The following is a 57,671-nucleotide window of genomic DNA, read 5'->3' on the forward strand; positions in this document are numbered from 1 at the left end:
AACGGGCGTACCACCGAACTTCTCGTCGACGCCGAGCATCTGAAAGCCGTTTTCAAGCAGCGCGTCAGTAAATTCCGTCGGCCACTCATGCTTCTCGTCGCACTCTTTGAAATACTGCTCAGTGCCATAGCGCTCCATCAGCTCGTCGACGCTCTCGAGCAACAACTCTTGTTCTTCGGTAAGGGCGAAATCCATGGTTTTCCTTTCCTCTGTTTCCCGCATCCTTGCTTAACGTTCACAACATCGCATGACTGCGCTGCGATTCTGATAAGCAATTAGCAAGAAGCGTGCCAAAATGAAGAGACGCTGCCCAAAAGGACAGCGTCTCTTAAAAATATAATTCAACATTCGGAAAGGGCCGTTACTTCTCGACGTGAGCGTCAAAATAGGCAACGACGTTTTTCATTCGAATCTTTCCCGCATCATCGCGGCCCAAGTTGTCAACGAACAGTACATAGCGCGGCTTTTTGTAGCTTGCGATATAGGCCTTGCAGGCCTCCTGCACGTCTTGCGCCGTGAGGGTTTTACCCTTCACCGGTTGCACCACGGCAGCGACAGCCTCGCCCATCACCGGATCGCTCGTGCCAAAGACCACGCAATCGGCCACATCGGGATTTCTCAAAATGGCGGTTTGCACTTCATTGATGAACACGTTTTCGCCGCCCGATTTGATCATGTCCTTTTTGCGGGCGCACAGGTAGTAGTAGCCGTTTTCGTCAACGCGCATGACGTCGCCCGTATGCAGCCATCCATCGGGCGTAATGGTGTTTGCGGTAATTTCAGGCTGCCCATAATAGCCACTCATCACCGCGGGGGATTTGACAAGGGCCTCACCAGGCTCGCCAGGCGCCACATCGTCTCCTTCATCGTCGACGATGCGTATTTCCATCTCATCCATCGGCTTGCCAAGTGCATCGAGCAGCGGGGAATCCTCTTCCAGCATCTCGCGCGTCAAACGCATCGTAATGCCGGAGCCGCTTTCGCTCTGCCCCCAGCCGTAATTGATTTCAGCATTGGGGAATGCGCCGTATATCGCCCGCACGATTTCGGGCGTCATGGCGCCCGCCGCGCTTTGCACAATGCGAACGGTCGACAAATCGTGCGACGACACGCCACCATCGCGGACGAGGCGAACGTAGGTCGTCGGCGGCAGCAGAATCATATGCGTCACCCCATGCTCATCGATTTGGTCGAGCACGGCGTGCGCATCGAACTTCCCGCAAATGACGATCGTTGCGCCAGCCGAAAGGGCACACATGAACCAGCTATGGCCACCATGGTGCTCAAGCGGGCATTGAATAAGGACGACAGGGTGGTCCATTTCAAGCATGGCGTTCGAGCGCAGAATAACCCGAATTTCCGCCAAATCCTGCCCATGAGTACGGCATGCGCCTTTCGGAAGGCCGGTTGAGCCGCCCGTAAACTGCACGCGCGAAAGAGCGCCCTCGTCACGGAAAAGCTCAAGGTCAGGCTCAGCGGGCGCGGAAAGGTCGAACAAGCGCGGTGCGAACGGCGTCGATGCGCCAACGGCAAGAAGGTCGAGCTCGGGATTGAAATCGCGACGGCTCTCGACGACTTTCTCTTCGAATTTCTTCGCGAATACAAGGAGCTTCGCATCGACCGCATTCGTGAGATATGCGATTTCGCGAGGAATAAGTCGATAGTTCAAAGGAACGGCAACCGCTCCGATGCGCTGAATCGCCAAATAGACGGCGATAAGCTCGACGCTGTTCTCCATGAGATAGGCTACCTTGTCGCCTGTTTCCACGCCTCGATTGCGAAACGCACGGGCGATTTTGCAAGCCAAGGTATCCAGCTGCTCATACGTTTGGGTAATCTCGCCGCATACGCAGGCAACACGCTGCGGGCGCTTTTCAACATTCTCAAGAAATGGCTCGATAATGTTGCCATATGTTGTTGCCCCAGACACCTTGGCCCCCTCATTTCGGCCCATGCAAATTCATCAAGCACCCTTCAATACCAAGGGCGCAATGGGCGGCCGCCGATGCCGGCAAAGCCGCCCGTCCCAAAAGCCCTAGCGGGCGAACTTCTCCATAGTTTTGGCGTAGGCTTTCGTCGTGGTGCAGAACGGGGAACTCGTCTGCTCCAGCGCGAGCGAAGCCTGGAGATTGGTATCGCTCAAAGAGTTCAGCATCCCCTTCGCCACCTGGATAGACGCATCGGGCATTTCCGCCAATCGACGCGCGAGTTCCATCGTTGTTTCCTCGAGGGATTCCGACGGAACCACGCGGTTCGCAATGCCGAGCTCGCCCAGTCGCACGCCAGAAATGCGATCGCCCAGGAAGAGGATTTCTTTGGCGCGCTGCATGCCAACCAATTCGGGCAAGAATTTCACCACGCCCATCTCGGGAGCAATGCCGATTTGGCAAAACGCCGGAATCACAGTGGCCGTCTCGCTCACGCATACCAAATCGCTCGCGAGCATGAGCGCGAAACCGCCGCCCACGGCATAGCCGTCGACCATGGCCACAATCGGCTTGGCAATAGTGCGCATGGCGGTGACGGTGCGGCAATACTTGCGATACGTTTTACGCGCGTGCTCGGGGGTGTTTTCCTCGGGGGAGCTTTGGCTCAAATCGCCGCCGCTCGTAAAGCAGTTGCCCGAACCGCGAAGGACGATCGCGCGAACTTCTGGGTCCTCGTCGGCAGTATGGAAGCATTCCGTCAGTAAATCCATCATGGTGGCGTTAATGGCATTTTTCTTTTTGGGCTGGTTCAGATACACAACCGCAACGCCGTCTTCGCCTTTTTCCATGTAGACCATATCGGTGTTTTCGCTCATAGCAGGCACTCCCTAGATGGCGCAAGCGGCAACGTAGCCAGCCTTGGTCGCATCGGCGATACGATGCGGCTCATCGGCGTCACCAACCAAATACACCTCGTCGCAAATGCCCTTGAGAGATTCAGCCAGAGCATGGTTCGGCTTGAATCCCAACGTAATCGCGACGGTTTTCGCGGGAACGAAAATCTCGGTCTGATTGCCCTCTTTATCGGTCTGAACAGCCTTGACTCCCTTATCGGTAATCTCGGTGACCTTGGTGAGCGCATGCATTTCGATGTTTTCGGCCTTCTTGAAGCCATTGATCAGGCCGAAGCGATCGGAGCCGCCCACGTCGTAGCCGATCTTCTTTTTCTCCTCGATAATGGTGGCGCGGCGCCCGGTCTCCATACACAGGTGACCCAGCTCGCAACCCGGCAAGCCGCCGCCGATGATGGCGACCTCGCGGCTCACAGGCCAATTCATGGCCGTAGTCGCCCAACGGGCAAAGCTCGGAGTGTAGTGCATCTTCACAACGTTGGTCGCACCCCACCACATAAAGTTGTTGAATGCGCTCTTGGTGTGCGGCGTGTTGCCGTTGAGCATCTCGAGCAGGTCGTGGGACTGGAGCACGTTGGCGTTATCCACGCCAGGAACATCGAGCGTCATAACATCGCCACCGATTGCGACGATAACAGCATCGGGCTTGGCCGCCTTAACCACGGAAGCATCGACTGGGGTCTTCAAATGCACCTTGATTTCGGGATGCGATTTCACCAGGTTGTTCATGTAGTCGAGATAACGCTCGTGATAAGGACTGAAAATCGAAGACATCTTCACGCAGCCACCCAGACGGGGGCCTGCTTCGTAAAGATCGACCTCATGGCCGCGCTCAACGGCGCACACGGCTGCATTGATGCCAGCCGGGCCAGAACCCACGACCATCACGCGCTTTTTCTTCTCCGCTTTCGGGTACATCTCGTGATCGAGCTCTGCGCCCAAATGGGGGTTCACGCCGCAGTAATTCATCGGCTTGCCCTGGCTCACCACGTCATCGAGGCAACGGCAGCACACGATGCACTTGCGCATATCGCAGGTTCGATCTTCCATGACCTTTCGAGGAAGGTCGGGGTCGGCGATGCTGTAACGAAGGCCAGCGATCACGTCGACCTTGTCCGCCTGAAGAGCTTGCTCCATAGCGGTCGGGTCGGTATTGCGGTAACCCTGAGCCACCGGTTTCTTGGCGACGGTCTTGATTTTCTGGGAAATCCACGTCCAGTGGCAATCTTCGATAACTTTCGTGGTCAGAGGCTCGCTCGTCTCGTGCCAGCCCACGGCCAAATCGTGCAAGTCGGCGCCAGCCTCTTCAAGCATGGGCGCAATCTGCAGCGCTTCCTCCATGGAAAGGCCCTCGCCAGCAGGGCTCTTGATGAAGTCGATCGGGCTCCAACGAACGACGATGGGGAAATCGGGGCCCAAGGCCTCGCGCACGCCCGCGATGACCTCGCATGCGAAGCGGGCACGATTCTCGATGCTTCCGCCGTATTCGTCGGTGCGGTTGTTCGTCGCCTTCGCCATGAAGCGGCTCATGATGCCGCCAACGCCCGCCATAACCTCGATGGCGTCGAAGCCAGCTTCCTTGATGACGCGAGCGCCATTGATGTATTGCTTCTGGAAGTCGTGGATTTGCTCAATGGTCATGGCCTTGAAGCCGCTCATGAATTTCAGAATGGCGATATCGGAGGGGCCATACGCGCTTTCGGGAAGCTCGTCGGAGGGCTTCCAATCATGCACGCAATAAAGCTGAGCGCAAATAAGGCCATCATGCTTGTGCACGGGGTCGACCATATATTTCTTCAAGTCGGGAATGCACGTCTCGTCGTAGCACGAAGGCAGAGCATGAATCATCGGATTGCTCGCCTCGAGCTCATTACGTTTCCAGGGAACAATGGTCTGAATAATCATTGCCGTCTGGCCAGCGGCGCGCTCTTCAAGATAATTCGCGAGACGTTGGGTGGGACGATTGTCGGGCGTAACATAGCCCAAACCAGGCGACATCGACGTGGTAATCATGCGGTTCTTCAGCGTAACGCCATTGACCTTCAGCGGGGAGCCGAGGATTGGGTACTCTTTGCTCATGCGCGAAACCCCTCTTTCTCATGTTTCATATATGCAACCACCTTGATGCATAGGAACTAAGCAAAAAGCGTGCCAAACAGCGCAGTCCCGCATCGCATGCTCAGTTGTAAAGCCGTAAAAGGAGCCTGGCGACGCTCTGTCCGTGAGCGCCGCACAGATAAGACAGCCGGCTCGCACCCCGTATCGCGAACGCGAGCCAACGTACCCTGAGCAAACATCATGCCGACAGTCGCAGCATTCGTGCGCAATCGTCCCTTATGCATAGGCATGTTTTTTGCTACAACAGGGCTAATGGAGAAATAGTGTGCTCGGAAAGCGCGCTTGAAATCAAACGATTCACGAGAGGGTGTGGCCTTCCATGGCAAAGAAGACCGTCGATATCAATGTCGGGAAAAGCAAGTTCTCGCGAAACCAAAAAACAGGAGGCTCGACGAGCGTTCAGCTCGACTGCGCCAACGGCAAGCTCCCCTTCGACATCGCCATCGAGCTTCCCGATGGCCGCGCCCATGCCGTGGTAAGGCGAGGACGCACGCTGCCGATTCACCAAGAGGAGCTGTTCTCTACAGCATCGTCATATCAAACCGCAATGGAATTCCATGTCGTTTACGGAAATCGCCCTTTGGCGAAAGACTGCGAAAGCATCGCGCGCATTCGCCTTCGAAATATTCGCTGGTCGGCAGCCGGGGTTCCGAAAGTCACGGTCAATTTCGACGTGGATAAAACAGGCCTGCTCACCATTGGCGTCAACAATCTCGATCGAAAAGACGAAGCCATCGTTGAGACGAACGAGATTCCCACGGGGTTCAACGAGACCGCGCACGCTGCCGAAGGCGAAAACGCCGCATCCGATGCCGCGGAACGCGAACGTATTCGCGAGCTCGACGAAGCCCGCGAATTGCTGCGACGCCTCGATGATGAGTATCACGTATCAAAGCGCGCCATGAAATGGGGCGAAAAACGCGAATACAAGCGCGTCCGCAAGAGCATCGTCGACATCGTCTCGCAACCGCTGTCGAAAACGAGCAATGCCGATATGAAAGCGCTTCGACTCAACATGCAGGACATGCGCGGCCAAAAACGCGTGCTTGACCAGCGAAAGGCGCAAGTTGAAGGCTGGTATGACTAACGCACGATAACAGCTTGTCCAAATTACCGCACGACCCGAGCGCGGGCATCGCCAAGCGGTAAAATGAAGCCAACTGCCCCGAACAAGAGAGAGGATGAGGGGATTATGGCAGAAATGAAAGACGCGGCATTCCTTGCCGAAGCCGACAGCTGGATCGACACTCATTGGGAAGAGATCGTCGAAGAAATCGGCAATCTCGTCGCTGTTCCAAGCGTCGTCGACTTCGACGCCGCCACGCCCGAGCACCCCAGCGGCCCCGACGCGCACGCCGGCATGACGGCGGCGCTCGACTTGGCTTCTCGCCTGGGCTTTCCGACTACCGATGAGGCGGGCGAAATCGGCTGGGCCGACCTCGAAGGCGAAAGCGAAACCCAGCTCGGCATGATTTGCCACGCCGACGTTGTGGTGCCGGGCGTCGGCTGGACAAGCGACCCGTGGACCATGCAGCGCCGCGACGGCTTCCTTATCGGCCGCGGCGTACTCGACGACAAAGGCCCGCTTGTCGTTTCGTTGTACGCCATGAAGTTCTTCGCCGAGCGCTGCGAAGCCGAAGGCAAGAAGCTCCCCTACACCATTCGCATGCTTGTAGGCACCAACGAGGAAACCGGAACCATGAAAGACGTGGGCTATTACCTCGCCCACCACAAAGCTCCCGCATTCCTGTTCACGTCCGACGCCGAATTCTCGGTGTGCTACGGCGAAAAGGGCGGTTTCGACGGCCTGATTACGTCGAAGAAGCTCGAGGGCGGCAATATCGTCGACTTCACCACGGGCGACGCGGCCACCAATGCCGTCCCCAGCCAGGCAACCCTCGTCGTGAAGGCAAACGCCGCCGAGCTGCCTGCGCCCGCCGGCTTCGAGGTAACCGACGCCGGCGACGGCCGCGCGAAGATCGTCGCCACGGGCAAGGGCGGCCATGCATCGCTGCCCGAGGGCACGGTCAACGCCATTGGCATGCTCGCGCGTTATGCGCTTGAGCATGACCTCTGCAGCGAGGACGAGGCCGAGTTCCTGCGTCTCGCAGTGAAGATCATGGACTCCACCGACGGCAGCTCCATCGGCATCGACACGGCCGACGCTTACTTCGATCCGTTGACCTGCATCGCGGGCACCATTCACATGGTCGATACCCACTTGGAGCTCACCATCGACATTCGCTACCCCACGTCCACCACGAACGACGAGCTGCAGGCAAAGATCGCCGCTGTCGCTGCCGATTACCATGCGACTTGCGAAAACACGCTGACCTTGGTTCCGTTCCTCGTCGACCCGCAGAGCCCCGCAATCCAAATGCTCGCTTCTTCGTACCACGACGCCACCGGCCTCGACGGCGACCCGTTCACCATCGGCGGCGGCACCTACGCGCGCGAATTCCCGTGCGCTGCGAGCTTCGGCCCCGAAGATCCGCATGACGAATACCCCGAGTGGGTCGGCCCCATGCACGGCGCCGATGAGGGTATTTCCGAGGAAACGCTGCGCCGTGCCATGCGCACCTACATCCTGGCGATTAAGCGCCTGATGGAAATCGACCTCGAGTCCTTGGCCAAATAAAGCTCGTGTACGGCACGGAGCTTCATCAAGAGCGCCCATGCCACGCATGATCCCGCCCCGACGTCTTCCGCTGACGCTGGGGCGGTTTTTTGTCGCGGATTTCACGCCGCCCCTCGCCCACCAAGGCCTGCACACGTCGCTCGACTGCGCTACAATAGATGCACTTTGTACCCCCTCTTGCATTTTAGGAGGCTCCGTGAACAACGGATTCACCCATAACCAAGCACGCATCCCCGCCGCACGCGTAACGGGTTTCGCCCTTGCGACTCTTCTTCTCGTCTGCGGCGCTTTCCTTTTGACCTCGTGCGGCCATGAGCCCGAGAAGGCCACGCCACCTGCCCAAACCGAAACGCAAAACACTAACGCAGCCTCAACCGGTGCGAACGAAAAAGCCGCTTCGACAGAAGAGGGCAACGCCGATAAAGCCGCCGACGAGAAAGCCAGCCAAGACGATTCCGCGAAAGCCGCCAAACATCAAGGCGCGTACGCCATCGCCATTCGCAACGGAGGCGGCGCAGATGGACTGGCAGGCGCCGCTCAGGCAAAACTCGTAGCAACAGGCCTCACCGAAGACAATCACACCTACGCACTTGATTCGTATGCGATTGCAGGAGGCCTCACTCCCACGACCGTCGTATACGTAAAGGGCACGGGCGACGATGCCGCCGATGTCAAAGAGGAAGCGGAAAAGGTCGTTTCCGCACTGGGACTTGGCAGCGTGCAAACTTTCGACGAAGCCACCGCGGGCGAATCGATGGACAGCTTCGATATTTTCGTCATCGTCGGCAAAGATGCACTGGGCACGTTGCAATAAAAGCATTCGCCCGAAGAACAAGCACCCGGCAATACCAAAAGAGGGAGGCGCTGCACAAGCACGCCTCCCTCTTTTTTATCAGCGGTTTTAGCCTATGGGGCATAAGCCACGGTTTTCGATTAAATGAATGCAGCTTGGGAATCGCTTTCCCTCGCCTTCATGCATTTCATCATAATTTCGCTGCGGCAACCTCAGTCCCTTCCGATTGCGCAGTATCGAATTCCGCACGTCCGTCGTTTTCCGCTTGGGCTTCCCTATAATGCTCAGCTGCGCCTTCAGCCTCGGCGCCATCGACGAAAATGTCTTTCGGCAACACGAGGTTCGCGATAACCGCCACCAAGAACACCACGGCCACGCAGTTATCGGCAAATACGTTCTGCAGCATTTCGGGCAACAAAACGAAAATTTCAGACACCTGGGTGAATCCGATGCCTATGGTTGAAACCTTGGGCTGCGGTTTCTGTTTTCGACATGGGAGCGTCCTTTATTCGCGTTCGGTTTTCCGGCAAACAAAAAAGGCTCGCTGCCGCATGCGGCAGCGAGCCCCTCTCTTCAAAATAATTTATGCTTCGCAGGTTTCCACAGTCAGCTCGTGGCTCGGCGCAGGCTCGCCGGCCTGGCGGAACGTAATCTGGCCCGTGGTGGGATCCATTGCGTCGACAATAGCGAGCGACTCCAAGTGATAGCCGCGCTCGCGCAGGCTCGCGCCGCCGGGCTGGAAGCCCTTCTCAACCGCAATGCCAATACCCTCAACCGTAGCGCCAGCCGCTTCGACAATCTCGAGCAGGCCATTGAGCGCGCAGCCGTTCGCCAAAAAGTCATCGATGATAAGCACGTGGTCGTCGGGGCCAATGAACTTCTTGGACACGATAACGTCGAATACCTTGCCATGCGTAAAGCTCTGGATGCGCGTGCGATACATTTCGCCATCGAGATTGATAGACTGGGCCTTTTTCGCAAATACCACAGGGGCGTTGTCGAAATGACGAGCAGCCATGCAAGCAATTCCGATGCCGGATGCCTCGATGGTAAGAATTTTATTGATGGGGGCATCAGCGAACAGGCGCTTGAATTCCGCACCCATCGCATCAAGCAGCTCGATATCGATGCGATGGTTCAAAAAACCGTCAACCTTCAAAACGCCCTCGGCCTTCACCACGCCGTCACGTTGAATGCGATCCTCGAGAAGCTTCACGCCCTACCCTTTCTCTTGCGGCAGCCAGCACGCCACCAGCCAATGCAGTTATAAATAGGTAGTTTAGCAGCTAACCGAGAAAGAGGAAGAAATGAATCGAGGGAGCCAAAAATCAGCGCAACATCCAAAATGGACGGACTTCGCGACATTTTTTGCAACTTAGCGTGTATTCTTACTCGCCAGGCGACCAACGAATCGAGCAAGCAGGTTGAATGCCAGAATGCACACCATGAGCACCGCAGCGACACCACTCGAAACCGCGTCCAAGTCGGGCACCACACATTCGCTGTTGATCTTCCAGATGTGCACCGCAAGCGTCTCGGCTGGGCGGAACACATTCCACGGGCACGAAGCGCTCGAAAAGTCGAAACTCGTGAAATCGAGCATGGGCGCCGACTGCCCCGCCGTATAAATAAGCGCCGCAGCCTCGCCAAACACACGTCCCGCCGACAAAATGATGCCCGTGATAATAGCGGGCAACGCCGCGGGGAGCAGCACGTGAATGGTCGTCTCCCAACGGCTCGCTCCGAGCGCTAAACCGCCTTCGCGCTGGTCGTTGGGGATAGCCTCGAGCGCCTGCTGAATAACGCGCACCAAAATGGGCAGATTGAACATCGTGAGCGCCAAAGCACCCGATAAAATGCTGAAGCCCCAGCCCATTTGCAACACGAAGAACAGGAATCCGAACAGGCCAACCACAATGGAGGGCAACGACGAAAGCGCCTCAATGGCCGTTTTCACGAAATGCGTCAAGCGGTTCTTCGGAGCGTACTCAGTAAGGTAGATCGCGCCGCCAAGCGCGATAGGCACCGAAATAAGCAAAGTGAGCACCAGCAAATAGAACGAGTTGAACAGCTCGGGGCCAATGCCGCCGCCTTCCTTGAATTGCTCGGGCTTGCCTGTGAGGAAGCTCACGTCAAACAGCTTGCCCGCACCGCTCGCCACAATGTACGCGATAAGCGAGAACAGCAACGCGCAAATCGCAGCTACGATGGCGAACAGCACGCCCGTGGCGAATGTATCCTGCAAGGCAATGCGACAAGCAAGAGCACCTTCCGCCTTCTCGCTTTGCGCTCGATTCGGCGCCCCCTGCGGCGGGCGAGCTCCGACGATACCCTGATCGGCGACCATTTTGTCAACACTAGCGGCCATTGGCGTTCAGGCCTCCCTTGCGTTCGATGAAATGAATGATGGAGATGAACACGAACGACATCGCCAAAAGCAGCAAAGCAAGCGACCACAGAACATCGGAATATACCGTGCCCATCATCTCGTTGCCGATGCCCATGGTCAGCACGCTCGTAAGGGTGGACGCGGGAGTGAACAGGCCGTCGGGCACCTGCACGGCATTGCCGATAACCATTTGCACGGCGAGCGCCTCACCGAGCGCATTCCCAAACAACAAAAAACCTGTTAAACGCTGCGAGCATTTAACAGGTTCTCGAGATTGGCACGTTATTTCGCTGGAAAGCGCACTTCGATTATCGTGCCCTGAGGATCATTTCCCATCACGGTGATTTTCGCTCCGTGCACTTGCGCGGCATGCTTAACGATGGCAAGCCCCAATCCGCTCCCGCCTGTTTCCTTCGAGCGGCTTTCGTCAACGCGGAAGAAGCGCTCGAATACGCGCTCGCGAAGCTCGAGCGGAATACCGATGCCCGTGTCGCTCATGCGCACAACGGCCGATCCGTCAGCCGCACCAATAACCGAGACTGTCGCACGGCCGCCCTCGACATTGTAGCGAATCGCATTTTCGACCAGGTTGCGCACCATCTCGCTCAAGATTTGCATATTGCCGCGCACGACCACGAGTTCATTGCCGCTACGTTCGATTTCGCACGTAAGAGAAACCCCGTGGTCCTCGGCATAGGGACGCAAGCGCTCGCACGCATCGTTGGCAAGAGATTCGAGCGAGACGGCCTGATTCATATCGACGCCCAAATCATCGCCCGATGCGCCGCCTTTTCCCATGTCATCGAGCTTCGAGAGCGAAATAATATCGTCGACCATACTGCGCATGCGCTGCGATTCGCTGTGGATGGTATGCGCGAACGACTTCACGTCCTCATCTTTCGCAATACCGGCGGCGATGATTTCTGCATAACCCGAAATTACCGTGAGGGGCGTCTTAAGTTCGTGCGACACGTTTGCCGTATATTGGCGGCGCTCGCTCGCCTGAGCTTCAAGGCGCCTATGCTGAGCGTCAAGGCGCGTGAGCAAGGGGGCGAGCTCAACCGGAGCATCCGATTCGAGAGGCCGATCCAAATCGATTCGCATAAGGTCAGCCGAAATCACCCGAGCCAAAAAACGCGACCCTACGGCCGCCGCGATAAGCGCGAGCGCCACAACCACGGCGCAGGGCCCCAGCATATGCAGCATCATGCCCCACACGCTCGACTGCGTAGTGGCGAAACGCAGCACGTCATCATTGTGAAGGCGAACAGAATGGTAAAGCGTGACCTCTTGCAGGGTTTCCGAATAGCGGCCGGCGCTGCTTTCGCCATTGAGTTCCGCCTGAACGAATTCGGGGCGACCGGCGTGGCTTCCGAGCGTCGACACATCAGTCACGTCGTTGTCAAAGAGCACCGTACCATCGCTTGCAATGAGCGTGACGCGCATGTCGCTTCCCATAAGCTCCGACTGCTCATCAAGAAAGTCGAGCAATTCATCGCCATCGAGCTGGGCGGTCTCTATATACGAAGCATAGCGATGTGATTCGTCTGCAATTCCCTCGGATGCACGCGAGTCGAGCGTGGCGTATGACGCCGCGGCAAACGCAACAACGCACACGAGCGCCACCGCCGTTGTCGCGACCATAATAGCCGCCGCCGCCTTGTGGGCGAGCGAGTGATGCGCGAGAAGACGCTTTCGTCTCGCGGGCTTTTCAGTTTCAGAAGACGCTTTTTCCTCGTCGAGAACCGCGGTTACCACCATAGGCGACCTACGCCTTCAGGCGGTAGCCAACGCCGCGCACCGTTTCGATATACGTCGCCGCTTCGGAGCATGCCTCGGAAAGCTTCTTTCTCAGCGTTTGCACATGGGCATCGACCGTGCGAGTTTCGCCCGCGATGCTGTAGCCCCACACGCGGTCGAGCAGCAAGTCGCGCGACACCACGATGCCACGATTCTCCATGAGGTAACGCAACATTTCGAATTCCTTATGCGTGAGCTGAACCTCCGCACCAGCCGCAGTTACTTGATAGCGGGCAATATCCAAGCAGATGGGGCCCGCCTCGAGCACGTCTTCATCGCTCGCTGTGCCCGGTTCGCGCTGTCCCGCCCGAACATCGCGCTCGTGTCGGCGCAGCAACGCATTCACGCGAGAGATGAGCTCCATCATGCCAAAAGGTTTCGCCAGGTAGTCATCGGCACCCGCATCAAGACCGCAAACCGTATCGAACTCGGTCGACTTCGCGGTGAGCATCATAATGGGCACGTTTGCGGTACGCGAATCAGCGCGCAAGCGTTTGAGCACAGAAATGCCGTCTTCATCGGGAAGCATTACGTCGAGAAGGAACAAATCGGGCACCTCGCCCGCAAGCGCGACGTCCATCTCGGACGCGCGCGAGAACCCGCGCGTCGCATGACCCGTTTGTTCGAGCGTATAGAGCGCCAGGTTTCGAATTTGCTCATCATCCTCGAGGTAATAGATCATCCGAGAACCTCTCCTTTATAACGGCCGGTCAGTGCGTATTCTACCCATTCGGCGATGTTTTGGGCATGGTCGCCCACTCGTTCAAGATATTTTGCGAGCATGAGCGCCTCGACGAGGTTCGATGCGACGCCGCCCTCGTCCTGAATGCCCCGCACCACATCGACTTTGAGGCTTTCGAAGAGCGCATCAATTTGCGTATCTTCCGCGATTTTCGTTTCATTTGAAGCCTCGGCCACAAGCGCCCTTTCTTCCCGAATTAAAACCGGGAAGAAACTTTACGGATGGGCGGCACGCTCGACGTTAGACGTTTGCAAAATTTGCGTAAAGAAGGGAGCAGGACGGCCGTGAACATCCAGGGCATTCACCTTGAATCATTGACAAAACAGTGCAAGACACACAGCAAGACATGCTAAATGCTCGCAGCATTTAGCACTCTCAAGACAGACGCTCGCTGACCGACGCCCAACCTGCCACATCGCCGCGAATGGGACCGAAGGGCGTCTGCGGCGAATGCTCGGTTTCTCATACCCCCTTAAAAACGGGAAACCGCAGCGAGGCGCATAGCGAGCCAAAGGCGAGCGGTAGCCGAGCGGGCATTTGCGGCGGACGTCCTTCGGCCCATCCGCCGGCTAACCGCACCGAAAAAACCTGCTAAACGCTACGAGCATTTAACAGGTTTAGAGTAGTTACGCCGTCTGGCAAGACGGCGTAACCATCCCTTCGGCGGCTTCCACCACGTGTTTCATGAGCATGCTCGTGGTCACACCGCCAATGCCGCGCGGGACGGGGGTAATGGCGTCGACGATCGGCTCAATCGCGTCGAAATCGGCGTCACCGCACAGGTTGCCCGCCTCGTCAACGTTAATGCCCACGTCGAGCACTGTCTGACCGGGATGGAAGAAATCGCGGCCATACGCTTTCGCGCGGCCCGTGGCGAGAATCACCACATCGCCTTTGCGCACGATGGCGGGCAAATCGCCCGTACGCGAATGGCACGTGGTCACCGTCGCGTGGCGATCGAGCAGAAGCACGCTCACGGGTTTGCCAACAACCAAGCTGCGCCCCACGACAACTACGCGCTTGCCCGCAATGGGAATGTCGTACGCGTCGAGCATCTCGATGCACGCCGCCGCCGTGCAGGGAGCATATCCGGGGCCTCGGCCTGTAAACACCGCAGCCATGGAGCCGCGACCAATGCCGTCCACGTCTTTCGCGGGATCGAGCGCATCGCAAACGGCCTCCTCGTCGAACTGCTCGGGCAGCGGGCGGAACATCAGACAGCCGTGAATCGACGGGTCGGAGTTCACCCAGGCAATAACATCCATAAGTTCTTCTTGGGATGCATTTTCCGGAAGCGTAATGGTACGCGCGCGAATACCCAGTCCAGCAGCGCGCTTGAGCGCCGTGCGCTCATAGGTCAAATCGTCGGGGCGCGCGCCCACGCGCACAATCGCAAGACCAGGCTTCACGCCGCGCTCTTCGAGCGCAGCAATGCGCCCCTTCAATTCCTCTCGCAGCGAGTCAATAACGGGCTTTCCAAGCAGCAATTTCGCCATGACGGTTCTTTCTTCTTTTGCGGCATACGGAGCATGGAACCCACCTTAGCGCGACTCTAAAAAACGCCCCGAAGCGCTCCGGGGGCAAGCTTCGCCAAAAAAAACAATGCCCGCCACTCTTCCGCGACGGGCATTGTGGATTCATATGCTGTCCGCGATCATTTAATAGCAGCAGCTACTTTATCGTAAATCGCCTGGGCCGCATCGCACGGCTGCGTTAAAAGTTGCGCACATTCCTCGTTGAACGCAGCAGCCTGGACCGCATCGTCCATAAGATTCGTGTTGATATGCACATTGAGCGCCGCTGCCTGCAGGGCGCTTTTCGCCAAGATCGCCGAAGCGCCCACATCGGAAAGCACAAGTTTGCTCGCATTGCTCGCGAGGAATTCGTCGGACTCGATTACGGCCGCGCACACGCGCATGATGCGCAACGGAACCTCGCACGCGCCCACAAGCGCCGCTTGCTCGGCCGCATGGCGCGCGGCCTTTTCTTCCTCAGTCGCACGCGAAAGCTTCCATGTGGCCGCGAGCCGGGAAAACGCCTCGGCATCTTCATCGATGAGTTCGAGCAAACGAGCTCGCGCCGCATCAAGCTCAACAACCGATGCACGCATGTCGTCGGCGACATCGGCGAACTTTGGCTTTCCCGCCATAATATTTCCCACCATGGCGCCGAGCGCCGCAGCAAGCGCGGCAGCATAGGCCGCGCCACCGCCGCCGCCAGGCACAGCGGCATCGGAAGCCAGTGCATCGACAAATTCAGTATTCACCATAGAAGCATCCTCAATAGGTCAAAGACCGTCCGCTGTCCATTTTCAAACGAGTTCCAAATAAAGAAGAATGGGTCAAAGGCGCAGTCCCTTTGACCCATTAAAACCCGGGTCGAACAAACATCGGCGGCATGGGCTTAGGCGAACACGGTTCGGACGAAAGCAAGGCGACGCGCAACTTCGGCACGCGATCGGCAGCTTGACCTCGAAGCGCGCCGCCAGAGACCTATGTCGCGTCGGCATAGGGGTTTACTCGTTAGAACAGGCCCGTAATTTTACCGGTTTCATCGACGTCGATGTTCTCAGCCGCAGGATGCTTCGGCAAGCCGGGCATCGTCATGATGTTGCCTGTGAGTGCCACCACGAAGCCAGCGCCAGCCGACACCTTCACCTCGCGCACCGTGATGCGGAAGCCGCGCGGCGCACCGAGCAGGGTTTGGTCGTCGCTGAAGCTGTACTGGGTCTTCGCCATGCATACCGGGAACTCGCCAAAGCCCATGGACTCCAAATGCTTGATCTGCTTCTTCGCGGCAGGCGTGAAGTCGACGCCATCGGCGCGATACACCTTCTTCGCAACGGCCTCGATTTTCTCGGCGATACCGCCCTCGTCGCCATAGGCAAACTCGAACGTCTTAGCGCTGCGGCCCTCATCGTCGCCGTTTTCGCACAGGCGCACAACCTCGCGAGCCAGCTCTTCGCCGCCTTCGCCACCCTTGGCCCACACTTCGGAAAGGGCAACGTTCACGCCGAGTTCCTTGCACTTGGCCTCAACCAAGTCGAGCTCGGCTTTCGTATCGGTCGGGAATGCGTTGATAGCAACCACACAGGGAAGCTTGTACACCGTGGTGATGTTTTCCACGTGCTGCAGCAAATTCGGAAGACCCGCCTCAAGCGCCCCAAGGTTTTCTTCATTCAGCTCGGCCTTCGGCACGCCGCCGTGGTTCTTGAGCGCGCGAACAGTCGCGACAACCACAACTGCATCGGGCTTCAAGTTCGCCAAGCGGCACTTGATGTCGAGGAATTTCTCGGCACCAAGATCGGCACCGAAACCGGCTTCCGTAATGGCGTAATCGCCCAGCGCCATGGCCATGCGCGTAGCGATGATCGAATTGCAGCCGTGGGCGATGTTCGCGAAGGGACCGCCGTGAATGAATGCCGGCGTACCTTCAAGCGTTTGCACAAGGTTCGGCTTCAACGCGTCTTTCAGGAGTGCGCACATGGCACCCTGAGCATTCAGCTGGCCAGCGGTGATGGGCTCGTCGGCACGCGTGTAGCCAACGACAATGCGGGCCAAACGCTCTTTGAGGTCGGAAATGCTCGTAGCCAGGCAGAAAATAGCCATGATCTCGGAGGCGACGGTGATATCGAAACCGTCCTCGCGGGGCACGCCCGAAGCCTTTCCGCCCATGCCGCACACGATATGGCGCAGCTGGCGATCGTTCATGTCGACCACGCGCTTCCACGTGATGCGACGCACGTCGAACCCGAGCGCGTTGCCCTGGTGAATGTGGTTGTCGACCATGGCGGCAAGCAGATTGTTCGCAGCACCAATGGCGTGGAAGTCGCCCGTGAAGTGCAGATTGATGTCCTCCATGGGAACGACCTGGGCGTATCCGCCGCCAGCGGCGCCGCCCTTAATGCCGAATACGGGGCCGAGCGACGGCTCGCGCAGCGCGACCAGAGTGTTTTTGCCAATGCGACGCATGGCGTCGGCCAAACCGACCGTAGTGGTCGTTTTGCCTTCGCCCGCAGGCGTAGGGTTAATGGCCGTAACCAGTACGAGCTTGCCGGGAGTATGGGCTTCGTCGGTAAGCAGGTTGTAGTCGACCTTCGCCTTGTAGTTGCCGTATTGCTCGAGATACTTCTCGGGCACACCAGCACGCTCGGCGATCACGGTGATTTTCTCGGGGGTTGCAGCTTGGGCAATTTCAATGTCAGTCAGCACGTCGGGCCCTTTCTTCCTGCGGCTTTCTCTTATCGCAACGAAGTCCATTGTAACGACGGTGGCGCACGCAAAGTTCCACGCCACGAACTCGGCGCAGATTCGCAGGGAAACGGCACAAGGCCGCTGCGAGCGAGCTGAAAGCTCGGGCGAAAAGAACAATCGGAAGTGCACGGTCATAACCGCACTCATGCAAGCAACGAAATCAACTGCCGTGAAACGCCAACCTTACAGCGCGTCAACCGAATAGTGAACGGGCATGCTGAGGCATGTGACGTGCTATGATTCAAGTAGCTGAACGGGCGCGATTGCACCCACGAACAACCCCAGCACGAAAGGAGCGGCACCCATGACCGAAGAAGCCGCCTCGATCCTCGTCGTCGACGACGAGCAGTCCATTACCGACTTCGTTTCTTACTCCCTCATGAAAGAGGGGTTCAAAGTCGATGTCGCCAACAACGGCGAAGACGCGCTCGAACAGGCGACGCGCAAGCATTACGACCTGTTCGTGCTCGACATTATGCTGCCCGGCATGGACGGCTATGAACTGTGCCGCCGCCTGCGCAGCCGTACCACAGCGCCCGTGCTCTTCCTTTCGGCACGCGACACCGAACTCGACAAGGTCGTCGGCCTCGAAATCGGCGGTGACGATTACCTGGCCAAGCCCTTCGGCGTGCGCGAGCTCATCGCCCGCGTTCGCGCCCTGCTTCGCCGCGGCACCCTTGAGGCACCCGATAGCGGTGCGCTCGTGGCTGCCGGAATCACGCTCGACGAAGACCGGCACACGGCCGTCGGCCCCAATGGCCCCATCGATTTGACTCCGCGCGAGTTCGAGCTGCTTGCCGCCCTTATGAAAGACGCAGGCAAGGTCATGACCCGCGAAGATTTGTTGCGCGAAGCCTGGGGTTGGGAGTACATCACCGAAACGAAAACGGTCGACACGCACATCAAACGCCTGCGCGACAAAATCTCGCAAGCAGGCTTCGACCCGAGCATCATCGAGACCGTGCGCGGCTACGGCTACCGCCTGAAAGCATAGGCGCCGTTTACGATGAATGACGCATTACGCACAGCGCCGCCGACTGAAGGCGCTTCATTATGAGGCGCCTTCAGTCGTTTTATGCCATCCTGGCCACTATTTTCGCCGTGGCGGCTTCGATACTCACCTTTTTCCTGGTGTGCATTTTCGGCATTCCCGATATAGGGCTGCTTCTCTGGTTCCTGTTTGCGGGCACGGCGTTCGCGTTCACGTTGAGCCTCGTCATTGGCCACTACCTGGCCGAGCCCCTTACCGATTTGCACGTGCGCGCGCAAGCGATTCTTCATGGAGACGCGCGCGTCGATATTAAGCCGGAAGGCAAGCTTTACGAGGCCGACGAGCTTGCCGAAGACTTCGTTGCCCTGAGCGCAAAAACAAAAGCCCAGATGAGCGACCTTTCCGTGCAGGAAAACCGACAAACGCGCTTCATTAGCGACGTGGCCCACGAGCTGCGCACGCCGCTTACGGCCATTCGCGGCAACGCCGAAACTCTCATGGATCCCGACATGCCGCCCGCGCTGCGCGAGCGTTTCTGCCAAACCATCATCAACGAATCGGAGCGCCTTACGCGTCTTTCGAACGACCTGCTCACTCTTCAGCATATTGAAGAAGGCACCGATCAGGTCATCATGAAACGCGTGAATTTGCATGACGTTGCCGAACGCGTGGCGGATGCGATGAATCCGATTTTCGAGGAAAACGGCGCAGAGCTGAAAATCGAAGGCGAAGCGCCCGACGTGCTGGGAAACCCCGACCGTCTTCAGCAGGTCATTTACAACCTGGTCGCCAATGCGAGCCGCTTCGTGGGCAAAGGCGGACACGTAACCATCCGCCTTGCGGGTCTGGCCGACAAATCCGTCATCAGCGTCATCGACGACGGCCCCGGCTTTGGCGACATCGACCCGAAACTTTTGTTCACGCGCTTCTATCGCGGCGACAACTCCCGCGCACGCAACACCGGCGGCACGGGATTGGGCCTCTCCATCGTGAAGGGCATCGTCGAAGGCCACGACGGCACCATTGAGGCGTTCAATGCGGCAGGCGGCGGAGCGTGCTTCGTCGTTTCGCTCCCCAGCGTCCACGAACATATTCATTAGCATGACCAAGCACCGAAGAACTGCGCAACCATAACCCCGTAAACGAATGTGGCCCTATCGGCGTACAGAGCCGATAGGGCCACATGTGCATGTTTCAGAAGCGACCCCTACACGCGCCTCCAGCGCGTCAGGCGCCGTTCTGCGACATCGAACAGCTCATACAGAATCACACCGAGCAGCGCCATAGCGATAATGCCCGCGAACATCTTCGGGTAGGCAAGCAGCGCCCAGGCATTCACGATGAAATAACCCAGCCCCGTTGAGCCCGCAATGCCCTCGGCGAAGAACAGAATCGCAACCGCAGTGCCGCTCGAAATGCGCAATGCCGTGAACAGCTCAGGCAACGTGGCAGGAACAATGGCGTGGCGATATATATCGAGCCTGCTCGCACCAAGTGAGCGCATAGAAAGAATGCTCTGTTCAGGCACGCTCTTCGATGCATCGCGCACGGTTACGAGCACTTGGAAGAACACGGTAATCGCGATGAGCACGATCTTCGGCGCGTCGGCCAAACCCAGCAGCACGATGAGCACGGGCAGCAGCACGACCTTCGGCAGCGGGTAGAGGAAATACAGAATAGGCGCGAATACGGCATCGGCGCGCGGAGAACGGCCGCACGCGAGTCCCAAAGGAATAGCGAGCACCGTACCGATGAGCATCGCAACCACCACGCGGTAAAGGCTCACGAGAAACGCCGGCCACAGCTCATCGAAATACTGCGCCACCATGGGAAACGCGTCAAAAGGCCCAGGCAGCACAGGATTGTGCACCGCCATGGCGGTAAGCTGCCAGCCGGCAAGAATGAACACGATGGCGAACACATAGTCTGCAATGCGGCCCAAAACAGGATGTTTACGCATGGGCCACCTCCTCTTTCGCCACAATATCGCGCAGCATCTCGCGCAATGCGCGGCAGCGCTCGAAGAATAAATCGGCGTCGCGCCAGTTTTCCTGCTGCATCTCGGCATTTTCCAGCACATGCACCACGCGGCCCGGTCGCGGCGACATAACCACGATGCGCTGGCCCAAATACACCGCTTCCTCAATGGAATGCGTCACGAGCACCTGCGCATAGCCCTGTTCACACCAGCACCGCTTCAACATATCCTGCATTTCTTCGCGCAAAAGCGCATCGAGTGCAGAAAGGGGCTCGTCCATGAGCAGCAAATCGGCATCGCACGTAAGGGCGCGCGCCATAGCCAAACGCTGACGCATACCGCCCGAAAGCTCCGCGGGAAACGCATCAGCGAAATCGGCCAAGCCCACCTGCTCGAGCGCGCGCGCAACCCTCTCGGCTCTCTCGCGTTTCGGCGTTTTACGAATCTGCAAGCCGAGTCCCGCATTTTCCGCAACGGTTTTCCAGGGAAGAAGGCCGAAATCTTGCAGAATCAGAGCCGTGTTCAAACGCGGCCCCGCAACGCGCACGCCATCAACGAACGCGGCACCCTGCGTAGGCACGCGCAAGCCCGCCGCAATAAGCAGGCTCGTCGATTTTCCGCAGCCAGAAGGCCCCAGAATCGCCACGGCCTCACCCGGAGCCACGTCAATATCCATATTTTGAAGCGCACGTGTTTCACCACGCGCACCTTCGTACACCTGCGATACCCCTTGCAGGCGAAGCTTCGGCTCCCCCATGAATATCCCCTATTCTTGCGGCTGAGCGGCTTGTTCACTTGTGGCAAGCTGAGCCGCCGATTTCGATTCGGCGATGCGTTTGTTCAGACGATGCAGCTCAACGAGCACAAATGCGCCCACGGTGAAAATCGCCAAGAAGTCGGAGCACGGCACGGCCATATACACCGCGTCGAGGCCATCGAACATCGGCAGAATGCCCGGCAGCACCTCAGGCAAAATGAGCGTGAGTGGCACAAGGAACAGGATCTGGCGCGTCATGGACAGAATAATGCTCTTCGTGGGCTGGCCGGTAGCCTGGAAGTAGTTCGAGCCGACGATTTGGAAGCCGATGATGGGCAGGAAAATGAGGTTCACGCGCAACGCGAACGCCGACAGGTCGACGAGCGCCGCATCGGTAATGCCGAAGAATCCGATAATCTGCGCAGCGAACACCATGATGAGCACCCACAGCACCGTACCGATGATTGTAGCGCCCAGCATGCCCACGGCAAGCGTCTTCTTCACGCGATGCCACAGCTTCGCACCGTAGTTGAAGCCCAAAAGCGGCTGCACGGCGATTGACATGCCGATAAGCGGCAGAATGGTGAACATGGCCACGCGACCGACCACGCCGACGGCGGCCAGCGCATTGTCGGCGCCGATGGGGCTCATCGCGCCATATTTCACGAGTGCATAGTTGGTAACGACCTGCGATATGGCAGCGCCAATCTGCAGCACGAACGAAGCCGTGCCCAGCGCAAGAATCTTGCGCACGAGCGCCCCATTCATCGCAAGATACTTGCGGCGCAGGCGCAGCGGTACACCAGGGGTCTTCGTGAAGTACCACACCACGGTAATGCAGCTGATACATTGGCCGCACACGGTAGCCCACGCGCTGCCAACGACGCCCAGGCCCATGCCCATGACGAAAATCGCATTGAAAATGGTGCAGCCTACCGCGCCGATGAGCATGGTAAGAAACGCCCTGTTAGGTGCGCCGCAGGTACGGATGAAATTATTGATGCCCATACCGACGATTTGGAAGACGCAGCCCAGGCTGATGATTTGAATGAAGTCACGAGCATAGGGGCGCACCGTATCGGTGGCCGAAGAAAGCGAGAGCAGCGGTTCGATGCAGGCGGGCACATGAGCGAGCACCGCGAGCAGAATGGATACCAGCACGCCGAGTGTGAAGGTATTGCCCAGAACATGCTCGGCCTCGCTGTGCTTGCCTTCGCCCAAACGAAGCGCGCACAACGCGTTGCCGCCTGCGCCGATGAGCATAGAAATCGCCATGAACACCGTCATAATCGGCGTTGCCACGCTTACGGCGGAAAGGCCGATCTCTCCTGCACCGTGGCCAAGGAATACCGAGTCGATAATGTTGTACGCGCCGTTCACGAGCATGCCCAAAATCGCAGGCACCGCGAATTCGACTACGAGGGCCGGAATATTGCCCGAGCCCATGCGCGTGACGCGCTCGTTTTCCTTCTTGTCGGCCGTTTGGGGCTTTCCCTCGCGCGCTTCGCGCATCATCTTTTCTTCAGTCATACACGCCCTTCTTGCGATTATTCGTTCGTTCTATTTTAGATATGCTCGCACTCGATGGCGGAAAGCTCCAGATCAATAGCGCCAAGCAAGCCTTGCATCACGGCATCGAGGTATTGCACGCGCAAAAGCGGGTTCGAAAGTGCATTTGCGAACGGCAAAGAACGCGACTCCTCCGTGCCCAAGTCGCAAACATACGCGGCAACGTTGCGGCCGTCGGTCACGATGGGCTCCTTCGGATGGAACACGTTCAAACCAACGCCGAGCACCACTTTGCCGTCTTTCGCGTCAAGCGACATGCCGCACAGTTTGCCCGCTTCGCACATCACGTCGTTGGCAGGCTTAACCCATATCTCGTTTTCGGTCACGCCCGCAATGCTGCGCACGATGCGCGCCACGGCCTCGGCGAGGCGAGGGCTCATCGAGGGGAATTCTTCCTCGGGAATGCGAGGCTCAAGCAACACCGAGAAATACAGCCCGCCTTCAGGGCTTACCCACGGACGCGTTTTCCATTGGCCGCGGCCCGATTCCTGGCGCAGCGCGCGCACCGCGACGCCTGGATGTGCGCCATGATTGGCAAGGTCCCACACGTCGTCGTTGGTCGATCCGGTCACGTCTTTATAAATAATATCGAAGTTCATGGAGCTCCTTACATCGTCGAGCGCACCATCGTCCGTGCGGACGATGGCGCACATTATTCAGCGGGAAAGTCTTCGAAGTGCAGCAAGCGGGCATGGGGCTCGCGTGAACCCCATGCCCAAAGGCAACCTGCAAAAGAAATACCGATGAATGAACGCTTTGCGCAGGTCGCAAGCTTATAGCTTGGTTGCCTTTCCGTATACCGCGCCATCGGCGACAACAGGCGTGCCGTCGGCGAGCACATGGTTCGGCAAAAGCTCGAGCAGCGGCTTCACCACGAAATCACGCTCGCACACGCGCGGGTGAGGCAGCGTAAGCTCGTCAGTTTGCCCCACGTACATCTGATAATCGACGATGTCCAAATCGAGCGTGCGAGGGCCATTTTCAATTTCGCGCGTACGTCCCAGGCTGTTCTCGATTGCATGTAAATACCTCAAAAGCTCCTTCGGCGGCACGCCCGTGCGCGCAAGCACCACGGCATTCACAAACGTATCCTGGTCTTCGTAGTACGCAGGCTCGCTTTCGTAGTAGCTCGAGATGTCGATGATTTGCGTATCGGGAATGGAGCACAGGCCCGTAATGGCCTGTTCCAAGTTCGCGATTTTGCCCTCTGTTTCCTCGCCGGGGTTCGCCACGAGGGCCACGTTGGAGCCAAGGCCCAAAATCACATAGGGACGCAGGTTTTTGAGCGCCTTCATGGTTTCGGGCACATTATGGGCGCGCACCACCGAAGCGCCCAGCTCACACGCCATTAGGGCCTCTTGCGCCGAGGCCTCATCGCGCTGTGCGGGCTCGCTTATGCCATACGCGGAGCCGATATAGCTTTTGCGCGAAACGGCGACCATCGCGGGATATCCCAAGCGGTTGAACTCGTGGAAGTTGCGCATGAGCTCCATGGTCTGACTCGCGGTTTTACCGAAGCCAGGACCGGGATCGACGCAGATGCGCTCGCGCGCAACGCCGGCTGCTTCGAGCATGGCGGCCTGGCCGCCCAGGTATTCTTTAACCTCGGCCACGACGTCGTCGTAGTGCGGATCGTTCTGCATGGTGGCAGGCTCGCCGAGCATATGCATGACGACAAGACCCGCATCGCAGTTTTTGGCGACTTCGACCATAGCAGGATCGCGGAAGCCCGTTACGTCATTGATGATTGCCGCGCCGGCTTCAACGCACGCGCGAGCAACTTCGGCGTGGCGCGTATCGATGCTCACGCACAAGCCCAAATCGGCCAGCTGGCGCACTACATCGAGCACGCGCGCGAGCTCCTCTTCGACGGACACTTCCGCCGAACCCGGACGCGTCGACTCGCCGCCCACGTCGATAATCTGAGCGCCTTCGTCGACCATTTGACGCGCATACGCCACCGCTTCGACAAAACCGCTGTGCTGGCCACCGTCAGAGAACGAATCGGGCGTCACGTTCAAAATGCCCATAACGACGGGGCGCGTGGAGTCGAATTCGAAGTTCGCGCATTTCCACATCATGCTCAGTTTCTTCCTTTCTTATATACGCACAAACGCGTCCCCTCGCCTGAAAGCGAGGGGACGCGCCCCTTTGTTGTATCATGTGCCGCAATCCCCCTGCGGCAAAAAGCCTACTGCTGCTGCGAGGAATCGCCCTGCGGCTCAGCTGCCTGCTGTGGCGAAGCGAGCTGCGGCTCCTCCTGCTTGCCGACAGGCTCCACGAGCGTGAAACCCTCGTCGGGAGGAATTTCACCAGCAGCCTCCTTCTTCGAGAACTCAGCCCACGTGTTGTTGAGCAAAGCTTCACACGCCGCACCGTCGACCGTCTCACGATCAAGCAGCACTTCGGCCATCGTATGCATTTGGTCGGCACGCTGCGAAAGAATCTCGTAGGCGGTATCGTGCGCCTGCTTCATGAGGCGCGCGACTTCCTCGTCGATTCGCTGGGCAGTTTCGGGCGAGTAATCCTGGGTGTTGCCATAGTCGCGGCCCAGGAACACTTCGTGGTTCGGCTGGCCGAACGTCTGTTGGCCCAGCGCATCAGACATGCCGTAGTTCACGACCATCTGGCGGGCCATCTTCGTGGCGCGCTCCAGGTCGTTGCTCGCGCCGGTCGTGATGTCGCCGCAGAAGATTTCTTCAGCAACGCGACCGCCCAAGAACACGGCGAGCTCGTCGTACATCTCGTTTCGGCTCACGAGGAATTTATCCTCGTCAGGAATCGACATGGTATAGCCAAGCGCGCGGCCGCGCGGCACGATGGTGATCTTATGCACCGGATCGGCATTCGGCAACAAGTGGCCAACCAGAGCATGGCCCGATTCATGGAACGCAATGGTGCGACGAGTTTTCTCGTTCATCACGCGGTTCTTGCGCTCGGGGCCGGCCATCAGACGCTCCATGGATTCATTGACTTCAGCCATGGAGATGTGCGACTTGTTGCGGCGCGCGGTGAGCAGCGCGGCTTCATTCATGAGGTTCATGAGGTCGGCGCCGGTCATGCCGCTCGTGAGTTTCGCGATGCGCGGCAGGTCGACATCGGGGCCGATGGGCTTGTTCTTCGCGTGCACCGCAAGAATCTTCTCGCGGCCGCGAACATCAGGCGCATCGACGACGATTTGACGGTCAAAACGGCCCGGACGAAGCAGAGCCGGGTCCAAAACGTCAACGCGGTTCGTCGCGGCGATGAGCACCACGGCTTCATTCTTCTCGAAGCCGTCCATCTCGACGAGCAGCTGGTTCAAAGTTTGCTCGCGCTCGTCGTGGCCGCCGCCCAAACCAGCGCCACGCTGACGGCCAACGGCATCGATCTCGTCGATGAAGATGATCGACGGAGCCGATTCCTTGGCATGCTTGAACAAGTCGCGCACGCGGCTTGCGCCAACGCCCACGAACATTTCGACGAATTCAGAACCCGAAATGCTGAAAAACGGCACCTGAGCCTCGCCCGCAACAGCACGCGCAAGCAACGTTTTGCCCGTACCCGGAGGGCCTACGAGCAGACAGCCACGCGGAATTTTCGCGCCGAGGTCTTGATACTTCTTCGGGTTAACGAGGAAGTCTTTGATTTCCTGAAGCTCCTCGACCGCCTCGTCTTCGCCAGCGACGTCGTCGAAACGTACATCGGGGTGCTCCTGGGTGTATTCCTTCGCCTTCGCCTTGCCAAACGACATTTGCGAATTGTTCGCCTTGTTCATTTGGACGAAGAAGAAGACCATGAGGCCGATAAGAAGCAGCGTGGGTAGCAGGCTCATAAGGAAGTCGCCCATACCGTCGGGCAGTTTCACCTGGTACTCAACATCGGGGTGGCTCTTCAGAAGCTGCATGAGCGAATCTTGGCCAACATAGGTAGACGTGTACTTGCGTGGGGTGCCAACGCTTTTCGCATCGAGGTTGGTGGTGTCAACCGTGGGCGCATCGGTGCCGAGCACGCCTTGGACCTGGGCATTCAACGCACCGATAGCATTGTTGTATGCATCGGACGCGGTGGAGCCAGCAGTTGCGGCCGGATAATAGGTGCCCGTAACGGTATAGCTACCGGCATCGTAGACCACGTTTTGCACGCGATCTTGCTCGACGGCCTGCACGAATTCCGAGGTGATGAGCGTATCGGTTTCGGCGCCATTCATCATCGTCATCATTTGGCTGCCGATGAACATCGCCACAACGAAGAACAGAATGGCCGAAATAATGCTCACGCGCTGCGGCGGACGAGACATCATTTGCTTGGCGTCTTTAGGGTCGATGTTGAACATGGATGAGCCCCGCTGGCCTTGGAACTGCTGGCCTTGGGGGTCTTGGCCCTGCTGCGGCATATTCCCATAGGGGTTCTGCTGGGGCTGCTGAGGCTGCTGCGGAGCCTGGCCAAAAGGAGGCTGCGGCTGGCCCTGCTGCTGCGGTGCCTGCGGCTGTTGCGGCTGATTTTCGGGAGCCGACGGCGCAGGCTGCTGCGTTTGGTTGTCGTTTTGCTGCTGTGTTTCGCTCATTATTTTCCTTGGTACACTTCTGGCTTCAGAATGCCGATGTAGGGCAAGTTGCGATAGCGCTCGGCGTAGTCGAGGCCGTATCCCACGATGAAAGCGTCGGGGCACTCAAAGCCCACGTACTTGCAATCGATTTCGGCCTGCTCGGGGTTTTGCTTCTTCAAAAGCGCCGCAATGGTGATCGATGCGGGATTGCGAGACTCAAGCACGCGAAGCAGGTACTTCAGCGTGAGGCCCGAATCGACAATATCTTCCGCGATAATCACGTGGCGGCCTTCGATGTTCGATGTGAGGTCTTTCAGAATGCGCACGACGCCGGAGCTTTTCGTGCCCGTTCCGTAAGAAGACACGGCCATGTAGTCCATCTCGAAAGGAAGATCGATCTGACGCGCGAGGTCGGACATGTAAATGGCAGCGCCACGAAGCACGCTCACCATGAGAATCGCGGGGTCGCCATGCGGCGTTTCCGCGAATGCCACATCGCGATAATCTTCGGTAATCTGCTGGCCGATTTGCGCCACTCGCTCGTGAATCGCTTGTTCGCTATAGAGAATTTCCTCGACATCGGCGTCACCAAACGTGACGCTTGAGCATGCAGCGGTTGAAGCCATTTCGGCCATGACACCCTCTCTTTCGGTTGAGACCTGAAAGTGCAGTTTAGCATCCATAAACAAAGCGCCAGCAACGATAGCGTAACGGCGCATCGAAAAACACGATATCACAACGTCGCGAGCACCAAAAAGGCTCGCCACTGCTAAGCGGCGAGCCTTTGGGCGCTATTTGCAAAACATGGATCAAATAACGTTAGTAATACGAGTAGTACGAAGGTCCATAGGTCAACGCCGAGCATGCAGCCACACCGAACAAGACGATGAGCAGCACCCAGATGACGAACGTCGCCAAAAATCCAATAAGCGAAAACTTAACCGCCTCGGATTTCGCCTGCGGGAAATTGCTTTGGTTCGTAAGCCACGCAAGCAAAATGGCGATGGGACCCAGGAAGAAGCCACACACGGCCCAACCGAACTTCATTCCCCCCGTAAGATAGAGCAGAGGCATGCCAGGCATGTTCTGAGGAGCGCCCTGGGGCTGTTGCGCGGGGGCACCGTAGAACGGAGCTTGGCCAGATGGCTGCTGCGGCTGCGACGCATTTGCGTACGGGTTTCCGGCAGGAGGAACCTGGCCCGCAGATTGCGGCGGGGTCGGCATGCCCTGCAGCGGCGGAACCGTCGCGGGCTGAGCGGGAGCGGCAGGTTTTTCGGCAGCTGCGTCTTCCGCACGCTTGTTGTTCTCGAACTCGGTCATGGAATCCTCAATTCGTAAGAAGCTTTCGTTGACTCCATTATACGCGCGAACCCGCGCGTCGCCCCGCAGACGCGCATTCGAAACGAACTCTTAGCCGCGCAGTTACGGAACCGTTGAACTAATGAACCCTTATGCCATATTCGCTTCATATCCTGCGTCTACCACAGCATCGATGAGCTGGGCATCGGCAACGTCTTCGGCGAGCTGCACGGTGGCCTTCTTGCCATCAAGGTCGACATCGACGCTCGCCACGCCCGCGACGCCTTCGAGCGCCTTCTTCACGTGCGCGACGCAGTGCTGGCACATCATGCCTTCAACATGCAGAGTCTTTTCCATGAACGGTTCCTTTCTTTCGAAGGTATTTTGAATGCCTTCCGGCAATTTGTACGCAATTTCGCGAACGACGATTTCGTCTTCAGGAAGAAAGCGCCGCGATGCCTCTTCCTGCGCATGCTCGGAAAAACGAGGCTTCCATGTGCGCAAACGCAGAGCATTGCTCACCACGCACACCGAGCTTAGACTCATGGCCGCGGCCGCGATCATAGGGTTGAGCGTAAGGCCCGCCCATGAAAACGCGCCCGCCGCAACGGGAATGCAAATCGCATTGTAGATAAGCGCCCAGAACAGATTCTGCTTAATGGTGCGCATGGTCGCGCGCGAGAGCTGAATGGCCGCGGGCACATCGAGCAAGTCGCTTTTCATGAGCACCATGTCGGCCGACTCGATGGCGATGTCGGTACCCGCGCCAATCGCGATACCCACATTCGCTCGAGCGAGCGCGGGCGCATCGTTGATGCCATCGCCCACCATAGCCACGGCACCTTCGCCGGACAAACGTGCAACCTCGCGCTCTTTGCCTTCGGGCAAGACACCAGCAACGACTTCGTCCACGCCGCATACGCGCTGAATAGCCCGTGCCGTGCGCTCGTTATCGCCCGTGAGCATAACCGTGCGCACTCCCATATCGTGAAGCTCCGATACGGCAGCGGCACTCGTGGGCTTCACGGTATCGGCAACCGCGATAACGCCCACCACACCAGCGCCCACCGCCAAGAACAGCGGAGTTTTGCCTTCGTCGGCCAAGCGTTCGGCTTCGTGCTCGAATTCGCCCAAATACACGCCATGCTGGTGCATGATCTGGGCATTGCCCATTATGCACACGGTTCCGTCATACACGCCCGCAACACCGCCGCCGGGAATTTGGCGAAATTCGCTCGCCTCGGCAACGCGGAGGCCCATGCCTTCCGCACGCGAAACAATTGCGCGGCCAAGCGGATGCTCCGATTTCTTCTCGAGGGCCGCCGCAACGCGCAGCAGCTCATTTGCCTCCACTCCCGAGGCACATAGCATATCGGTAACCTCAGGCTCGCCTTTGGTGATGGTGCCCGTTTTGTCGAGCACCACGGTTTTCACGTCGTGGGCAGTTTGCAGTGCTTCGGCCGTTTTCGCCAAAATGCCAGCACGCGCGCCACGGCCCGTGCCTACCATGATGGCGCACGGCGTTGCCAGGCCAAGCGCGCACGGGCAGCTAATCACGAGCACCGAAACCGCATGAGTAAGCGAAATCGACACATCGCCCGACGCGAGCATCCATACGACGAACGTCACGATCGCGATGCCGATGACCGCGGGCACGAAAATGCCACTGATTTTATCGGCAAGCTTCTCGATGGGGGCTTTGGTCGAAGTCGCTTCGTCGACCATGCGAATGATGCTCGCAAGCGCCGTGTCATCGCCCACGCGGTCGACGCGCATGGCGAACCATCCCGTTTTCGAAATAGTCGCGCCAATCACGCCATCGCCCGGCTGCTTTTCCACGGGAACGCTTTCGCCCGTAAGCGCCGATTCGTCCACCGCGGCCGAGCCCTCGACAACCGTACCGTCGAGCGGCACTGTTTGGCCCGCGCGCACCACGAGCACGTCTCCGACCTGCACCTGTTCAAGGGGCACCTCAACCTCGGTTTCGCCCTCGCGCCGCGTTGCAACCTTAGGAGAAAGGTCGAGAAGAGACGAAATCGCATCGGTCGTTTTGCCCTTCGCGCGTGCCTCGAAATATTTGCCCAGCGTGATGAGCGTCAAAATCATGCCGGCCGATTCGAAATACAAGTCCATCACGGCCATATGCGCCGCGTCGATGTCGCCCGCCCCCATTCCAATGCCAATGCGATAAATGGCCGCAATGCCGTACACGGTCGATGCCGTGGCGCCAAGCGCGATGAGCGAATCCATATTGGGGGCGCCATGCACAAGGCTTTTGAAACCGCCGCTGAAATATTTGGAGTTCACCGCGATAACGGGAATGAGCAGCAAGAACTGCGTGAATGCAAACGTAATCATGTTCTCGTAGCCCAAGAAGCACGCGGGAAGCGGCCACGAGAACATGTGGCCCATAGAAAGATAGAACAGCGGAATGGTGAACACGAACGAAACGATTAGGCGGCGGCGCATGGCTCCCTCGGCTTCGGCCGCCTTTTTGTTCGCGGCCTCTCGCGCAGCTTTGGCCGCAGAAACGCCGCCCTGCGTGGCAGGTTGCGCGCCCTCGCCTGCCGCGGCACGCGGCTCGGCGCCGTAGCCCGCTTTATCAACGGCGGCACTGATAGCCGCATTCACCCGAGCAACCGCATCCGGCGATTCGTCGGCGTAGGTAACCTCCATGCTGTTTTTCAACAGGTTCACGGCAACTTCGGCCACGCCATCGACCGACGCCGTGGCTTTCTCGACGCGAGCCTTGCACGCCGCGCATGTCATTCCCGCTATATCGAACGCCTGCTTCATATTTACTCCCAGCCAGCACGCCCTCGCGGACATCTTGCCTTTCAGAACCCGCCTACCCTCAGTCACGGCCACAAGGCCGCTCCTCTCGGGCAGGCGGAACCTTCAAGGCAATCTGTACCACGAGGCCGCGCTTAGTTTTTTTTCGTCAGTTGGCTCTTTACGGCTACATGAATTTCTTGATGAGCCGCATGGCCTCATCGACCACCTCGACGTTGCCGCCGCGCACCTGCTCCACCACGCACGTTTCCATATGATCTTGCAAAACGATTTCGGCGATGCGATGCACGGCCGACTCCGCCGCCGCGAGCTGCACGAGCACATCTCCGCAGTAGCGATTGTCGGCAATCATGTCTTTCACGCCATTGAGCTGGCCAATCGCGCGGTTTAGACGCTTGGTCAAATCGTGTTGCAGATCATCGGCACGCTCGGTTTCTTTATGCCGGCATGTGCAGCACTGTTTCATCTCTTCGGCCATAACAACTCCGCTCTTCAAAACAAGCACACGCAAACCCGAAGCGACAAACGCACTTCCCGTTCCACAATGCGCAAACTGCATTATATACCCCCATGGGGTATATACAAGTAAAAGTTACCTCAGGTTTCAGGGTATCGGATCACGACTTAAGCAAAACCGATTCAACAGACAAAGCCCCGCCCGGACAAAACCGAGCGGGGCTTGCGTTGCTTTTACATGCGGCCATACGGGAGGGGGTCGCCACATGGAAAGCAATAGGATTATTGAGCTATCGATTACTTGGAGCCGAGCATCTTGCCAACAACGTAGCCCTGAGTATGGCAACGGCCAAGGGAAAGGCCGGGCAAATCCATGGGATAGTCGGGGCTGCCGAAGAAGTTGCCGGCACAATTGCCGATAGAATACAGGCCCTCGATAGGATTGCCATCCTTATCAAGCACTTGCATCTCGCCATTGACGTTCACGCCATGGACGATGGTAGACAGGCGAATGTGACGATGGATGCCGTAGAAGGGGGCCTGCTTGATAGGCTTCAGCCACTTGGCGGGCTTGCCCATATCTTCGTCAACGCCGGCATCGACGAGCTCATTGTAGCGAGCAACCGTCTTCACGAACGCGTCCACGTCAGTAAGGCCAAGCTTCTTGCCGAGTTCCTCGATGGTGTCCGCCTTGAAAGTCGCAGCCAAATCGGGGTACACGCCCTTCTTCTCGCCCGGCTCCTCAGGCATGTACGCCTTAATAGCCTCGGGATCATAGAGCTTGCCCGGCCAGTCAGCGCAGTCGGTCATATAATTCGAATCAAACACCTGCGTGTAATAGCCGTTGTCCTCTTCGCTCGTAAGGAAGTTGCCGTTGTAGGCCATGGCGCTACGTGCCTCATTGCAGAAGCGGGTGCCGTCATTTTTCACAGCCAAGAACGGCATGTCGGCCATAGAGCCCGGGCCCGCGTCGAAGTCATGCTGCACCTTGGAGCCGCATACGCTCTCCATGCGGCCGCCAGCCCATACCATCATCTTCTGGCCATCGCCAGTCTTATTGGTCTCCTTGCGATCAAGATGATTCATGTCGGGGTTGTAGTAGGCCATCATCTCATCATCGTTGGTATAGTCGCCCGTCGCGACAACGACGCCGTTTTTCGCATTGAACTGCACGTAATCGCTGCCGTCTTTGCAGATGACGCCCACAACCTTATCGCCATCTTTTACGAGCTGCTCCGCTGGGCAGGAATAGAAAATCTCCAAGCCATTTTTGCCGTTGTAGTAATCGCACAAATCGCGCATGCCGTTACCGGTGTTGTAAGGTTTCGGGCCGAAATCAAATGCGAAATAAGAAACAGGCTGCTCGTCGATAACCGAGATGTTGCTCGTCCATTTCTTGGTGGTGTCGACGACTTGGCAGCCGGCTTCGGTCGCCTTATCCCACAACCAATGCAGAGCTTCGCCGGAATTGTTTGCCCACAGCTCAAGCTGATCGCGGTGCGAACGCCATGCGCACTGCTCGGTGAGCCACGAAATCACAGCAGCCTTGCCGGCGGCACTCGTGGAGGCCTCGAGCGAGTCGCACGTATTGCCCTGAGAAACCGCCTGGCTCTCTTTCTGAATAAGCGCAACCTTCGCGCCTGCATCGGCCGCGGCCAGCGCGCACGGCACGCCTGCGGCGCCTGCGCCAATTACGACCACGTCAAATTCCTTGGTCTCCTTGACGTCTTTAATGGGTTCGGGAGCCTGGAAGAAGCTCGGCAAACCGTCGGTATCTTTAGAAGCGGCAGCCGGAGCGCCCTTCGACGATCCGCCCGACGGAGAGCAGCCCGCGAGCATGCCTGCGCCGGCCGCTCCAACGGCTGCGATGCCGCCGAATTTAAACAAATCGCGACGTGAAAGTTCCATGATATCCCTCCTGTTGTTTCTCGTTGGCAGCCCGCTCTCACCCGAACAGACCACCGCCGTTCCCCTTCGGAACGCCCTAAAATCTAGGCGGAAACAGGAGGCGAAGCATCGACCGAAATCGATTTTATGGGGTTATTTTTCTATAACCCCATATATAACCCTCGGCCGACGTGCAAAAATAGCTCCCGAACGCACTATCGGGGAGGAATTGTGCCAAAGCAAACGCCGTGCGATACGCATGAAATTGAACCTATAAAAAACGACAAATGCGATGAACTGGACGCAAGTCTTGCCGAAGAGCTCAGGGGCTCGCTGCTATTCGGGTACATTCCCGTGGTGCCGCTCGCTTTCTTGGGCCTCGGCATCTATCGAGCCTGGATCGAAATCGCCTTCGTGGGCACGTTCGTGCCTTTCCCCTTCAACATGGCGACGCCTCGCGACCTTTTCGACTCAATCACGGTGCTCACCGTAGTGCTGTGCGCGATTTTCGCCAAGAAACTCAAAACACTCGTTGGCCGGCGCAGCGCTCTTACGATAACGGGCATTTTGCTCACTACGTCTACGGTACTCTCGTTTTCGGCATTCTACGCACCGAATATCGCGACCGAGCTTGGAACGGTGTCGGGAATCGTTGGCGGCGTAGGCATCGCGTTCATGATTGTCATATGGAGCGAAATCTACGGCAGCCTCAACCCATTTCGCGTCGCTGCCTATTATTCGCTTTCTATCGTAGCCGGAGCGCTCGTCATTTATGTATATGAGGGCTTTAAATTTGAATGGCTCTTCGTTATGACGGCGCTTCTTCCGCTCGTCTCGTTACTCTGCGCACATTCCGCACTCCTCCATATCCCGAAATCAGATCGCCCCGCTCGCCGCGAAGCGACCGAATTTTCCATACCTTGGAAAGCAGTATTTCTCATGGCGGCATACGCATTCGCCTATGGTCTGCTAGAGATGCGCTCTTATTCGGGAGGATTCGGACCGCACTCGTCGCCCGGAACGCTCTTCGCCGCACTCGCGATTTTCCTTGGCGTATGCATTCGTGGAAAACACTTCGATTTCGGGCTTATCTATCGAGGGGCGCTGCCCATCACCGTGGCGGCATTCCTGCTGCTTCCCGCGTTCAACCCATTTAGCGAATCGGTAAGCTCCTTTTGCATTTCCGCCGGCTACACTATGCAATCAATACTGATTATGATCATTATTGCCAGCATCTGTTATCGCTATGGCGCATCGCCCATCTGGCTCTTCGGCATCGAGCGCGGCGTCCGCCAGATTTTCATGCTGCTCGGTCGCGATACAAGCCAGGCTTTAGGATCAATCGGCGTTGCCCCCGCAAACATCGAGGTAGTTACCAGTACGCTCGCGGTTATTTCCATCGTTGCCGCCACAATGATTTTCATGTCGGAAAAGGAGCTTTCGAGCAATTGGGGCGCCGTTCCCGTCATACCCGAGACGCAATCAAGCCTCCCGGCAGAGCCACGATCGAAAACGCCTGCCGAAAAGAAGCATGAACTCGCGACGCGCGTAGCGACCGTCGCGCGCGAATATAAGCTGTCAACGCGCGAAGAAGAGGTGCTCCTGCTGCTCGGACAGCGCAAAACCGTGGGAATCATCGAGCGCGAGTTGTTCATCGCGAACGGCACAGCGAAGGCCCATGTTCGCCACATTTATCAGAAGCTCGACATCCATACGCGCCAAGAGCTGTTCGACATGCTCGGCGTCGAAACCGAGCACGAACCAAACAAGCAATCCTCGACTTCGTCATAAAAAATGCTCCGCTCGATTTCTCGAGCGGAGCATTTCCGCCTATTGCTTGAGTGAACGGTGCGCCCCAGACGCCATGGTCGATTTTCTCGAGCCAGCCGACACGCGCAACGCCACTGCGCTTCACGTATTGCGCCGCAAGCCTCGCGACCCAAGCTCCACGCTGAGCCTCGTCACGCTGTGGGATTCCTCGCCCACGCCGCGCAACACATCGCTTTACTCAGCGGGAACCTCATAGGTCTGTTCGCCGGCAGCGGCCTGTCCGTGTTCGTCGGCCGCGGCCTGTGGGTTTTCAACCTTGCAGGTGTAGCCGTCGACGATATCAGAGTCGATGGTAACCTTCGAACCCTCCATCACACGACCGGCAACAATCTCATTCGCCACGCGATCGACGACCTCGCGCTGTACCAAACGCTTCAACGGACGCGCGCCATACACCGGATCGAAACCGTCGATGGCAAGCGATTCGATGGCGGCGGGTTTCACTTCGAGTTCGATACGACGATCGGCCAAGCGCGCCTGCACGTCCTTGATCTGCAGAGCAACAATGCTCTCGATGTTCTCGGACGAAAGCGGCTTGAACGTAATAACGTCATCGATACGATTCAGGAACTCGGGCCTGAAGGTCGCACGCAGGTTCTCCTGCATTGCGGCCTGGAATTCCGCCATCTTCTTCGCAAAGCCAGCGGCATCGGCCTGCATCATATCCTGAACCAAATCGCCCATCGTGGCGCCCTGTTCTTTGGCCTCTTCCTGCGCGTCGGCCGCAAAATCGCGAATCGTCTGCGAGCCAATGTTGCTCGTCATAATGATGATCGCGTTCTTGAAGCTCACCACGCGGCCCTGGCCGTCGGTCAGGCGGCCATCATCGAGCACCTGCAGCAAAATATTGAAGACATCGGGGTGCGCCTTCTCAATTTCGTCGAGCAGAATCACGCTATACGGACGACGGCGAACGGCCTCGGTGAGCTGGCCGCCCTCGTCATAGCCCACGTATCCCGGAGGGGCACCGATCAGGCGCTGCACGCTGAACTTCTCCATATACTCAGACATATCGATACGCACCATGGCGCGCTCGGTGTCGAACAGGTATTCAGCGAGCGCCTTCGCGAGCTCGGTTTTGCCAACGCCCGTGGGGCCCAGGAACAGGAAGCTGCCAATGGGCCTGTCGGGGTCGGAAAGCCCCGCGCGATTGCGGCGAATGGCACCGGCGACCGCCGAGACGGCCTCATCCTGACCCACGACGCGCTTGTGCAGCTGATCTTCCAGGTCAACAAGCTTGGCCATTTCGCCCTGCATCATTTTCGATACGGGAATGCCCGTCCATGCGCTCACGACTTCGGCGATTTCCTCGTCGGAAACCTCTTCCTTCAAAATGGCGCCGTCGCCCTGCTTGGCGTTCACAGCCTCTTCGGCCTCGGCCAGCTGGCGCTGCAGCTCGGGAATCTTCGCATAGCGAATCTCGGAAGCCTTCACCAGGTCGCCCTCGCGCGTGGCCTTCTCCTCGTCAACGTGGGCCGCATCGATATCGGCCTTCAAGGTTTGCACCTTCTCGATGACATCTTTCTCGTTGCGCCATTCGGCCTTGCGCGCATCGAGCCATTCTTTTGACGTGGCCATTTGCTTGCGCAGCTCTTCCAAACGCTCGGCGCTCGCCGGGTCGCTTTCCTTCATGAGCGCCTGTTCCTCGATTTGCATCTGCGTATATTTACGCTGAGCGGCGTCGATTTCCTGCGGCATGGAGTCAATCTCGATGCGCAGGCGGCTGGCGGCTTCGTCCATAAGGTCAATGGCCTTATCGGGAAGGAAGCGGTCGGAAATGTAGCGGTTCGAAAGCTCAGCTGCAGCGACGATCGCCGAATCGGTGATGCGCACGCCGTGGTGGATTTCGTACTTTTCCTTCAGGCCACGCAAAATGGCGATGGTGTCTTCCACGGTAGGCTCACCCACGAGCACCGTTTGGAAACGACGCTCAAGCGCGGCATCTTTCTCGATGTATTTGCGATACTCGTCGAGCGTCGTCGCACCGATGGCATGCAGTTCGCCGCGCGCCAATGCGGGCTTGAGCATGTTGCCCGCGTCCATGGACGAATCGCCCGTGGAACCAGCGCCCACGATGGTATGCAGCTCGTCGATGAACAGAATGATGCGGCCGTTGCTCTGCTTCACTTCGCGCAGAACCGCCTTCAAACGATCCTCGAACTCGCCGCGGTACTTCGCGCCCGCAACCATAGCGCCCAAGTCAAGCGCGATAACATCGTGGTCTTTCAGGCTCGACGGCACGTCGCCCGCAACGATTCGCTGGGCCAAGCCCTCGACGATTGCCGTTTTGCCAACGCCCGGTTCGCCAATAAGCACAGGGTTGTTCTTCGTGCGGCGCGAAAGCACCTGAATGGTACGGCGAATCTCGTCGGAGCGGCCGATGACCGGATCGAGCTTGCCCTCGCGCGCCTGCTGAGTGAGGTTTTGGCCGTACTGGTTCAGCGCATCAAGCTCGGCTTTGCTCTGCTGGTCGGTCACGCGGGTGTCGCCGCGAAGGTCATCGTAGGCCTCTTCGATGTTTTTGCGCGTCACGCCTGCGCCGTTGAGAATTTTGCCCGCCTGGCCCTTGTCTTCGGTAAGGGCGATGAGCAGATGCTCACTCGTCGCATAAGAGTCGCCCATCTTTTCGGCAGCCTTCACCGCGTTGTCAATGGCATTCATGAGGCCTTGCGACGGAAGGGGCATGCCCATCACGCCGCCTGTGACCTTGGGGCCATTGGCGATGGCCTTGTCGACTTCGCCCGAAAGCATCGCCGGGTCGGCGCCCACGCGCTTGATGATGGCCGAGATGTTGTTCTCGCCCGCATCGAGCAGAGCTTTCAGCAAATGAATCGGCTCGACCGACGACGTGTCGGCGTCGCTCGCGATGCCCATAGCGGCCTGGAAGGCCTCTTGAGCGGTTACTGCAAGTTTGTCGAGTCTCATAAAACTATCTCCTTCCTAGATGGAGAGAATTGGTTTCAAATAAAACCTGCTAAACGCTACGAGCATTTAACAGGTTGGCGCGCTAACGCACCTCGATGTTTTGCGTGCTCGCAGGAAGCATGAGGCGCGATACGCTTTCACGCGTTTCGAGTTCATGCACGCGGTCGGCCAGGCGACGCACCTTTTTGTGCAAGTCGTCGATTTCCTCATCGCGCTCGTCGAGACGACCCTTCAAATCCAAAATTCGAATGACGCCCGCAAGGTTGATGCCCTCACTCGTGAGCTCGTTGATAAGCTCAAGGCGCTCGATGTCGGCTTGCGAATACATGCGCGTGTTGCCGCTCGTGCGCTGAGGGCTCACAAGGCCCTTTTGCTCGTAAATGCGCAACGTTTGAGGGTGCACGCCCGCCAACTGGGCCGCGACGCCGATCATATAGAGAGGTGTGTGCCTGTCTGCCATTGCTATCTCCTACACGCCTAAATGCTCGCGAACGTTTTGGCCCGCATGCTCGCAAGCCGCCTGGAAGTCGATCATGGCCTGTTCTTGCTGCTCAGTCATGTGCTTGGGGATTTCCACATGGAACGTAATGCGCAGCGCGCCGCTGCCCGAGCCCTTCACGTTCGGAGCGCCCTTGCCGCTGATTTTCAGCTCAGTACCGTCTTGAGAACCAGCGGGAACGCTTACGCGGATCTTCGTGCCGTCGGGCGCGGGAATCACGATCTTCGCGCCGAGCGCAGCTTCGGAAACCGTAATGGGCACCGTCATGAGCACATCCGCGCCATGACGCGAATACAGCGGATGCTCGCTGATTTTCGTAGTCACGAGCAAATCGCCGGCCGGGCCCCCGTTTGCACCCGCAGCGCCCTTGCCGCGGAAGCGCACGCGGCCGCCATCGACCGCGCCGGCGGGCACCTTCACATCAAGCGTTTCGACGTCGCCCTGGGGGTTGCGCACGCTCACCTTCTTGACGCAACCATTGAATGCTTCATCGAAGCTCACGTTGAGCGTCACGTTCATATCGCGGCCCTTTTGAGGCTGCGGCTGGTATTGCCCGCCGAAGCCAGAACCGCCGAAGCCGCCTCCGCCGAAAATATCATCGACGTTGAAGCCTCCGGCGCCCGCCACGCCTTCACCGCGACGAATGCTATCCAGAATGTCGGCCCAGCTGCCAAAGCCGCCGAAGCCCGAAGCCCCAGCGCCGCCGGCGCCGCCGCCCCATCCATAGGGAATGCGCTGCTCGTCGGCGGTTCCATACTGGTCGTAAAGCTTGCGCTTCTTCTTATCGCTCAAGACCTCATAGGCCTCGTTGATTTCCTTGAACTTTTCCTCATCGCCGCCTGCATCGGGGTGGTTCGTGCGTGCAAGCTTGCGATAGGCCTTCTTAATCTCTTCGTCCGTGGCGCTGCGGGAAACCCCGAGCGTCTTATAGTAGTCCGGCGTGGCTGCCAACTGCGCCACCTCCTTTTATTCTGACGTGCGATTTCTACAAAGAAGGCGAGCACTGCGCCCGCCTTCCAATACATACTATTCTGCGTCGTCGCTTTCGACTTCGCGCTTCGGGCCGCCAGTGGAGATGGTGACCATTGCCGGACGAATAACCTTCTTGCCCAGGCGATAGCCCTTCTGGTACACCTGCGCAACGGTCTCGTCGGGCACGCTCGCGTCTTCGACCTGGCCTACGGCCTGGTGCTCAAGCGCGTCGAACGCCTCGCCCGCGGGGTCGATGGCTTCAAGGCCGTGCTTGCCGAGCGATTCGGAAAGCTTGGTCGAAATCGCCTTCACGCCGTCGAGCAGGCCGGCATCGCCGTTGGCTTCGGCATGCGCGATAGCGCGCTCGAAGTCGTCCATCACAGGGAGCAAATCGCCCATGAGCTTTTCAGCGGCACGAACGCGCATCTCGCCAGCCTCTTCGGCCGTGCGCTTGCGATAGTTGTCCCATTCCGCCTGAAGGCGAAGGTACTTATCGCGCATGGCGGCCGCTTCAGCTTCGGCCTTAGCGACGCGCTCGGCGTCAGCCACAACCGCCTCGGCCTCTTCCTCGATGGAATCAGCCTCGGCCTCGGCGGCCTCGGCGGTTTCCGCCGGTTCGGCCTCGGGGGCCGGGGCGGCCTCGGCGGTTTCCGCCGGTTCGGCCTCGGGGGCCGGGGCGGCCGCTTCAGCCGCCCCTTCGGTTACTTCATCTGCGCCGTCGATAGGAATCTCACGAGGCTCCTGGGCGGCTTTGTCCTTACCGTCCTTGCTCATGATTATTTCCCTTCGTTCTTGTCGTCGACGACCTCGTAGTCGGCCTCGATGGGGCCGTCATCCTGCTGGGGAGCAGCACCCGCGGCGCCAGCGCCAGCAGCGGCGGCGTCCTGATTGCTGTAGGCAACTTCGGCCAGCTTGTAGCTTGCCTGCTGCAGCTTCTCGGTAGCAGCCTTGATGGCGTCGATGTCGGTGCCCTCAAGCGCAGTCTTGGCTTCGGCGATAGCGGCCTCAACCGTGGACTTGCTGTCGGCGGGAACCTTGTCACCCAGCTCGTTGAGCGTAGTCTCGGTGGCATTCACGAGAGAGTCGCAGTTGTTGCGAGCCTCGATCTCTTCCTTGCGCTTCGCGTCCTCGTCGGCGTGAGCCTCGGCGTCTTTGACCATGCGGTCGACTTCGTCGTCAGACAGAGCCGTGGAGCCGGAAATGGTGATCTGCTGCTCCTTGCCAGTGCCCAGGTCTTTAGCGGAAACGTTCACGATGCCGTTGGCATCGATGTCAAACGTGACCTCAATCTGGGGCACGCCGCGGCGAGCCGCAGGAATGCCGGTGAGCTGGAAGCGGCCAAGGGTCTTGTTGTCGTTGGCCATCTGGCGCTCGCCCTGCAGAACGTGAATCTCAACGGACGTCTGGTTGTCGGCAGCCGTGGAGTAAATCTCGGTCTTGCGGGTCGGGATGGTGGTGTTGCGGTCGATCATCTTGGTCATCACGCCGCCCATGGTTTCAACGCCCAGGGAAAGCGGGGTGACGTCGAGGAGCAGAATGCCCTCAACATCGCCGGAAAGCACGCCGCCCTGAACAGCCGCGCCAATAGCGACGACCTCGTCGGGGTTCACCGACATGTTCGGCTTCTTGCCCGTCATGGCCTCAGCGAGCTGCTGGACAGCCGGCATGCGGGTGGAGCCGCCAACAAGAATGACCTCGTCGATGTCGCCCGTGCCAAGATCAGCATCTTTCAACGCGCGCTCAACAGGCTGCTTGCAGCGGTCGAGCAAATCTTTCGTGATGCGCTCGAACTCCGCGCGGGTCAGCGTGTAGTCGAGGTGCTTCGGACCCGTGGCGTCGGCCGTGATGAACGGCAGGTTGATGGAAGCCTGCGTAGTGGAGGAAAGCTCCATCTTCGCCTTCTCGGCGGCTTCCTTCAGGCGCTGCAGAGCCATCTTGTCTTTGCGCAAATCGATGCCGCCGTTGTCAGCAGCGAACTTGTCGGCCATCCAGTCGATGACGCGGTGGTCCCAGTCGTCGCCGCCCAGGTGGTTGTCGCCAGCGGTGGACAGAACTTCGAACACGCCGTCGCCGAGCTCAAGCACGGAAACGTCGAACGTGCCGCCGCCAAGGTCGAACACGAGGATCTTCTGATCTTTGTTCACCTTGTCGAGACCGTAAGCCAAAGCCGCAGCGGTAGGCTCATTGATAATACGCTTCACGTCGAGGCCAGCGATCTTGCCAGCGTCTTTGGTGGCCTGACGCTGGGCGTCGTTGAAGTATGCAGGAACAGTGATGACGGCCTCGGTGATCGGCTGGCCCACGCGCTTCTCGGCGTCGGCCTTCAGCTTCTGCAGAACCATGGCCGAAATTTCCTCGGGAGTGTATTCCTTGCCATCGATGTCGACGACGGAACGGCCATCCTTGCCCTTCACGACATTGTAGGCGACGGTCTTGCGCTCTTCGGCAGTTTCGTCGTAGCTGCGGCCGATGAAGCGCTTCACGGAAGAAACGGTGTTCTCGGGGTTGGTGACAGCCTGGTTCTTAGCGGCCTTGCCGACAACGCGCTCGCCGTCTTTGCGGAAGCCCTCGACCGACGGAGTGGTGCGATCGCCTTCGGCGTTCACCAGAATGGTGGGCTCATTGCCCTCCATAACCGCCATCGCGGAGTTCGTGGTGCCCAGGTCGATACCCAGAATCTTGCCCATATCTATTCAGCCCTTTCTCGTTGACGAAGCCGCGTCCTGCAGCCCCGCTGGTGGCATTGCCACCGACTGTTCTTACCTTGCTTGCTTGGCTCGAAGCCCACGGCTTTTTCTTTCCGCGGCCTTGGAGCCTTCTTGGTACATTTGGCAATATAAAATCTAAGTGCCTCATTGTCAACTTATCTGACAATTTATTTTGCACGTTACTTAACTGTCACTTTGAATGATTATTTATATGCCCCATATAGGGAAGATGCACGAGCGGTGCCTATATATTGTGGTTTTATGCCGCCCTGCACAACAAAAGCCCCCACTCGACGGTAATCGAATGAGGCTTTCTAAATCTCAGTGAGGGGTTGTTAGATCGGCGCTTTCACGGCCGCACAATACAGAAAAGCCGTTGCCCGCGGGGAGGGAGGGAGTGCGGGCAACGGCGTTGAAATGGCGAGCTTGGGGAGAAAGAAAGGGGCTCGCCCGAGCTATATGAGGAAAAAGGGAGGGAGCCAGACGCCAGGACCGGGTATTGGAACCCAGGCGTCGGAAACCAGATATCAAAAACCAAGCTGGCCAAGGGGAGCCTTAAGCCGAAGGGGTCGGCGAAAGAAGCGGCCAGCGAAGCCTGGTATCTGGGCTCGGAGCCGGCGGCGATTAAACCGCCGGCATATACCGAGACTTACAGGTCGCCGCCGAGCTTGCGAGCGACGTGACGGCCCTGGGTCGAAGAACGGCCCGAAGCAACGCCCACGATGTACTCGGGGTAGTTGCCGCTGAAGAAGCTGCCGGAAACGTCGCCTGCAGCATAGAGGCCTTCGATAGCAGCGCCCTTCTCATCGAGAACCTGGCACTCAGAGTTAATGCGCAGACCGTCGATGGTGGTGAGCAGCGTGCCGCCGAACCACAGGCCGTAGAACGGAGCGGTGCGAATGGCGGACAGACGATAGGCCTCTTTGCCGTAGTCGTCGTCGGCCTGAGCGTCGAACTGCTGGTTGTAGCGCTCGACCTGCTCGAGGAAGGCCTTCTTGGACTCGCCCTCGAAGCCCAGCTTGTCAGCGAGCTCTTCGATGGTGTCGGCCTTCTTCAGGTAGCCAGCGTCGCGGGAAGTTGCGACAAACTCTTCGAGAGGCATGCCAGCGGCCATCATCTGATTGGCAAATGCGGAGCAGCCGATGGTCGAGAAGCGGATGATGTCCTCAGGAGCATTGGCGTCGAAGATGGAGCACCACACGCCGCCGGGCTGCTGGGCGGCCTGGAAGCAGAGCGTGTCGTACGGGGTGGATTCGTTAGCGAAGCGCACGCCGTTGCGGTTGACCTTCATGAACGGCTGGCTGCCGATGTTCTCCTGGTAGATGGTGCCAGGGAATGCAGCCTCGTCGCCCTTGCCGATGTAACCGCAGTCAACGCCAACCTCGACAGCGCCGCGGTCGAAGATCATCGGCGCGGGATCGGGGTCCTTGACGCCGCCAGCCCACAGACCAGCCTTCAGGCCAGTGCCGGTGTCGGCGGGGTTGAAGCTCGAAGCGGTGCAGCAACCGACAGCGGCAGGCTGCAGAGCCTTCATCATGGTCGGGTTGGCCGGGTAGCCGCCCGTGGCGAGCAGGGTGTTCTTGGCGTTCACCTGAACATAGCCCTCAGAGGTGTTGAAGATAGCGCCGGAAACTTTGCCCTCTTCGTGAACGAGCTTCACCAGGTCGTAACCCCAGCGAACGCTATCGGCAGATTTCTCCTGAACATGGGAGAGCAGAACGTCGTTACGCATGGGATCGGAGTACGGGGTGAGATACATGTGCTGCAGAACGGGCAGCATGTAGTCGGTGCCACCAGTTGCGTGCGCGGGAGGCATATCGACAACAGCCTGCTTGCCAGCTGCCTGCATCAGAGGATCGATCCAGTCGAACAGCTCGGCGGATTCGTCGATCCACATCTTGATGACGTCCTGGTTGCACTTGCCGGAAGCGTAGCGGGTGAGCTCGTTGAGCAGCTTCATGCCGTCAACTTCGCCGCCCTGAGCAACAGCTGCCTTGGAGTTCACGATGCCCAAGTACTCACGGGTCTCGGTGACCTTGTCGTTCTTCTCGGCAAGGATGAACTTCATGCCAAGGTCGGCAGCCGTGCCAGCGGCGCACATGCCCGCGGTGCCAGCGCCAATAATAAGGAAGTCGGTTTCCTCGGTCTTCTTGATATCAGACTCGGCAACCTCAGGCTCAACGCCCAGCCATGCGGGAGCGTCGGTCTCTGCAGCAGCGGCGCCCTTCGAAGCGGCGCCCTTAGCGGAGTTGCCCGCCGGAGCACAACCAGCAAGACCCGCGCCTGCGGCAGCAACGCCAGCCAGCGCAGCGCCCGCAAGGAAGTTGCGGCGAGAAACGCCCTTGTTCGTGATTTTCTCTTCCATTATTTCGCCCTCCTCGTTTGATTTGCGAATGTGGCTCGCAGATTACGCTCGAAGCGGACACATTGCGTCACCCCTTGGCCGCGAAGTTCATAAAGCACATCTGAACAGGCATTTCGTATATCGCTCACCTCAAAATAGCCTTCAGAGGGTGAGATTTACAGCAGACTAATCAAGCATGTTGCTATACACTTTGCGCGGAGGGAAAGAGATATGGATACTACTGAACGCGTTGCCGCGCCAGCAACACTTCGCGTATGCGCTGCACTCACGCTTGAGTTGCTCTCGTCATTCATCGTCAACACGATGCTTTTTCCGAACGTCGCACTCGTTATGCCGGTCGCTCGCGAAATTTCAACGTACAGCGGTGCGGCGTTTTCTATCGCCGTTGCCGTGGCGGCCTATGTGCGACCTTCGCTCATGCGCGAGGGCGTATGGTCGGTGGCATGCCTGGCATCCACCGTCGGAGCGGCGATTCTTCTTTATTTAGGCGTTCTTACCAACAACACAACGCTGCTCCTTCTTGGCGCCCCCTTCGGCGGCCTTGGCAGCGCATGGCTCGCCGTGCTTATCGGCGTTGGCCTTGCCAACTTGGGGGCAGCGCGCGCCATGCTCGCCGTTCCCGCAGGATTCGTTTTGGAATACGCATTTCGCTGCGGCCTCATGGCGCTCGGACTGCCCTCTTCTATGGGCCTGGCAACCATAGCCTTCGTCGCAGCACTTGTCGCAAGCTATCTGTTCGTTCGACATGACGCCCGCGCGATACTCGAAAGCGTTCACGACTCCACCGCGCCTAACGTGCTCAATATCACGAGCCCGTCTTCATACGTGTCGTTTTCGAGCCTTGCGTTCGTCTCGATTCTGCTGTTCAACATCGCGTGCGGCTTCGCGCTTGGCGGAGCGAGCAGCGCTTCCTCGGTTGCAGGAGCGCTTATTTCGTTCATTCCCGTCACCATTGCGCTTGTCGTTGTCGTGGCGCGAGGCTCGATTTCCACCGACGCGCTTTACCGGGGGTCGATGCTGCTCGTATTTGCCGGCCTCCTCACGACGCCGCTGCTGCTTTTCGGCGGCCTCCTCACGACGCCGCTGCTGCTTTTCGGCGGCGCCGATCCATTCAACATGCAAGCCCATGGCACGCTCCTGAGCGCGGGATCCGACCTGTTCAACGTGCTCATGTACTGTTTCATCGCCGCTGTTGGCGCGCGCAACAAGCTGGGCGCGGTTTCCGTTTCCGCGTCGTTTTTGGCCACGCAGTGGCTCGGCATTGGCATTGGCGCGCCCGTCGCGCAATTCGTCAATGAAATATCTACGAGCAACGCGACCGTCGCCGCGTGGATTACCATGGCCATTACGTTCGCGTTCGTCGCATACAACTATGTCGGCATGCGCAATTACAGCTTCGCCGAAACCATCGAGGGCATTACTCCCGCCCATACAGAAAGCCTCATGAAGAACGCGAGCGGCGAAGAAGCCGCAGCGCAGCTCGCCGAAGAAGCCGAACCTGCGGAAGGCCTTCAGCAAAAATCGGATGACACCGCGTTCGAAACCGCCTGCGCCACCGTTGCCGAGAAGCATCGCCTCACCGCGCGCGAAACCGAGGTATTCGAACTGCTTGCGCGCGGGCGCACGAGCCCCGTCATCCAGGAAAAGCTCGTGCTGTCTCACAACACGGTGAAAACTCACGTGCGCCATATTTACGCGAAGCTCGACGTGCATTCCCAGCAAGAACTCATCAGCATGGTGGAAGAAGCGACCGAGAGCTAGCGCCCCGCAGAAGGTCGCTGGCCAAAGCAGCACTCTGGACAGCGTGGGCATCGCGAGCGACAAAATGCGACGCCTCCGCATCGGCGTTCGAAGCGGAGGCGTTGGATTGTCGGGCGCCCGGGCTGTCGAAGCGCGGGGCAGCTGGTGCGCGCAAAGCTTCGCTTGCTACCTGGCCTCGAGGCCCATTTGCAGCATATACACCTCTTCGCGCAGCTCGCGTGCATCTGCGTTGGTAAGGCGGCCAGCCTCGCGCATGAGGCGAATTTGTTCGAGCTCCATCGAAAGCGCCTCGGCCTCGATGTCGCGCGTTTTCGCCTTCACACGACGCTTGCCCAAAAACGTGCCGCGCACCTTGCGACCCGTATGCGTTTCTTCGCCAGCGAGCGCAGCGGAAGCCGCCGATGCGGCATCGGCCACGGCATTTGCCGCGGAGGTCATCTTGGCCGCCAGGTCAGCGTCATCGGAATCGGGCGCGACGAACGGAATCGTGCCTGTTTCGGAAGGCGACTCCATCACAGCCTTCAATTGCGCCTTGCGCACCTCGGCGGCATCGAGCACGCGCTTGCTTTCGGGAGTGACCTTCGGAATGTCGATGCCCGTTATGGCCTCGAGCTTCACCGTGGAATCGGGCGCCACGGCGCACTTCTCTTCGGCGACCTCTCGCGCTTCCTCACGAGCTTCGGCGGCCGCTTCTGCTTCCACGCGAGCCACGCGCAAGCGCAATGCCGTAAGGTTAGCGTTGTATTCGCTCTTCAGCAGGCCCGCAGCATGGCGGCCTTCGGCATCGAGCGCGGGCTCCATGCTTTCCAAATACTGCAAGGCGTGTTCTTCGGCGGCAATGATGAGTTTCGACATTTCGCGCTTGCATTCATCCGTCATATTCGAACCGCGAACTTTGTCCACAATGAAGCGAACCGTCCATGTGAACGGGGCTTTCTTGCGTAAATCAGGCCGCGTAATAACCGCGCCAGGCGCAACGTCCGCGCCCGCCACAATGGGAGCTCCCGAGCCAAGCGTCGAAGCAAACTTCGAATGCGAGCCGCGCTTAAGCACGTCAATGCCGTGATGAAGCGTGCTCGCATAGCGCTCGCCCGTCGCGCGACCCACTTCGCCCGACGCCATTTTTTCGCGCACGAATTCGAGCTGGTCGCTCAGAACATCAATGCGCATGCCGCGCAGCGTGTCGTCGGAAACCTCGCGCTCGCGCACCAAATTCATACGATCGCGGTATGCCTGCACGGTAACGCGCGTAGGCACCGCCGTTTCGGGGGTCTCTTTCTCAAGCAGCTCGTCGATAACATTCTGCAAAATGTCGACTTCCACCTTCGAGCGCGGCGACGCGCCTTCGCTTTCTTCAGCGGGAGCCAGCAGCGGCACCACGAAATTCGCAATGAGCAACGTGAGCACAATAACGCCCGACGCAAGGAAGATGAGCAGGTCGCGGTTGGGAAACGGCGTTGTCGCGGCAACGAAGTACGGAAGCGACATAACGACCGAAAGCGTCACGGCGCCCTTCGGGCCAGCAAGCGTAATCACGGCCGCGTTGCGCAGGAAATCGGCATTGATCTTCGGACGGGCGCCCTCGCGATTGCGCGTGAGTTTCTCCATAACCACGACCCACGCGAAACGCACGCCAAGCACGATGGCCGTGATGAGCACGATCAGGACGAGGAGCCACGCGCCACCCTGACTGCCCGACGCATTCCATGTAGGCAGAATAACCTCGGGAAGCTTCATGCCCAGCAGCACGAACACGATGCCGTTAATCACGAATACGATGAGCTCCCACACATTTTCGCTGGCCACGGCGTAGCGAGACGATTCGATAGTAAGCGAGCTCGGGTAGAACTTCATGAACAGCGCAGCCGCAACCACGGCCAAAATGCCGCTCACGGCGAAGTGCTCGGCGGTGAGGTACGCGAAAAACGGCATGACCACTTCGAACAGCAGAAACACCGTGGGCGTTTCAAGGCCGAGCGCGCGCACGCGGCCAAGCACGAACATCACGATTGCCGCGAGCACAAGGCCCACGACCACGCCGCCAACGAAGTCGAACAGAAAGGTGGCCGTTGCGTTGAACAACGAGAACGTTCCCGTGACGGCCGCCGCAATGGCGAATTCGAACGCCACAACGCCCGATGCGTCGTTGAACAAAGCCTCGCCCGAAAGCAGCGATTTTTGGCGGTCGGTAAGCTTGACGTCTTTGCCCATGGCGGCAACGGCGGCGGCGTCGGTGGGACCGAGCGCGGCGCCTAGCGCGAAGGCGGCCGCAAGAGGAATAGACGGCACGATAAGGTTCAGCACGAAGCCAACCACGAGCGCCGTAATGAACACCAGGCCAATAGCGAGCGAGATGATGTGTCCCTTGTTTTTCCAAAGCGCGCCCTTATCGGCATGGCGCGATTCGTCAAAAAGCAGCGGCGCGATGAAGATGAGCAGGAAGAGCTCAGGATCGGAAATAACCGCCGAGGGGTCTTCGACAATCAAGAAGCCGACTACCGCGCCAAGGGCGATTTGCACAAGCGGCATGGCCAAGCGGGAAAATACCTGGTCGAAAATGCTTGAGACAAGAACGCATCCAAGCAGCAGCAAAACGACTTCGAACGATTCCATGGGGCTCCTTTAAGAGTCGGCCTATGCGGCACACGCCGCATATATCAGTACAAACTGCCATGATAACCGACGCGTCGCGCGCAAGCCGAAAGCGTTAACGCTTCGCTACGAAAAACCGCCAACGCTGAAGAGCAGCTGAAATCGTTCGTTCCCCTTGCCTGCCACTCCTGTTAAATGCTCGCTGTTAAATGCTCGTAGCGTTTAACAGGTGGGCAATTGCGGCAAACGGGGCACTCCCGATGAAAAACCTGTTAAACGCTACGAGCATTTAACAGGTTCAACCTCAACCGAAGGCTCACTCCCTCCAATTCTCGCGCTGAATAGCCCGCGCGAACCACGGATGGGCCTTCGCTTTTTCGGAAGACCACCAACAGAGCGTCCCATTCTTCCATGCAGCCAAATGAACAAAGCCGTCGGTATTGTCGAGAACCACCGCCTCGTTCGTGTACGACAAAACCTCACCCAGGGCGGAAATGCTCGCAGAGAAACGCCGCTCAACATCCTCAGAACGAATATCATGGCCTCCAACTTGCACGCGATGGCGAATTCTAGCCAAAGCGACTTCAGGAGAATCCACGCCGATATAAAAGAGCCGAACCCTATACCCCAGCGAATACGCCTTCCGGATGCGAGCCACCGCCGATTTTCCCGCAAGCGTCGTTTCCTGGTTGAATGATTTCATATGGACGAAATTATCTCGAACCTGACCAACTGCCTGCTTGCCCGCCCAAAGCTGGTCAGTCGGCGACGACCAGTCCTTTCCCGCGGCGACAATTATTTCATCAGGGTTGATGCGGGGCATGCGCGAATCGACGTCGCATTCGCGCCAAAGCCCCGATTGGTAAAACGTCGATTTCCCTGCGCCGTTCACGCCGGCAAACACAACGAGCGTAGGCTGGCTCGCCATTTAGAATGCACCACGCTTCACGAGCTCACGCTGTTTTTGACGCAAAAAGAAATCGGATAGCTCTATATAGAAATCGGCCTCTTCTTGCGTTTTGGCCGACTGAAGAACATCAAGCGGAACGCAGAAGGAAAAGGCCTTCTTGCATTCTTCGAAGAGCTGCGGCAGGTCGCAACGGCTTTCTGCGGAAGATGCCATACGCTCGGAATGCAGATCGTCCGACGAGGACGAGGGCCTTCCTGACGACGGATTCTTCAGTAAGCGATCGTAAACCGCGGCCTCTGGCAAAACCCACGAGCGCCCAACCTTTGTAGCTTCAAGCGAGCCGCTGGCAATGAGCTGCCGAACCCGAGCGGTCGACACTCCCAAAATTTGCGCGCATTCCGAAACAGAAAGCATGGACTTCCCCTTTAAATCGCCCGATATGAATGCCACCACAATACAAAAACCCTTGCGATACCGCAAGGGTTTTAGAAGTCGCCATGCACTCATAACGTTCAACGAGCATGTCGGCCGCTTCAACAAAGAACAGCATGCGACCGAACGAAAACCTGTCGGATGCTTTCCTCCGCTAAATGCCCAACCTGTTAAATGCTCGTAGCGTTTAACAGGCGGAGCAGGTCCACGGCAGGTTGGGCACGCGGGCACGAAAAAAGCCGGCCGCGGATGCGACCGGCTTTCAACAATCAAGGCTAGCAATCACGACAAGCGACCGAGGCCAGCAGCCAGAATCGGCAACTAGAGCCAACGGTCAAGGCCATCAACCAAGCTCAACCGAAACCTGTTAAACGCTACGAGCATTCAACAGGTTGGGAATCAGGCTATTTCATGAGCGAGGCAACCGCGTTCGCGAAGGCCACCGGGTCTTCCAGGGGCATGCCCTCGACGAGCAGCGCCTGGTTGTAGAGCAGGCTCGCGTAGGTCTTCACCTTTTCGGCATCGCCCGCTTCCTGCGCGGCCTTCAGCGTGGCGAACACGGGGTGCGCGGCGTTGATTTCGAGCACACGATCGCTCTTGGGCGCTTCGCCCATGTCGGGCATCTGCGAGAGAATCTTCTCCATCTCGAGCGACACAGGGCCCTCGGCGGTGATGCACGCCGGCGCGGCCTCGGCCGTGGCAAGCTTCGTGGACACCGCAACCTTCGTCACCGAATCGCCCAGAGCTTCTTTCATGGCGCCGAAAAGGCCTTCGTTTTCCTTCGTGGCATCTTCGGCGGCCTTCTTTTCGTCCTCGGTCTCCAAGCCCAAATCGCCCGACGCGACGTTCTTCAGCTCCTTGGCCGACTCGCCCTCGCCCCAGGTTTGCATGGTCTGGAACGTGAACTCGTCAACGTCCTGCGTGCACAGCAGCACGTCGTAACCGCGGTCGAGCACCGAATTCACCACAGGCAGCTTCGCCAAACGGTCGGTCGAATCGCCAGCGGCATAGTAAATCGCCTTTTGGTCGGTGGGCATGGCGGCGGTGTATTCCTCGAACGTCACCATCTTCTGCTGCTTGGCCGAATAGAACAGCAGCAGGTCGCCGAGCAGGCCCTTCTGCATGCCGTAGCTCTGGTAAATGCCGAACTTCAGGCCGCGACCGAACTGCTCGAAGAACTTCTCGTAATCGTCGCGATGGTTGTCGCGCATTTTCTCGAGCTCGCTTTTAATCTTCTTCTCGAGCTTGTTAGCAATAGCACGCAGCTGGCTGTTGTGCTGCAGCGTCTCGCGCGAAATGTTCAGCTGCAAATCGGCCGAATCGACAACGCCGCGCACGAAGTTGAAGCAATCGGGCAGAAGCTCCTCGCACTTATCCATGATGAGCACGTTGGAGCTGTAGAGTGCCAGACCCTTCTTGTAGTCTTTGCTGTACAAGTCAAACGGCGCGCGGCTCGGGATGAACAGCAAAGCGTCGTAAGTAAGAGCGCCCTCGGCATGCACCTTAATCGTACGCGCGGGGTCGGCGAAGTCGTGGAAGTTCGACTTGTAGAACTCGTTGTATTCCTCGTCGGTCACGTCAGACTTGCTGCGCTTCCAAATGGGCACCATGGAATTGATGGTCTCACACTCGGTGTAATGCTCGAATTCGGGCTTGTAATCGTCGCCGGCATCTTCGGGCTTCGGCTTTTCGCGCGTCTTGTCGCAATCCATGGTAATGGGGTAGCGCACGTAGTTGCTGTACTTCTTGATGAGGCTCTTCAGGCCCCACTCGGAAAGGTACGTGTCGTACTTTTCCTCGTCGGTGTCGTCTTTCAGCGTAAGGATGATATCGGTGCCGTTGGTGGTGCGCTCGGCTTCCTCGATGGTGTAGCCCTCAACGCCGTCGCTGACCCACGCCCATGCCTCGTCGCTGCCGAATGCGCGGCTCACAACGCGCACTTCCTTGGCAACCATGAATGCGGAATAGAAGCCCACGCCGAACTGGCCGATGATATCCACGTCGTCGCCCTGAGCCTTGTCGTTTTCGGTTTTGAATTCGAGCGAGCCGGAATGGGCGATGGTGCCCAGGTTCTTCTCGAGCTCGTCTTTGGTCATGCCGATGCCCGAATCGCTCACGGTAACGGTGCGCGCATCTTTGTCGAAGGATACGTGAATGGCCAGCTCGTCTTTAGAGAGCTTCACGTCGGTATCGGTGAGGCTCTTGAAATAGAGCTTATCCACAGCGTCGGACGCGTTGGAGATAAGCTCGCGCAGGAAGATTTCCTTATTCGTGTAAATCGAATTGATCATGAGGTCGAGCAGCTTTTTGCTCTCTGTCTTGAACTTCTTCATAGCTCGAATGGCCTTTCTATTCGCGTGCCGCTCAGGCGGCTTTTACCCAAAGGTCGCCGTATCGCACAAGGCGGCGCAGGCGTTTCGCCCGCGTTCGCACGTGGCGGCGGCGATTTTTAGCACTCAACATGTTCGAGTGCCAAAACAGGATTGTAGTTCGCCGCCCGCGAGTGTCAAGCAAACCCACAGCAGCGCCACGCGATGTTGACGTTTCGTTGCGAAAAGCGCTTTGCCCCCGACGCATCGACAATTCGAAAACGACGCCATTTTCGGCGCCACACAACAGGCAAACGAGTATCTTGTTCTTACAAGCAATCGGGCACGCCAAAGGGGACGCGCCGCAAACGCCACGCGCAACGGCAGCCCGTCGACGCAAGGAGGCAGCTATGTCAAATCGCTTCGTTTTGAACAACATTTCTTACCACGGAGCAGGCGCGATTAAAGAAATTCCTGGCGAGCTTACCCGTCGCGGATTCTCAAAAGCGTTTGTGGCGACCGACGCTGACCTGGTGCGTTTCGGCGTCACGAAAAAGGTGACCGACCTGCTCGACGAAGCGGGCATCACATGGGAGATGTTCAGCGACATTAAGCCCAACCCCACCATCGAGAACGTGCAGGCGGGCGTGACGGCATTCAAGGCCAGCGGCGCCGATTGCATCGTGGCCGTGGGCGGCGGCAGCGCCATGGACACCGCGAAGGGCATTGGCATTATTACCACGAACCCCGAATTCGCCGACGTGGTAAGCCTCGAAGGCGTCGCGCCCACCACCAAGCATGCCGTGTTCACCATTGCGGTGCCCACTACCGCTGGTACCGCGGCCGAAGTCACTATCAATTACGTGATTACCGATACGGAAAAGGAACGCAAATTCGTCTGCGTCGACGTGAACGACATTCCTGAAGTTGCCGTTGTCGACCCTGAAATGATGGCAACCATGCCCGCAAGCCTCACCGCCGCCACTGGCATGGACGCGCTCACGCACGCGATTGAGGGCTACACCACCAAGGGCGCGTGGGAGCTTTCCGACATGTTCCACCTGAAGGCGATCGAGCTCATCTCGAAGAACCTGCGTGACGCGGTGGCCGAAGCGAAAAGCGGCGTGCCCGCGAGCGGCCGTGAAGGCATGGCGCTCGCCCAATACGTCGCCGGCATGGGCTTCTCCAACGTAGGCTTGGGCATCGACCATTCCATGGCGCACACGCTTTCGGCGCACTACGACACGCCGCACGGCGTTGCCTGCGCGATGCTTCTGCCCATCGCGATGGAATTCAACAAACCCGTGGTCGCCGATCGCTTGGCCGATGTGGCCCGCGCGATGGGCGTTGACACCGCGGGCATGAGCACCGAAGAAGCCGCTGACGCGGCCATCGCGGCCGTGCGCCAGCTTTCCGAAGACGTCGAGATTCCCAAGACGTGCGCGGGTCTGGTCGAAGGCGACCTCGAGCAGCTGGCCCGCGATGCCATGGCCGACGCGTGCTTCCCTGGCAATCCACGCGAAGCCGACCACGACCAGGTGGTCGAGCTCTTCCGCAAAATCATGGCGTAAGAAGTAACGGCCCTATACAAGAAGGAGCCTGCAATCATTCTGCAGACTCCTTCTTTTTTCGATCTATTTCGATGAGCGCTACTCTTTGCGATTGGCGCGCTCGTTCTCTTCGCGACAGATTTCCTCATACATATCGAGCATCACGCTTTGCGGAACCTCGCCGAAGAAGTAGTCGTCCTCGTTCACCATGCGCGAACCCTCGATTTCGATATCGATGATGTCGTACGCCGCATGGGCAAGCGCGACCACCACATAGCTGCCAGTAACCGCAAACGCGATGCACATCACGAGGGACATCGCCACGCACACCAACAGGGTGTACCAATCGCGATATTCCTCGTGCGCATACACGAAAACGGCGGTGGAAATAACAACTGCGGCAATTACGGCGATTTTTGCGGGAATGAACAGGCCCAAAAGCACGGTCACGCCGCCCACCAGCACGAAGCGGAACAAAAGCTCCTCGGCAAAGCCCGCCGCGCACATACCCGCGAACACAGCGTACGAGTCGATGCGCGGAATTTCGCCATTGAGACCGCGGCGATTCGCAATAATGCTCAACCTGCCCGACGTCGTGTGCGACGCGACGAATTCGATGGCATGGGCAACGGCGAGCGCAATCACGGTCACAACAATGGCCGCCACGATGGTGTCAATGGCGGAAAGCTTCATGCACGACAGCGCAATTTCGTGCGCCCAGCCAAACCCGACAATTGAACCGAGCCAATCGCCCGAAACAACTCCGCTTGCGACCATGGAGCCAACAACGCCGATAAGCAGCAGCAGGCATTCCGACGCAAGCATGTTCGAAATAAGGCAGTTTTGCTCGCCCATGTCGAGCGGATATTTTTCTCCAGGGAAAGCCAACTTAGGAAAGCACTCCTTTAGCCTCGAGGGCATTAACGACTTCGATGTCGGCGGGCAGCCAATCGACCGAGCGAAGGTTCGCCGCGCCGAGCCACTTCGCCGCCGAATGCTCCAGCAAATGCAAATGCCCCTCCACGATGGAGCACATGTAGCACCCCATGGACAGATGGAACGCAGGGTAATCGTATTCTACCTGGTACACGAACGAATCGACCGAGACCGTCGTTTCGAGCTCTTCGCGAATCTCGCGAACCAACGCCTGCTCAGAGGTTTCTCCCGCCTCGACTTTGCCACCAGGGAATTCCCACCCGCCGGCAAGCTCGCCATACCCGCGCTGAGTCGCGAACACCTTGCCGTCATGCACAATGACGGCCGCAACGACGTTGATTGTTTTCATGTCTCTCCTACAAAACAATCTGTTCACCAGCACGACGAGCGATTTCCTCGGCAATACGATGGACGATGCTCACCACCAACGCGTTGCCCATGCAGAACGCACGGCGCCCGTCGGTCATGCCGCTATTCGTCCATCCCTTCGGAAAAGTCTGCAACTGGTCAAGCTCATCGGGAACCAAGCGACGAACACGTCCGTCTTGCGCACGAACCGCGTGCTTTGTGCGAGACGCGCCGGCCCCACCCTCGCTCGTCAGAATGGTGCGAGAGGGCTTATCGATCGGATCAGGAAACGCCATTCCACCTTCCGAGTACATATAGGTAAAACCAGAGGCGTGGGTGCGCTCTTCCTTCTTTCCACCCTTGAAATATTCCCAGCGCTTGAGCTTGCTGCTGTCGATAAAGTACGACTCAGGAACGTCGGAATCGTCAACAAGCACATCGCCTAAGGTCTCAAAAGGACCATGGTAATCGGCGGTTACCTCGGCCGTATAGACCTCACCATTCTGCATGGCGCCAGCTTTATAGAACGGCGACACCTTGAGGCCCTTGCCGAAATTCTCGCTAATCTCGTAGGGCTCGCCTTCGACATGAAGCGTGTTTTGTTTCGTCGCGGCTGGCACGACGGGCAAAGCGCTCGCCATAACGCCATTCCGCAAAACCCGTTCTTCAAGGTTCCAAGACTCAGCGTTTTTCTGCGCAAAGATGTACACGCGGCGGCGGCGCTGCGGTGCGCCGTAATCAGCCGAATTCACCACGCGCCACTCAACCGAATAACCCTGCTCGTTCAGGCAAGCGAGCATAATTGCGAAATCGCGGCCACGCTGCGAAGCGGGCGATTTAAGCAAACGATCGACATTCTCGAACAAGGCATACTTCGGCGAGCATAGATACAGAAAACGATAAATCTGCCACCAGAGAACGCCCTTTTTGCCCTCGATTCCGTTCGCCTGGCTCAAAGGACGAGCAACGGAATAGTCCTGACATGGAAAACCACCCACGACCATATCGTGCTCAGGAATCTCCATTTCACCAGCTTCGACCTGGTCAAGAACCTTTTCGATATCTTCGTTTACCAGCGAGTCCTCGCCAAAACGAAGCTTGTAGCAGTCAGCGGCAAATTGCTTCGTGGCGGTTCCGGGAGGCTCCCATTGATTAGCCCAAATCGTCTCATAGGAGCCTGCGGCAGGAAGATGCCAACCATGGCTCTCGTCGTCGTAGCCATCCAAGGCAAGGCGAAACCCACCCACGCCAGCGAAAAGCTCGGCAACACGAATAGTCATATCGAAACCCCGCATCTAGGTCAATTCAAAAAGAACTATTTTAGACTGCAATAAGGATCTTTTAATAGGCCAAGATTGTCAAGATCGAAAATAACCATTCAACAAAATCAATATCCTCGGTCTTTCAGAAGCTTTTCGACGACCCCTTTATCAAGCCAGAAGCTTTGCTTCGTCATTGCGCGGCCATCGGGCAACTCGCTCGCATCCCTTGCGACGTTTCCAATTTCCGTTCCGTCCTCAAAACGATATGCACTTTGCGAAGCATGTGGGCGAACATGGGCAACATGGTTGAATCCGGAACCCGGTAAATCGTTTTTGATAGTCGGGCGCCCACCATTGCAGCAAGGCGCGCATTCAATGAATTTCACGCCTCCTTCGACAACGCGCCTCGTCTCTTCCCACGTGGCCTCAGCAGCATCGACCA

Annotated in this window: 47 protein-coding genes (2 of these 47 cut by a window edge); 8 read left to right on the forward strand and 39 right to left on the reverse strand. The window is 58.2% G+C overall.

Features of this window, described 5'->3' with window-relative positions; genetic code table 11:
- The 4 genes from DMP05_RS05175 to DMP05_RS05190 all read right to left on the reverse strand — a co-directional run.
- On the reverse strand, positions 1-195 hold the 5' end (the start) of the coding sequence (locus tag DMP05_RS05175) for an acyl-CoA dehydrogenase (protein ID WP_123219465.1). 981 nt of this gene lie to the left of the window's left edge; only the first 195 of its 1,176 coding nucleotides appear in the window; it begins with the start codon at positions 193-195; its stop codon lies beyond the left edge, outside the window.
- 166 nt (positions 196-361) lie between these two features.
- Positions 362-1,930, reverse strand: coding sequence for a class I adenylate-forming enzyme family protein (locus DMP05_RS05180; RefSeq protein ID WP_161957476.1), 1,569 nt, complete (start codon positions 1,928-1,930; stop codon positions 362-364).
- Positions 1,931-2,035: 105 nt separating this feature from the next.
- Positions 2,036-2,803 (reverse strand): enoyl-CoA hydratase/isomerase family protein, encoded by a 768-nt coding sequence (locus DMP05_RS05185; RefSeq protein WP_123219467.1) that lies wholly within the window; start codon positions 2,801-2,803, stop codon positions 2,036-2,038.
- A gap of 12 nt (positions 2,804-2,815) precedes the next feature.
- Complete coding sequence (locus tag DMP05_RS05190; RefSeq protein ID WP_123219468.1) at positions 2,816-4,918, reverse strand: oxidoreductase; 2,103 nt, start codon at positions 4,916-4,918, stop codon at positions 2,816-2,818.
- Between the two features lie 358 nt (positions 4,919-5,276).
- On the opposite strand from DMP05_RS05190, the gene DMP05_RS05195 reads away from it, so the two are divergent.
- The 3 genes from DMP05_RS05195 to DMP05_RS05205 all read left to right on the forward strand — a co-directional run bounded on the left by DMP05_RS05195 (position 5,277) and on the right by DMP05_RS05205 (position 8,409).
- The gene (locus tag DMP05_RS05195) at positions 5,277-6,044 is read left to right on the forward strand and encodes an Hsp70 family protein (protein ID WP_123219469.1); all 768 of its coding nucleotides are present in this window, start codon (positions 5,277-5,279) and stop codon (positions 6,042-6,044) included.
- A 105-nt stretch (positions 6,045-6,149) separates the two neighbouring features.
- Entirely contained in the window at positions 6,150-7,595 is a 1,446-nt protein-coding gene (locus DMP05_RS05200) for a Sapep family Mn(2+)-dependent dipeptidase (protein WP_311718378.1), read from the forward strand.
- A gap of 196 nt (positions 7,596-7,791) precedes the next feature.
- Positions 7,792-8,409, forward strand: a complete 618-nt coding sequence (locus DMP05_RS05205) for a LytR C-terminal domain-containing protein (RefSeq protein WP_161957477.1) — start codon at positions 7,792-7,794, stop codon at positions 8,407-8,409.
- A gap of 169 nt (positions 8,410-8,578) precedes the next feature.
- On the opposite strand, the gene DMP05_RS10140 is transcribed toward DMP05_RS05205, so the two are convergent.
- From DMP05_RS10140 to DMP05_RS05255, 10 genes are all read right to left on the reverse strand, one after another.
- On the reverse strand, positions 8,579-8,824 hold the full coding sequence (locus DMP05_RS10140) for a hypothetical protein (protein ID WP_244595058.1): 246 nt from the start codon (positions 8,822-8,824) through the stop codon (positions 8,579-8,581).
- Between the two features lie 147 nt (positions 8,825-8,971).
- Entirely contained in the window at positions 8,972-9,604 is a 633-nt protein-coding gene (locus DMP05_RS05215) for a xanthine phosphoribosyltransferase (RefSeq protein ID WP_123219471.1), read from the reverse strand.
- Positions 9,605-9,763: 159 nt separating this feature from the next.
- Entirely contained in the window at positions 9,764-10,756 is a 993-nt protein-coding gene (gene pstA / locus DMP05_RS05220) for a phosphate ABC transporter permease PstA (protein WP_211326861.1), read from the reverse strand.
- A complete protein-coding gene (locus DMP05_RS05225) occupies positions 10,746-11,006 on the reverse strand; it encodes a hypothetical protein (protein WP_148039692.1) in 261 nt (86 codons plus the stop codon). The genes pstA and DMP05_RS05225 overlap by 11 nt, the downstream gene beginning before the upstream one ends.
- A gap of 53 nt (positions 11,007-11,059) precedes the next feature.
- Entirely contained in the window at positions 11,060-12,538 is a 1,479-nt protein-coding gene (locus tag DMP05_RS05230) for a sensor histidine kinase (RefSeq protein WP_123219473.1), read from the reverse strand.
- 7 nt (positions 12,539-12,545) lie between these two features.
- Positions 12,546-13,259: a response regulator transcription factor gene (locus DMP05_RS05235; protein ID WP_123219474.1), complete on the reverse strand. Its 714-nt coding sequence runs from the start codon at positions 13,257-13,259 to the stop codon at positions 12,546-12,548.
- Entirely contained in the window at positions 13,256-13,495 is a 240-nt protein-coding gene (locus tag DMP05_RS05240; protein ID WP_183907109.1) for a PhoU domain-containing protein, read from the reverse strand. The genes DMP05_RS05235 and DMP05_RS05240 overlap by 4 nt, the downstream gene beginning before the upstream one ends.
- Before the next feature lie 450 nt (positions 13,496-13,945).
- Positions 13,946-14,815 carry a bifunctional 5,10-methylenetetrahydrofolate dehydrogenase/5,10-methenyltetrahydrofolate cyclohydrolase gene (locus DMP05_RS05245; protein WP_123219476.1) on the reverse strand — a complete coding sequence of 290 codons (870 nt, stop codon included), beginning with the start codon at positions 14,813-14,815 and terminating at the stop codon, positions 13,946-13,948.
- Positions 14,816-14,973: 158 nt separating this feature from the next.
- The gene (locus tag DMP05_RS05250; RefSeq protein WP_123219477.1) at positions 14,974-15,588 is read right to left on the reverse strand and encodes a cyclodeaminase/cyclohydrolase family protein; all 615 of its coding nucleotides are present in this window, start codon (positions 15,586-15,588) and stop codon (positions 14,974-14,976) included.
- A 253-nt stretch (positions 15,589-15,841) separates the two neighbouring features.
- Positions 15,842-17,530, reverse strand: a complete 1,689-nt coding sequence (locus DMP05_RS05255) for a formate--tetrahydrofolate ligase (protein WP_123219507.1) — start codon at positions 17,528-17,530, stop codon at positions 15,842-15,844.
- A 346-nt stretch (positions 17,531-17,876) separates the two neighbouring features.
- Between DMP05_RS05255 and DMP05_RS05260 the strand changes: the two genes are divergently transcribed.
- Positions 17,877-18,566 (forward strand): response regulator transcription factor, encoded by a 690-nt coding sequence (locus tag DMP05_RS05260; protein ID WP_123219478.1) that lies wholly within the window; start codon positions 17,877-17,879, stop codon positions 18,564-18,566.
- A 59-nt stretch (positions 18,567-18,625) separates the two neighbouring features.
- A complete protein-coding gene (locus tag DMP05_RS05265) occupies positions 18,626-19,663 on the forward strand; it encodes a sensor histidine kinase (RefSeq protein WP_181861835.1) in 1,038 nt (345 codons plus the stop codon).
- A gap of 107 nt (positions 19,664-19,770) precedes the next feature.
- Here the strand turns inward: DMP05_RS05265 and DMP05_RS05270 are convergent, their stop codons facing one another.
- The 11 genes from DMP05_RS05270 to DMP05_RS05320 all read right to left on the reverse strand — a co-directional run bounded on the left by DMP05_RS05270 (position 19,771) and on the right by DMP05_RS05320 (position 33,851).
- On the reverse strand, positions 19,771-20,523 hold the full coding sequence (locus tag DMP05_RS05270) for an ABC transporter permease (protein WP_123219479.1): 753 nt from the start codon (positions 20,521-20,523) through the stop codon (positions 19,771-19,773).
- On the reverse strand, positions 20,516-21,298 hold the full coding sequence (locus DMP05_RS05275; RefSeq protein WP_123219480.1) for an ABC transporter ATP-binding protein: 783 nt from the start codon (positions 21,296-21,298) through the stop codon (positions 20,516-20,518). The genes DMP05_RS05270 and DMP05_RS05275 overlap by 8 nt, the downstream gene beginning before the upstream one ends.
- Positions 21,299-21,307: 9 nt before the next feature.
- A complete protein-coding gene (locus DMP05_RS05280) occupies positions 21,308-22,828 on the reverse strand; it encodes an MATE family efflux transporter (protein WP_375781743.1) in 1,521 nt (506 codons plus the stop codon).
- A 35-nt stretch (positions 22,829-22,863) separates the two neighbouring features.
- Positions 22,864-23,466, reverse strand: a complete 603-nt coding sequence (locus DMP05_RS05285) for a biotin--[acetyl-CoA-carboxylase] ligase (protein WP_123219509.1) — start codon at positions 23,464-23,466, stop codon at positions 22,864-22,866.
- A 174-nt stretch (positions 23,467-23,640) separates the two neighbouring features.
- Positions 23,641-24,948 carry a dihydropteroate synthase gene (gene folP / locus DMP05_RS05290; RefSeq protein ID WP_123219481.1) on the reverse strand — a complete coding sequence of 436 codons (1,308 nt, stop codon included), beginning with the start codon at positions 24,946-24,948 and terminating at the stop codon, positions 23,641-23,643.
- A gap of 110 nt (positions 24,949-25,058) precedes the next feature.
- Positions 25,059-27,149 carry an ATP-dependent zinc metalloprotease FtsH gene (gene ftsH, locus DMP05_RS05295; protein ID WP_123219510.1) on the reverse strand — a complete coding sequence of 697 codons (2,091 nt, stop codon included), beginning with the start codon at positions 27,147-27,149 and terminating at the stop codon, positions 25,059-25,061.
- 263 nt (positions 27,150-27,412) lie between these two features.
- Positions 27,413-28,030, reverse strand: a complete 618-nt coding sequence (hpt, locus tag DMP05_RS05300; RefSeq protein ID WP_114614741.1) for a hypoxanthine phosphoribosyltransferase — start codon at positions 28,028-28,030, stop codon at positions 27,413-27,415.
- Between the two features lie 184 nt (positions 28,031-28,214).
- The gene (locus DMP05_RS09965) at positions 28,215-28,715 is read right to left on the reverse strand and encodes a spore coat protein SP96 (RefSeq protein ID WP_183907108.1); all 501 of its coding nucleotides are present in this window, start codon (positions 28,713-28,715) and stop codon (positions 28,215-28,217) included.
- A gap of 129 nt (positions 28,716-28,844) precedes the next feature.
- Complete coding sequence (locus tag DMP05_RS05310; RefSeq protein WP_311718366.1) at positions 28,845-31,523, reverse strand: heavy metal translocating P-type ATPase; 2,679 nt, start codon at positions 31,521-31,523, stop codon at positions 28,845-28,847.
- A 130-nt stretch (positions 31,524-31,653) separates the two neighbouring features.
- Entirely contained in the window at positions 31,654-31,965 is a 312-nt protein-coding gene (locus DMP05_RS05315) for a metal-sensing transcriptional repressor (RefSeq protein WP_123219482.1), read from the reverse strand.
- Between the two features lie 275 nt (positions 31,966-32,240).
- The gene (locus tag DMP05_RS05320; protein ID WP_183907107.1) at positions 32,241-33,851 is read right to left on the reverse strand and encodes an FAD-binding protein; all 1,611 of its coding nucleotides are present in this window, start codon (positions 33,849-33,851) and stop codon (positions 32,241-32,243) included.
- Between the two features lie 210 nt (positions 33,852-34,061).
- Between DMP05_RS05320 and DMP05_RS05325 the strand changes: the two genes are divergently transcribed.
- Entirely contained in the window at positions 34,062-35,621 is a 1,560-nt protein-coding gene (locus DMP05_RS05325; RefSeq protein WP_244595059.1) for a LuxR C-terminal-related transcriptional regulator, read from the forward strand.
- A 213-nt stretch (positions 35,622-35,834) separates the two neighbouring features.
- Here DMP05_RS05325 and DMP05_RS05330 read toward each other — a convergent pair whose 3' ends face one another.
- The 6 genes from DMP05_RS05330 to DMP05_RS05355 form a co-directional block, all read right to left on the reverse strand.
- Positions 35,835-38,585, reverse strand: coding sequence for an ATP-dependent Clp protease ATP-binding subunit (locus DMP05_RS05330; RefSeq protein WP_123219484.1), 2,751 nt, complete (start codon positions 38,583-38,585; stop codon positions 35,835-35,837).
- A gap of 82 nt (positions 38,586-38,667) precedes the next feature.
- Positions 38,668-39,045, reverse strand: coding sequence for a heat shock protein transcriptional repressor HspR (locus DMP05_RS05335; protein WP_114614710.1), 378 nt, complete (start codon positions 39,043-39,045; stop codon positions 38,668-38,670).
- Positions 39,046-39,054: 9 nt separating this feature from the next.
- On the reverse strand, positions 39,055-40,035 hold the full coding sequence (locus tag DMP05_RS05340; protein ID WP_123219513.1) for a DnaJ C-terminal domain-containing protein: 981 nt from the start codon (positions 40,033-40,035) through the stop codon (positions 39,055-39,057).
- A gap of 75 nt (positions 40,036-40,110) precedes the next feature.
- A complete protein-coding gene (gene grpE / locus DMP05_RS05345) occupies positions 40,111-40,830 on the reverse strand; it encodes a nucleotide exchange factor GrpE (RefSeq protein ID WP_123219485.1) in 720 nt (239 codons plus the stop codon).
- A gap of 2 nt (positions 40,831-40,832) precedes the next feature.
- On the reverse strand, positions 40,833-42,743 hold the full coding sequence (dnaK, locus tag DMP05_RS05350; protein ID WP_123219486.1) for a molecular chaperone DnaK: 1,911 nt from the start codon (positions 42,741-42,743) through the stop codon (positions 40,833-40,835).
- Positions 42,744-43,413: 670 nt separating this feature from the next.
- Positions 43,414-45,129, reverse strand: coding sequence for an FAD-binding protein (locus tag DMP05_RS05355; RefSeq protein WP_123219487.1), 1,716 nt, complete (start codon positions 45,127-45,129; stop codon positions 43,414-43,416).
- A 210-nt stretch (positions 45,130-45,339) separates the two neighbouring features.
- Between DMP05_RS05355 and DMP05_RS05360 the strand changes: the two genes are divergently transcribed.
- Positions 45,340-46,890, forward strand: coding sequence for a response regulator transcription factor (locus DMP05_RS05360; protein WP_123219488.1), 1,551 nt, complete (start codon positions 45,340-45,342; stop codon positions 46,888-46,890).
- A 165-nt stretch (positions 46,891-47,055) separates the two neighbouring features.
- Here DMP05_RS05360 and DMP05_RS05365 read toward each other — a convergent pair whose 3' ends face one another.
- The 4 genes from DMP05_RS05365 to htpG all read right to left on the reverse strand — a co-directional run bounded on the left by DMP05_RS05365 (position 47,056) and on the right by htpG (position 53,157).
- Positions 47,056-49,503 (reverse strand): cation:proton antiporter, encoded by a 2,448-nt coding sequence (locus tag DMP05_RS05365; protein ID WP_123219489.1) that lies wholly within the window; start codon positions 49,501-49,503, stop codon positions 47,056-47,058.
- A 295-nt stretch (positions 49,504-49,798) separates the two neighbouring features.
- A complete protein-coding gene (locus DMP05_RS05370) occupies positions 49,799-50,410 on the reverse strand; it encodes an ATPase (protein WP_123219490.1) in 612 nt (203 codons plus the stop codon).
- Positions 50,411-51,097: a helix-turn-helix domain-containing protein gene (locus DMP05_RS05375; protein ID WP_148039693.1), complete on the reverse strand. Its 687-nt coding sequence runs from the start codon at positions 51,095-51,097 to the stop codon at positions 50,411-50,413. It abuts the gene before it with no gap.
- A 131-nt stretch (positions 51,098-51,228) separates the two neighbouring features.
- Positions 51,229-53,157 (reverse strand): molecular chaperone HtpG, encoded by a 1,929-nt coding sequence (gene htpG / locus DMP05_RS05380; RefSeq protein WP_123219492.1) that lies wholly within the window; start codon positions 53,155-53,157, stop codon positions 51,229-51,231.
- Positions 53,158-53,543: 386 nt separating this feature from the next.
- On the opposite strand from htpG, the gene fucO reads away from it, so the two are divergent.
- On the forward strand, positions 53,544-54,704 hold the full coding sequence (gene fucO / locus DMP05_RS05385; protein WP_123219493.1) for a lactaldehyde reductase: 1,161 nt from the start codon (positions 53,544-53,546) through the stop codon (positions 54,702-54,704).
- Between the two features lie 78 nt (positions 54,705-54,782).
- On the opposite strand, the gene DMP05_RS05390 is transcribed toward fucO, so the two are convergent.
- The 4 genes from DMP05_RS05390 to DMP05_RS05405 all read right to left on the reverse strand — a co-directional run.
- A complete protein-coding gene (locus DMP05_RS05390) occupies positions 54,783-55,538 on the reverse strand; it encodes a CPBP family intramembrane glutamic endopeptidase (protein ID WP_211326862.1) in 756 nt (251 codons plus the stop codon).
- Positions 55,539-55,572: 34 nt separating this feature from the next.
- A complete protein-coding gene (locus tag DMP05_RS05395) occupies positions 55,573-55,968 on the reverse strand; it encodes a (deoxy)nucleoside triphosphate pyrophosphohydrolase (RefSeq protein ID WP_123219495.1) in 396 nt (131 codons plus the stop codon).
- A gap of 7 nt (positions 55,969-55,975) precedes the next feature.
- Positions 55,976-57,247: a DNA (cytosine-5-)-methyltransferase gene (dcm, locus tag DMP05_RS05400; RefSeq protein WP_123219514.1), complete on the reverse strand. Its 1,272-nt coding sequence runs from the start codon at positions 57,245-57,247 to the stop codon at positions 55,976-55,978.
- A gap of 107 nt (positions 57,248-57,354) precedes the next feature.
- A protein-coding gene (locus DMP05_RS05405; protein ID WP_161957480.1) for a Sau3AI family type II restriction endonuclease crosses the window boundary here: on the reverse strand, positions 57,355-57,671 show its final stretch. It continues 1,123 nt past the right edge of the window; 317 of the gene's 1,440 nt are visible here — the last part of the coding sequence; its start codon lies beyond the right edge, outside the window — the gene reads right to left on this strand; the stop codon is at positions 57,355-57,357.

Origin of the sequence: Slackia isoflavoniconvertens (assembly GCF_003725955.1) — a bacterium.
In the GTDB taxonomy this organism is placed as follows: Bacteria; Actinomycetota; Coriobacteriia; order Coriobacteriales; family Eggerthellaceae; genus Slackia; species Slackia isoflavoniconvertens.

Bases quoted from the DNA above. Each gene is read 5' to 3' on its own strand.
- DMP05_RS05335 (WP_114614710.1), bottom strand. From the start codon at position 39,045: ATGGCAGACAGGCACACACCTCTCTATATGATCGGCGTCGCGGCCCAG.
- DMP05_RS05275 (WP_123219480.1), bottom strand. From the start codon at position 21,298: ATGGGGGAGCCGAAGCTTCGCCTGCAAGGGGTATCGCAGGTGTACGAA.
- DMP05_RS05280 (WP_375781743.1), bottom strand. From the start codon at position 22,828: ATGACTGAAGAAAAGATGATGCGCGAAGCGCGCGAGGGAAAGCCCCAA.
- DMP05_RS05320 (WP_183907107.1), bottom strand. From the start codon at position 33,851: ATGGAACTTTCACGTCGCGATTTGTTTAAATTCGGCGGCATCGCAGCC.
- grpE (WP_123219485.1), bottom strand. From the start codon at position 40,830: ATGAGCAAGGACGGTAAGGACAAAGCCGCCCAGGAGCCTCGTGAGATT.
- DMP05_RS05315 (WP_123219482.1), bottom strand. From the start codon at position 31,965: ATGGCCGAAGAGATGAAACAGTGCTGCACATGCCGGCATAAAGAAACC.
- DMP05_RS05370 (WP_123219490.1), bottom strand. From the start codon at position 50,410: ATGGCGAGCCAGCCTACGCTCGTTGTGTTTGCCGGCGTGAACGGCGCA.
- pstA (WP_211326861.1), bottom strand. From the start codon at position 10,756: ATGGCCGCTAGTGTTGACAAAATGGTCGCCGATCAGGGTATCGTCGGA.
- DMP05_RS05365 (WP_123219489.1), bottom strand. From the start codon at position 49,503: ATGGAATCGTTCGAAGTCGTTTTGCTGCTGCTTGGATGCGTTCTTGTC.
- DMP05_RS05265 (WP_181861835.1), top strand. From the start codon at position 18,626: ATGAGGCGCCTTCAGTCGTTTTATGCCATCCTGGCCACTATTTTCGCC.
- DMP05_RS05285 (WP_123219509.1), bottom strand. From the start codon at position 23,466: ATGAACTTCGATATTATTTATAAAGACGTGACCGGATCGACCAACGAC.
- dnaK (WP_123219486.1), bottom strand. From the start codon at position 42,743: ATGGGCAAGATTCTGGGTATCGACCTGGGCACCACGAACTCCGCGATG.
- DMP05_RS05200 (WP_311718378.1), top strand. From the start codon at position 6,150: ATGGCAGAAATGAAAGACGCGGCATTCCTTGCCGAAGCCGACAGCTGG.
- DMP05_RS05195 (WP_123219469.1), top strand. From the start codon at position 5,277: ATGGCAAAGAAGACCGTCGATATCAATGTCGGGAAAAGCAAGTTCTCG.
- DMP05_RS05360 (WP_123219488.1), top strand. From the start codon at position 45,340: ATGGATACTACTGAACGCGTTGCCGCGCCAGCAACACTTCGCGTATGC.
- DMP05_RS05185 (WP_123219467.1), bottom strand. From the start codon at position 2,803: ATGAGCGAAAACACCGATATGGTCTACATGGAAAAAGGCGAAGACGGC.
- DMP05_RS05190 (WP_123219468.1), bottom strand. From the start codon at position 4,918: ATGAGCAAAGAGTACCCAATCCTCGGCTCCCCGCTGAAGGTCAATGGC.
- DMP05_RS09965 (WP_183907108.1), bottom strand. From the start codon at position 28,715: ATGACCGAGTTCGAGAACAACAAGCGTGCGGAAGACGCAGCTGCCGAA.
- htpG (WP_123219492.1), bottom strand. From the start codon at position 53,157: ATGAAGAAGTTCAAGACAGAGAGCAAAAAGCTGCTCGACCTCATGATC.
- DMP05_RS05230 (WP_123219473.1), bottom strand. From the start codon at position 12,538: ATGGTGGTAACCGCGGTTCTCGACGAGGAAAAAGCGTCTTCTGAAACT.
- folP (WP_123219481.1), bottom strand. From the start codon at position 24,948: ATGATGTGGAAATGCGCGAACTTCGAATTCGACTCCACGCGCCCCGTC.
- DMP05_RS05310 (WP_311718366.1), bottom strand. From the start codon at position 31,523: ATGTCCGCGAGGGCGTGCTGGCTGGGAGTAAATATGAAGCAGGCGTTC.
- DMP05_RS05245 (WP_123219476.1), bottom strand. From the start codon at position 14,815: ATGGCGAAATTGCTGCTTGGAAAGCCCGTTATTGACTCGCTGCGAGAG.
- DMP05_RS05260 (WP_123219478.1), top strand. From the start codon at position 17,877: ATGACCGAAGAAGCCGCCTCGATCCTCGTCGTCGACGACGAGCAGTCC.
- DMP05_RS05250 (WP_123219477.1), bottom strand. From the start codon at position 15,588: ATGGTGAATACTGAATTTGTCGATGCACTGGCTTCCGATGCCGCTGTG.
- DMP05_RS05270 (WP_123219479.1), bottom strand. From the start codon at position 20,523: ATGCGTAAACATCCTGTTTTGGGCCGCATTGCAGACTATGTGTTCGCC.
- ftsH (WP_123219510.1), bottom strand. From the start codon at position 27,149: ATGATGTCTCGTCCGCCGCAGCGCGTGAGCATTATTTCGGCCATTCTG.
- DMP05_RS05235 (WP_123219474.1), bottom strand. From the start codon at position 13,259: ATGATCTATTACCTCGAGGATGATGAGCAAATTCGAAACCTGGCGCTC.
- DMP05_RS05390 (WP_211326862.1), bottom strand. From the start codon at position 55,538: ATGGGCGAGCAAAACTGCCTTATTTCGAACATGCTTGCGTCGGAATGC.
- DMP05_RS05330 (WP_123219484.1), bottom strand. From the start codon at position 38,585: ATGAGACTCGACAAACTTGCAGTAACCGCTCAAGAGGCCTTCCAGGCC.
- fucO (WP_123219493.1), top strand. From the start codon at position 53,544: ATGTCAAATCGCTTCGTTTTGAACAACATTTCTTACCACGGAGCAGGC.
- dcm (WP_123219514.1), bottom strand. From the start codon at position 57,247: ATGACTATTCGTGTTGCCGAGCTTTTCGCTGGCGTGGGTGGGTTTCGC.
- DMP05_RS05395 (WP_123219495.1), bottom strand. From the start codon at position 55,968: ATGAAAACAATCAACGTCGTTGCGGCCGTCATTGTGCATGACGGCAAG.
- hpt (WP_114614741.1), bottom strand. From the start codon at position 28,030: ATGGCCGAAATGGCTTCAACCGCTGCATGCTCAAGCGTCACGTTTGGT.
- DMP05_RS05355 (WP_123219487.1), bottom strand. From the start codon at position 45,129: ATGGAAGAGAAAATCACGAACAAGGGCGTTTCTCGCCGCAACTTCCTT.